We start from the raw sequence: 56,410 nt of genomic DNA on the forward strand, positions 1-56,410 counted from the left end.
GGCTGCTGTGTTACCTACGAGTTCTTTGTCAATGCCGGAGACAATGACGTTGGTGTTGCCTTCAACTGCCATTGTGATGCCTTCTGGAGGGGGCATTTCAACTGGCTTGCTGTAACCGACGTTTAAAATCAGGTTCCGTCCTTGAACCTGTGCCCGATAACCTGTGCCGACAATTTCCAGACGGCGCTGAAAACCTTCTGATACACCTTCGACCATGTTGGCGACTAGGGTGCGGCATAAGCCGTGCAGTTGTCTGGCGACGCGAGATTCGTCTCGGCGGGTAACGAGTAAAGTCTCGCCTTCGAGTCCCATGAGGATTTCTGCTGGTATCACTCTGGAAAGTTCACCTTTTGGACCTTTGACGGCTACTTTTTGGCCGTCTAGGGTGATGGTGACTTTAGTGGGAATGCTAATCGGACGCTTGCCAATTCGCGACATATTTTTTGTCCTTTGTTTTTAGTGATTAGTGCTTGATTGTTAGTCTTTAGTTATTAGTCTTTAGCGATCGATTCTGGAGTTTGTTGCCAATAATCGGCGACTAATGACCCGCAAGAAACGGGTACTGTGCCCCGATACTTTTGAGTTGATGCTCCCAAAATGTTAGATTTTTGTTGAAACTCTCAGATTCACTGCGCTGGAGCGTCAATCTAAAATCTAAAATCGACTGACTAATGACTACCAAACATAACAAAGCACTTCTCCGCCCAAACCTTGGCGTCGGGCTTCTCTATCGGTCATAATGCCGCTGGAGGTGGAGATAATGGCGATGCCAATTCCGCCTAATACTCGGGGCAATTCTTTACGGTTCGAGTAAACGCGAAGTCCTGGTTTGCTGACTCGCTTAAGTGCGGTGATAATGGGCTTGCGAGTTTTACCTTTGTACTTTAGAGAAAGCACTATAGTTCGCTTGACCCCTTCTGGTTCTGCTTCTTCAAATTCGCTGATAAAGCCTTCATTTTTGAGGACTTGGGCGATGCTACGGGTCATTTTTGTAGCTGGAATTTGTGTTGTCTGGTGGCGCGCCATGCAAGAATTGCGAATGCGCGTCAACATATCTGCTATGGTATCGTTAGCTGCCATCTTTTGCTTCTTACTCTAGTGCTTAGTTGTCCCGGAACGGCATTCCCATTTCTTTAAGCAAAGCGCGTCCTTCTTCGTCGGTTTTTGCTGTGGTGATAATTGAAATGTCCATGCCTCGAATTTGATCGATGCTGTCATATTCTATTTCTGGAAAGATGAGCTGTTCTCTCAGGCCCAAGCTGTAGTTGCCGCGACCATCGAAGCTTTTGGGGCTGATGCCGCGGAAGTCGCGGATGCGGGGTAGTGCGAGGTTGATCAGCCGATCGAGAAAATCATACATCCGATCGGCGCGTAGCGTCACCATCACGCCGACTGGTACTCCTTTGCGGATTTTGAAGCCTGCGATCGCTTTTTTCGCCCGCGTCACCACTGGTTTTTGTCCGGTGATGATGCCAATTTCGTTGATGGATGAATCTAGTGCCTTAGCATTTTGAGATGCTTCTCCCAAACCGCGGTTCACGGTGACTTTGACGAGTTTGGGAACCTGATGGATATTAGTATATTTAAACTGATCCATCAGTTTGGGAACGATTTTTCCTTGATAAAGAACTTTGAGTTTGTCCGGCATAGTTTTTGTGTTTCGTTAACTGTCCCTGGGCTTGGTCAGGGAATTGTTCTTTGTCAGTTGTTAGTTGTCAGTTGTCAGTTGTCTTTTAAGAACTAAGGACTAAGGACTAAGGACTGATGACTAATTATCGAGGATTTCTCCGGTTTTTTTGAGTTGTCGCAGTTTGCGGCCGTCTTCACTAAATGTATAGCAGACGCGGCTGGCGATTTTCTCTTTTTCGGAATAGTGCATGACATTTGAGCTGTGAATGGGAGCCTCAAAGGTGACTATTTTTCCGGATTCTCCCTCTTGCTGGGGCTTGACGTGCTTGGTTCGGATATTTACGCCTTTAACAATTACTTTGCTGACTTTGGGATATGTCTTGAGGATTTCTCCGACTTTTCCTTTTTCTTTGCCAGTAATTATTTGCACGGTGTCGCCTGCTTTGACGTGCATTCTGTAGCGCTGCGGTTCGCTAGTTGCTTTACCCTTTTTTCCGTACATTTTAAAGTACCTCCGGGGCTAAGGAAATGATTTTAGTAAAGTTTTTGTCGCGCAATTCGCGGGCGACGGGGCCGAAAACGCGAGTGCCTTTGGGGTTGCCTTCTGGATTGATGATGACGGCGGCGTTGTCGTCAAAACGAATGCTCATGCCGCTGTCGCGACGCAAGCCTTTGCGGGTTCTGACAATGACGGCTCTGACGACATCGGATTTTTTGACTGCCATATTGGGGATGGCGTCTTTGACGACGGCAATGATGACATCGCCGACTCCGCCGTAGCGACGGTTGCCGCCTCCCAATACGCGGATGCACATTAGTTTGCGGGCTCCGCTATTGTCGGCGACATTGAGGTATGTCTGGGGTTGAATCATGGTGATTGGGGAAAAGGTAGTTTGATGCTTGCTAACTGCTAACTGTGAATTGCTAATGGATGGTCGATCGAGCTCGATCGCCAATCGCGCTTTTGAGCAATCCAGAATTAACTGTTAGCCATTTTTTGCACCGAAAATCTCAGCAACCGTCCAGCGTTTGGTTTTGCTCAAGGGGCGAGTTTCAGTGATGCGGACGCGATCGCCTGGTTTGCACTGATTTTCTTCGTCGTGAGCTTTGTACCGCTTGGTGCGGACTACGATTTTGCCGTACTTACTGTGGGAGGAGCGGTTTTCGATCGCTACTACGACGGTTTTGTCCATCTTGTCGCTGACTACTACGCCAACTCGTTCTTTAACTGCCATAGCTATCTATCTTTATTGTGCAATTGAGTTTTTTTGAACTACTGTGCGAGCTTCGGCTGCTGCTTACTCGGGGCTGACTGCGGTTGCAGCTTGCTGTGCGTCGGCTGCTTTCGATGCGGCTTTTTCGGCTTTAGCTTGAGCGTCGGCTGCGATTTGGCGCTCGCGTTCAACTGTCATTAATTGAGCCAGCCGATGTTTGGCGTGCTTGAACAGGTGAGGCTTTTCCAGGCGGCCGGTAGCTTGCTGGAGCCGCAGATCCATGAGTTGGCGCTTGACGGCTAAAATTTGCTCTGCTACTGCTGCATCGCTTAATTCTCTAGCTTCTTTAATCTTGGTCAAAGACATAATTCTGTGCTTTATCGTGAGCGATCGAAAGAGTGAAGACTTAATTGTCTAGATGCTGAAGGTCGAAGGAAAGAAAAGTTATGAATTGCCGATTTTAAATTGCTGTCGCCCTTTAAAATTCAGACCAATGCCGACCTAACTCTACCTTCGATTTTCGCTAGGACTGGCCTTCTTCGCGGCTGATGAACTTGGTTTTAATCGGTAATTTGAAAGATGCCAAACGCATTGCTTCGCGGGCTGTTTCTTCGGCTACACCGCCAATTTCAAACATGATCCGGCCTGGTTTGACGACGGCTACCCAAAACTCCGGCGCGCCTTTACCAGAACCCATCCGGGTTTCTGCTGCGCGCTGGGTGACTGGTTTGTCGGGAAAAATGCGAATCCAGATTTTACCGCCCCGGCGGATATAGCGGGTCATGGCGCGCCGTCCGGCTTCGATTTGGCGGGAGGTTATCCAGGCGGGTTCGACGGCTTGGAGCGCGAAGTCGCCAAAGCTAACTGTGTTGCCGCGGGTGGATTGACCGCTCATTCGCCCGCGCTGTTGTTTGCGGAATTTTGTTCTTTTAGGGCTTAACATGGCTTTGGGAGTTGGGATTTTGGTATTTGGTAATTGGTAATTGGCAATTGGTAATTGGCAATTGGTTTTAAATGACAATTGACCATTGCAACTAACAGTTAACAATTAGCTAGCCTTCGTTCGATCGATCTTCAAAGTTCTGGCGACGGCGCTTTTGTTTAGTCCGGGGCACTGCTGCATTTGGTGCAGATTCTTGTTCTTGTCCGGGAATAATTTCGCCTTTGAAAACCCAAACTTTAATGCCCAGAATACCGTAGATGGTTTGAGCGGTGCAGTAGGAGTAGTCGATGTCGGCCCGCAGCGTGTGCAAGGGGACTCGGCCTTCGCGCGTCCATTCGGTACGGGCGATTTCTGCGCCGTTTAGCCGTCCGCTGACTTGAATTTTGATGCCTTGGATGCCGACTTTTTGGGCGCGGGTGATTGCTTGGCGGACTACTCGGCGGAAGGATACGCGCCGTTCTAGTTGCTGGGCAATGTATTCTGCGATCAGTGTGGCATCGGCGTCTACGCGCTGAACTTCGACGACGTTGATGCGAATTTGGCGGTTGTTACCGAGTAGCTGTTGCAAACCGACGCGCAAGGTTTCGATACCTGCTCCGCCGCGACCTACGACAACGCCCGGTCTGGCGGTGAAGACTTCTAGGTCGATTTGATCGGCTTTCCGTTCAATTCTGACTGAGGAAATGCCAGCATTGCTGAGGGTTTTGCGGACGTACTTGCGGATTTTGTAGTCTTCTTGCAAGAGTTCTGGATAGTTCTTCGGGTCAGCAAACCAGCGAGAGCGGTGCTCTTGGGTAATGCCGAGACGAAAACCAATTGGATGTATTTTTTGGCCCATAATATTTGATTAGTTAATTGGGAAAAAGGTAATTGGTAACTGGGAATAAGTTCGAGGGAAGTCGGAAGAAGGAAGATGTAAAAAACAACTATCTGCGACTCCGTGATTTCCGTGCTTTGAGGAAAAGCTAATTGGCTATCGCCTATTTTTTCAACTTTAAGCTGTTTATTACCTATTACGTTTTTCCTAGGTTTAGTCTTCTAGGATCGGAGCAACTATTACGGTGATGTGACAAGTTGGCTTGCGGATTTGGTAGGCGCGACCTTGAGCGCGGGGTCTGAAGCGCTTGAGGACTGGACCTTGGTCTGCGTAAGCTTGAGAGACTACTAGCTTACTTTTGTCTAATCCTGCGTTGTGTTCGGCGTTGGCTACTGCCGATCGCAAAACTTTGACGATCGGTTCGCAGGCGCGGTAGGGCATGAATTCGAGTAAAATCAGGGCTTCTTGGTAGCTTTTGCCGCGAATTTGGTCGAGGACTCGGCGTACTTTGAAGGGGGATGACCGAATGTAACGGGCGATCGCCTTAATTTCGGATGTGGTATCTATAACCATTTCGATTTGGGTAAGTTGGTAATTGGTAATTGGGAAAAAGGTAATTGGTAATTGGGAAAAACTTTTTCCAGTTACCTATTACCTGTCACCTAATTTGGCTATCTTTTTGCCTTTTTATCGCTGTGACCTCTAAAGGTGCGAGTCGGGGAGAATTCTCCGAGTTTGTGACCTACCATTTGGTCGGTGAGGTAGACTGGGACGTGCTGTCTGCCGTTATGAACTGCGATCGTGTGACCTACCATTTGAGGCAGGATTGTGGAAGAGCGCGACCAAGTTTTAATTACTTGTTTTTTGCCTTCGGCGTTGAGTTTTTCAATTTTTGTGAGCAGGTGATCTGCTACAAAGGGGCCTTTTTTTAGCGATCGAGACATGGTTTTTTTAGTAAGTCATTAGTCATTAGTCATCAGTCATTAGTCATTAGTCATTAGTCATCGGTACTTTTTTGTTAATTAGTTTGCAGTTAACAACAAAAGGACTGATGACTGCTGACTGATGACTAACTTTGTCTGCCGCCCTTGCCGCGCTTGGAAGATTTGCGGCGGCGACGGACGATTAAAGAGTCGCTGCGCTTTTTCTTTTTTCGAGTTTTGGCACCCAATGCTGGTTTACCCCAAGGTGTGACGGGCCCAGAGCGTCCGATGGGCGCTCTGCCTTCGCCACCGCCGTGCGGGTGATCTACCGGGTTCATGACGCTACCGCGAACGGTTGGTCTGCGGCCTTTCCAGCGGGTGCGGCCTGCTTTACCGAGGCTGATGTTTCTAGCGTCTGTGTTGCCAACTTGACCGATGGTGGCGTAGCAGTCGGCGCGGACTTTGCGCTGTTCGCCGGAGGGCAGTTTGAGGGTGACGTAGGTACCTTCTTTTGCCATTAGCTGAGCGCTGGAGCCTGCGGAACGGACGATTTGTCCGCCTTTTCCGGGTACTAGCTCTACGTTGTGGATGCTGGTACCGAGGGGGATGTTTTTCAGGGGTAGGGCGTTGCCGATTTCGATCGGCGCGTCTGGGCCTGAGACTATTACTGTACCGACGGCTAAGTTGAGCGGGTGCAGGATGTACCGTTTTTCGCCGTCTTTGTAGAAGACTAGGGCGATGCGGGCGTTGCGGTTGGGGTCGTATTCGATCGACTTGACGGTAGCAGGAATGCTGTGTTTGTCGCGCCGGAAGTCGATGTCTCTATAAAGCCGTTTGTGACCGCCTCCCCGGTGGCGACAGGTGATGACGCCTCGGTTGTTGCGGCCTTGTTTGGTGTGCTTGTTGCTGGTTAGAGACTTTTCGGGTTCTGACGTGGTAATTTCAGCAAAGTCCGAGACAGTTTTTTCTCGGGTGCTGGATGTATAAGGTCGGTAAGAACGAATGCCCATAATCGATTTTAGATTTTAGATTTTAGACTTGGGATTTTAGATTTTAGATTTGGGATTTTAGATTTGGGATGATCTGTTAACCTTGCTGTTTCCTGGATTGGGAATTTGCACGAGCTAACTGCAATCTAAAATCTAAAATCTAAAATCCAAAATTGGCTAAACTTCTGGGAATAGCAGTTTGCGGATCGACTCTCCGTCTAGCAAAGTTACGGTTGCTCGCTTGTAACAAGGTTTAAAGCCGACGAATTTACCAACTCGACGCTTTTTGCGCGGCGGGTTTTGGGTATTTACGCCGATGACTTTGACCTTAAATAGCTCTTCGATGGCTGCTTTGATTTGAGGCTTGGTCGCTTTGGGGGCTACGTCGAATGTAAATTGATTTAATTCCATCATTCTGGTAGCTTTCTCGGTGAGAATCGGACGCTGGATCAAATCTGCGTAGTCGCGGGGGTCGATTTTACTCACCGTAAATCTCCTGAATTTTTGTTATGGCGGTAGAGGTGACAATGATTTTGTCAGCCGCGAGAACGTCGTAAACGTTCAGGGAAGTTGCCAAGATGACGTTGACTAATTCGATGTTGCGTCCTGACAAATAGACGTTTAGTTGCGGTTCTGGCAAGATTAACAGAACTTTTTTATTTGGGTCGATGCCCCAACGGGCGATCGCGCTCAGCAAGTCTTTGCTTTTCGGTCTCGGAAATTGCTCTGCAAATTCTTCAACCACAATCAGGTCTTCGGTACGACTGAAGAATGCTGTCCGCAAAGCGAGACGGCGTTCCTTTTTGTTCATTTTGACTTCAAAGTCTCTGGGTTTTGGCCCAAATATGACACCGCCGCCCCGCCACAGCGGAGAACGGATCGAACCGGCTCTGGCTCGACCGGTGCCTTTTTGACGCCAAGGTTTGCGGCCGCCACCTCTAACTTCCGATCGAGTTTTGGTGCAAGCATTTCCTTGACGGGCGTTATTCAGTTGCCGCGTCAATGCTCTGTGAACGATGTGAGACGCATTTTCTTCTTTGGCTACGCGCAGTTCTAAAGTTGTTTCCCCAACTTCTTCGCCTTGCCAATTTCGCACTACACAATTAACCATATCTTTTGTCCTTTGTCTGTTGTTAGTTGTCTGTTTTTTAGTTGTCGCTTTGTCGCTTTGTCACTTTGTCGCTTTGTCGCTTTGTCAGCTTTAAGTTTTTGGCTCTTAGTTCTTCTTGCTACTCGCCCGCCAACCACTATCTACTGACTGCTGACTGCTGACTGCTGACTGCTGACTAACGTCCTACTTTTTTCTCAGGCACAACATTGACTAAGGCGCCAGGTTTGCCGGGAACTGCTCCCTTAATTAGCAACAAATTCTGCTCTGCATCCACCCGGACAATTGTGAGTTTGCGGACGGTGACTTGAACGTTGCCCATACGTCCCGCCATTCTTTTACCGGGATAGACGCGGCCGGGAGTTGTTCCAGGTCCGATCGATCCAGGTTCGCGGTGATTTTTGGAACCGTGAGACATGGGGCCTCGTTTGAAGTTGTGGCGCTTTTGAAAGCCTGCAAAACCTTTACCGATGCTTGTACCGATGACATCTACTATTTGTCCCGGTGTAAAGCTATCTGCTTTTAGTTGTTGACCTAATTCAAAGGAACTGGTGTCTTCCAATCGGTATTCGTGCAAGTGGCGCAATGGAGTCGCCCCCGACTTGGCAAGGTGTCCCAATTTTGGCTGGTTGAGAGCCTTCGGCTTAACGTCGCTGTATCCAACTTGAACGGCACCGTAGCCGTCAGTTTGTTTTGTTTTGATTTGAGTTACTGTACAAGGCCCTGCTTGAATGACGGTGACGGGGATTGCTCTCCCTTCTTCGTCAAACACTTGAGTCATGCCTAGTTTTGTACCAAGAATGCCTACAGACACGGATTTTTTCCTTTTATTTACGCAAGAGGTTTCGGATTGAGAATTTTTTTACGTCAATCCGCTTGCTCTTGTGCAGAAACATTTATTTCAGTGTTCCTGCAATTAACTGTTATCAACCAACAGCTTTCCTCGGTGTTTAAAATTTGAGTTTTAAATTTGGGAGCGAGCTTGTGGAAGTCTTGCAAGGGTTGAGATGCGCGGCTTTTTACCCGATCGCTCTCCGAGTCTTGTCTCGGTCTTGCTTGTTTGCGCCAGGACTTGAGCGGCAAGCTACTCAGTATCCTTGACGGCGACAATTCACAATAGTATATGAAGTGTTTGCCGTTTGTCAAGGCCGCGAGCATAAGTTGATGAATTAACCACCGGTGGCCGGAAACCGGAAATTTTTTAACGACAATACTTTGGTCAAACCGTCAATCAGATTGAAAAACCCGGTTTTTTGATTCGGATCGTCCCGGACTAAACTTTTCGCCTCAGCTTGAGGATTTATAATACTCCAAGCTCGCAATTGGCGATCGACCACATTTAAAACAGCAGGCAAGACAAATTTATGGGACTGATTACGACTGGTTCGGATATGATTCGGGATTTGGAAAAGTCGGGGTCGCTAGCCCTGTACGTTCCTTTAGAGGGAGGATTTGAGGGCCGTTACCTGCGGCGGCTGAGGGCTGCGGGCTACGGTGCCCATACAATTACGGCGCGGGGCTTGGGCGATTTGGCGATGTATTTGACGGGGGTTCACGGAGTGCGGCCGCCGCATTTGGGCAAAAAAACTACTGGCAATGAAGGGGCTGTCGGTTATACGTACTACCTGCCGCCGATGTTGAAAACTCAATTAGACAATTTGCCGCCGAAAGCAAAAGGACTGGTGCTGTGGATTATTGAAGGGCAGGTTTTGTCGAGTCAGGAAGTTGAGTATTTGACTGTTTTGCCGACGTTAGAACCGCGAGTTAAAATAGCAGTGGAGATGGGGGGCGATCGAGTTTTTAGCTGGAAGCCGCTTACAGAAGCTTTAGTTACAGCTTAAATTCTGCTATTTGCGATCGCAAATCAACTAAAAAACGCAGCGAGCAACGAAAGCTCAACAGCTTCGGCTCGCTGGTTTTCTTCTTTTTTGGAAAAAATTTAATTAACAGGAAAATCTTATGCTTCAGAACCGCGATTATACAATCATCATTGACAAAAGCGGCAGTATGTACACCAAAGATCGGACTGGCGGTAAAAGTCGGTGGGCGCTGATCCAAGAATCGACGATCGCCCTAGCGAATAAATGCGAAGAACTTGACCCAGACGGCATCACCGTTTATGTGTTTTCCGGTCGTTTCAAGCGCTACGACAACGTAACATCAGCTAAAGTCTTGCAAATATTCCAAGAAAACGAACCTTCGGGGAATACAAATTTAGCTGCGGTACTGCTAGACGCTCTAAACAGTTATTTTCAGCGCAAAGCATCCGGTAAGACCAAGCAAAATGGGGAAACAATATTAGTGGTGACGGACGGGGAACCGGACGATCGCAAAGAAGTGATGAAAACGATTATAGAGGCTTCGCGGAAGATCGATCGAGATGAAGAGTTAGCAATTTCTTTCATTCAAGTAGGGAATGCGCCGGAAGCTACTAAATTTCTCAAAATATTAGATGACGAACTGCAAAGCGCTGGGGCTAAATTTGATATCGTTGATACTGTGACGATGGAGGATCTTGAAGACATGACGCTGACGGAAGTATTGCTAAATGCAATAACTGATTGAAGAATCGGGGAAATTTCGCGCGATTATATTTGTGGCTGGTTGCTGGGCAGCATTTTTTAGAGGGTTTTAAGTTATGGAATCGATCGATCGCCTGTTAGCTGAACTTAAGGCAGAATATCAAGCATCTCAAAAACTTCGCGAGGTACAAAGTCAGCCGTCAGTGGAAGCACAACCGCTTTCGCAACCAGCAGCAGTGCCGTCAAATAAAACATCAAAAACAACAAATATCAATTTGTATCCTGGTGCTTTAGAGAAGGATTTAGCTGAAATTAAGGCTGAATGCGAAGCACAAAATAAAAATCAGGAAGTTGCTGCACAAAAACCGCTTAAGTCTCCGCAAAAAGTAGAAAATAAAGCTCAGGAAGTGACTGCACTAGCACCGCAACCCCCAGAAAAGATTGTGCAGTCAGAGCTAGACATCCAAACCCGCAGACAGAAGGTTAGGCAAGCTCAAGTTTGGCTGAAAAATTTGGATAAGAATTCCGATGAGAGATATTGGTTCGATCAGTTTGCTTTTAAGTATAGTTCGAGGATAGATGCGGCGATCGACTATTTACAAGTTGTGGACGAGTTTGATTGAGCGATCGAACTTAAACATTGCCTAATTGTCTCCAAGACTGAGTTCGAAAGGCTGTCTAATTCATACCCACCCTCTAAACCAAACATAACCCTCGGTGTAATTTCTAGACTGTATTGCGTAAGTGCAGCATAGTCTTGGGGCTGTAGATTTATTTTAGACAGTAAATCGGCTTGGTTGGCATCGTAGCCTGCGCTGACAATAAGCAAATCTGGGCAAAAGTTATGGAAAAAGGGGAGAACTTTGGTTTCAAACAATTGATGGTACTTTTGTATAGTGCTACCTGGGGTTATGGGGAGATTCAAAATGTTGTTAAATTTGCCCTGTTCTTGTGATTTTCCTGTGTGCGGATAACCCGGCGATTGATGAATCGAACAGAACGCGATGTTGGGGTAATTTTCTACAGCAGCTTGGGTTCCATTGCCATGATGGACATCCCAATCTAGAATGCCAACACGCTTGATGTTCTCATTAGTAAGTGCGTAAATAGCGGCAATGGCTGCGTTGCAGAAAATGCAAAACCCCATGCCTTCATCTGGGAGTGCATGATGTCCTGGAGGTCTTGCTAAAACGAAAACAGGTTTTCCTTGCATCCAAACTCTATCAACCCCATCTAACCAAGCATTCACAGCCAGCTCCGCCACTTCAAAGCTTTTCGGAAAAATCTGGGTTGACTCAAAGCAGCCCCAACCTCTTGCAGAATAAGCACTCACCAAGTCGATGTAGGTCATGGAATGAACCCGTTTAATCGCCTCGATTGCATTTCTGGAGGAAGAAGGCTCGACCCATTCAATTAAGTTGGCAACTGTTGAGGCTTTTAATCTATTTATAATTGCCGTAAGTCGCTCGGGCTGTTCGGGGTGCATGTACCCGGTTTGATGTTCGAGGAATTGCGAGGAGTAGATGATGGTAATCATTTAGTCACAAGCCAAAATAATGCGTCTCGAATTATATCATAAGAAGGCTTAAGCTCTGGCTTATAAACTAGAGCTTGGCTCGATCGCCGAGTTCCTTAAATTTAACTGTTGTCCTCCTCCCGAAGATCGTTTTTCTCAACGAATCGCCCCAGATACAGATTGATAAAATCTTCCGCAGCAGCTTCATCAATATTTCCTAAAGCTTTGACTATTTCCGTTACCGCTTCAGCTAGAGGATCGCTGACTTCGTTCACCCACTGGTAAACAGTAGATCGATTAATGCCCATTGTCACCGCGAGGCGATTTTGGCTGATACCGTAAGTTCCTAAGACTTGCCTGAGTGCTTTTCCTGCTTTTCCCATGCCTCCAATCATCTCAGAGGATTTTAACGACGTAAATGTTTGTAACTATAAACATCAAGTAAGGTATGATGTTTGTAGTTACGAACATTATTTGGTTAGAAACTTGGTAAAACCCTATGTCAGAGAAATTACCTGCACAAGCCGATGGCTCCCCTGCTAGCCTTGTCGCCGACGCTTTAACGATAGACGGCCGGCCGGCAAACCGAATGATTTTGCTCGGCGATCCCAAATGGGTTAAGGGCATCATCCACCGCTTGCACAGTTTGGGGATAGCCGAATTCGGATCGTGGAGCAAGTTGACACGAACTCGCAACCCAGGAGAAGTCATCAGCATCCTGAAGCGTTCCAGAGGACAAGATCGAGCTTGAGAAAATGCCCGTCTCACAGCTAGCTTTGAAGCGGTAAAAACCTCTCCCCAACCCCTAGGCTTGCAAACAGAGGGGTTGGGGGGGTTAGGTTTTATTCTTTGCCTGGGCCTACAATTCCTGTTACAGTATCTTTTGGAACAGACGTAGGATTCAGCAGAAATGAAGCTGCTGTTTTTGCTGTGATTTCAGATAGCTGAATTTGTGTAAACTCAACAATACCTTCGGCTATAAAAGAATCTCTCAACTCAGCTTTTTCTCCGCTGTTAAAAACTGTTTCATAAAATACTTCGCGAATCCCTGCAGAAATGATTAATTTCAAACAATAAATGCAGGGTTCTAAAGTCACGTAAATGCTAGATCCTGCCGTAGATATCCCGTGTTTGGCCGCTTTGGCGATCGCATTTGCTTCAGCGTGCACCGCCCGCGACGGCAAAGTTTTGCTGGCGTCGCAACTGCTTAAACCCGGATAGCAAAAGCCTTGAGTCGTACAGTGTACCGAACCTGACGGCGAACCGTTGTAACCCGTGGCTAAAACTTGCCTGTCTTTAGCAATTACTGCGCCGACGGGAAAAGCCAGACAAGTCGATCGAGTAGCAGCTAATTTTGCTAACATTAAAAAGTATTCGTCCCAATTTGGTCTGTGAGGGGGTTCGTAATTGTCTGGTGTATTGTTCATTTAAAATCTAGAATGAGAACTGTATTGAAACGAGAAATTTATTGTCATAGTCCAGTTGAGCCAAATCCCTTATCTCCCCTAGAACTCGAACTTAACATTTTAATCTCTTCAATTTCCACACGAATTACTGGCGCTATTACCATTTGAGCAATTTTCATGCCTCTTGTCACTTGAAAGGAAGTTTGACCGTGATTGATTAAGATGACTTTGATTTCGCCTCGATAGCCTTCATCTATGGTTCCTGGTGCATTGAGTACAGTGATTTGGTGCTTGAGAGCTAAACCGCTTCTGGGACGGATTTGAGCCTCCGTTTTTTCTGGTAATTCTATTGATATTCCTGTATGAATTAACTGGCTTTCTCCCGGAGAAATTTCTAATTCATCTATAGAAAACAAGTCTAGTCCAGCATCGGAATGATGGGCATATTTGGGAATTATGGCTGAGTCATGCAGTTGCAGGATTTTTAGTTTCATTTTGTTTTGTGAGTGGAAGGAAGAAGGAAGAATAATAACACAGAAAAGTTTTTAGCTATCCCAACTTCAGTTGTATCGGAATGATTTAACCGCTCTTGGCGCAGAGGACACAGAGGAGGAGAAGAGAGAGATGAATAATTTCTATGATGGCAATTATTACGGCGCTAGTCTGGCTTTTCCCAGACGAGTAGCTGTGTACCACTTGGCAATGTCCGGTGCCCAATTCTCAAAGTGAGGCCACATCATTTCGCAGAGTTTTTGAATTTCTAGTTGAGCATTTTTCTTGTTTCTTAAGTCGGCAAAATGCAGGAAAGACCTCAAATTGAAACTGACTACAAAATGCTGGCGGTAGTCAAAGGGTAATTTGCCTCTGGCGTGTTCCTCCGACATCCCGCCGTCGAAGTCAATTTTGTAACGTTTAGCGGCTTCTAGACACCACTCTAAATCTTTTTCTCTTTGTTCGGGTGAATAGTAATATTTTTTGCCTTCGCGATCGGTATAATAATCTACTGGACGCAGGTAAAAAATATCTTCGATATCTTTTTTACCGACAGCGGCATCAAGAAATTGATTTCCCGTGTAGCGTAGAGATTGAACATCAAATGATACTCCGACACGATGAGTCCTCGCCTGCTGCATGACACTGTGGGGAAAGTACCCGCAATTGAAGATAATTTGGGGATGCTCTAGGGGGCCGTAATGCCCACGATCGCCCGCTAGGAGTCGCTTAACAATTATTTCGCCACATTCTGCCTCAGACGGCCACGAATCCCGCTCGTCAAATACAAAGTTCTCAGTATAGTCTTGATGGAGTGCAGCATAAACTACTTGCTGAGGATTTGGTGTTTGAGAAATAACTTCTACTCTGAATCTCTCCATGATATTTTATTTGTGTTCCCAACAGTAGTTTGAAATTGCAACATCCTAGATTGTTTCATATAATAGCATTTATGGCAAGTTATTTTTATGCTAATAATTCGTTAGTTAATGTAGCTAATTTTTGGGTTACTCGCAGTATAGCTTGGGAATAGGGGGCTTCGGATGATGTGCCGATCGCCCTAGCAGGTGACAAGGGTGCATCGCACTATAACAAAAAGCATTTTTTGTTGTAGTTATAGTAATATTGCTGTAGATAGGTTCTAAGGTCTAAAATTTTGTTTGAGCGGAATTTTAATTACAAACTCCGTGCCTTCTCCAGATTGTGAATTGCAACTTAAAGTACCCTGATTGACCATACTGGGATTTTTCGGTTAACAACAGTTGAGTTTGTGCGGGGGCCGATCGCCTTTGGGACATCACCAATCATCTGTATGCTGCCCCAACACAGCTCGTTTGCTGAAAGTCTTTTACAGCGAGATCCTTCACCGGAATTGAAATCACAAACTCTGTACCTTCACCTAAATTTGAGTTGACTTCTAAAGTTCCAGAGTGTTTCTGGACTACGATTTGACGGGCGATCGCCAATCCTAGCCCTGTTCCTTGGCCCACGGCTTTGGTTGTAAACAGATGATCGAAAATTTTTTGCTTCACATCAGGAGTCATGCCAATCCCATTATCTTGAATTCGGATCGCCACCCGATCTTCCGACAATTGGGTTTTGACAGTAATTTGGTTGTGGTTGGCTTTGATCTGAGCAAAACTGCATCCTTGATTTGATTCCTCAACGGCATCGATCGCATTTGCCAACAGATTCATAAATACCTGATTCAACTGTCCCGCAAAGCATTCTACTTTTGGTAAATCACCATAGTCTGTGATGACTTTAATTTCCGGGCGAGATTCATTGGCTTTGAGGCGATGCTTGAGAATCAAGAGCGTGCTGTCAATGCCCTCGTGGATATCGAAAAAAATAGGGCGATCGCAATCAGAACGCGAGAAGGTTCTTAAACTGGTGCTGATCGTGCAAATACGAGCGACTCCTTGTTCCATCGAATCCATCAACTTAGGTAAATCTTCTTGCAAGTATTCCAAGTCTATTTCCTCCACTACTTCCTGTAGTTTTGCACTCGGATGAGATAGTTCTTGCTGGTATAAATCGATCAGTTGAAATAAATCTTTAATATAGTCTTTAGCAGGTTTGAGATTGCCAACCAGAAAGCCGAGCGGGTTATTAATTTCGTGTGCGACACCCGCCACTAAATTACCCAAAACAGACATTTTCTCGCTGTTGATTAACTGAATTTGAGATTGTTGGAGTTGTGTGAGTGCGGCTTCTAAATCAGCGGTTTTTTCAGCTACACGCTGTTCTAGATTTTTGGTTAACTGCCGTAGCTGCAAATGAGTTTTCACCCGTGCTAACACCTCAATTTCTTGAAAGGGTTTGGTGATGTAGTCCACAGCACCTAATGCAAATCCTTTCAACTTACTCTCAGCATCGGAGAGAGCGGTCATAAAAATGATAGGAATGCTGGCTGTTGCGGGATCTGCCTTCAGACGCTGGCAGGTTTCAAAGCCGTCAATTCCTGGCATTTGAACATCAAGCAAGATCAAATCGGGAGGATAAGCTCGGACTCGCTTCAGAGCGCGATCGCCGTCGATCGCGGTTGCTACTTCATATCCCGCATCACTTAAGGTTTCACAAACTACTTCTAAGTTCGCAGGGGTATCATCCACCACCAGAATTAATTCTGGACTAGACATCTGTTTTCTCCTCTGTCAGGTATTGTTTCAGCAATTCTTCAATTTCTTCGGCTTTAAATTGCTTAGCAAGATTAATAATTTGTGAGGCAAAACCAGCGTAATGAGGGTTGGATTGAGCAAGATGCTCTGTGTATTCTCGCAGCCGTTTTAAGTTGCCTTTTTTTGCCAGATTTAGCAATTCATTTATCTGTACAATGTCAGGAATTATTATTATTTCTGGCTTTTCTAAAGTAGTCGTCAAAGTGGATGCTTTAGACTCGTTGGATACTTGAATTTCATATTTCCAATTTAATTCTAAATGAGTGGCTAAAAGGTTGAATAATTCACTGACATTCACTGGTTTGTCGAGGAAATCATTTCCCCCTGCATCTAAACTCATCTGTCGGTCTGCTGGTGCCACCGATGCAGAAGAGACAATAATCTTCTGGTGTCGCAAATTATGTTCGCTGCGAATTTGTTCGAGCAGTTCAAAGCCGTTCATGACTGGCATCATCAAGTCTGTAATCGCTAAATCTGGTGGAGACTGTCGAATTTTTTTCAATGCTTCAAGTCCATTGTCGGCCTCAGTCAGCAGGAATCCAAGTGGCTCTAGCAAGTTGACGAGAACGGCTCGGTTTTCCCAACGATCGTCTACTACCAGAATACTGCGTCGTTCTCCTTCATAACCAATAATTTGTTTTCCAGTTGCGATCGAGTTTTGCTGTGCCCAATCGGTAGCGATCGCCAGTTCCACCTCAAAAAAGAAATTACTACCAACTCCGGGTTGGCTTTTAACTTGGATTTGTCCGTTCATGAGTTGGACAATTCTTTGAGCGATCGCCAGTCCTAAACCGGTACCCTCGGATTGGCGCTGGCGATCGCCAACTTGTTCAAAAGCCTGAAAAATTTTATCCAATTGCTCAGGTGCAATTCCCAAACCGGTATCTTCGACTTGAAATCCGATTCTGGGAGCGGACGGATTGGCATGATTATCAATGACGTTAACCTTAAGCTTAACATAACCTTGGTCGGTGAATTTAATCGCATTTCCTAGCAAATTGAGCAATACTTGGCGCAGCCGTTTTGCATCAACAAACATCCCTTCAGGCAACTGGGGATCGGGATCGTAAACGAAATTAATGTTTTTTTGGTCAGCACGAATGCGACAGATTTCAGCGACACCTTGAAGGAATGAGGGAAAGTGAATCGCTTGAGGTGTAAGTTCTAGTTTGCCCGCTTCAATTTTGGACAAGTCCAACACATCTTCGATCAGCCCCAGCAAATGATTTCCGCACTGGTGCATGATTTCTACCCCATGACGTTCTTTCGCTGGCAACGCGGTGCTGCGTTGGAGGATTTGAGCGTAGCCCAAAATACCGTTGAGGGGAGTGCGGAGTTCGTGGCTCATGTTGGCAAGAAATTCACTCTTTGCTTTGTTGGCATTATCTGCTACTTGTTTTGCAGACTGGAGTTCGGCGGTGCGTTGTTCAACTCGCTGTTCTAGCTGTTGGTTAGTTTGCTCTAGGGCGGTGAAGGAATCGCGCAATTGCTGCGCCATGCGGTTAAAGGATTGAGCAAGCACATCCAGTTCTTTAACACCAGAGGCTGCGACGTTTTGGTCAAGTTTTCCTTCGGCGATCGCCGACGATGCCTTACCGATCTGCAAAATTGGTCTAGCAATCCAGCGCGAGGTGTAGATACCCAAAACCGTTGCTAATCCTAATGCGCCCAAGCACAGCCAAATCCTGTTGACTGTGTTGGCATTAATTCGTCCCATAAAATCTGATTCGGGCATGGCGACGACTACCAGCCAGTCCAATCCCCATTCATCCTGCCAGGGAGTTACTTGAACAAACTCCCGCTGACTCTGGAGTCGAAAGTCTAGCTGCTGAACAGTTTTAATGCTTTTGAGATCGCCGAAGCGATCGCCTAGATGCTTCGACGTAGCTTGAATTAAAACGTCCTGACTCTCAAAACCTCGCAGTCGCTGAGGTTTGCCGTTTGTCACCGAAAATACGGGCGCATCGCTAGAGGTGGCAACGAGTAATCCGTTGCGTTCGAGAATGAACACTTTGCTGGATTTACTAACATTAATTTCACGTAAAAAGTCACTAATTTGTGAAAGGCGCTGTTCCACTCCCACACTGCCGATCAACTGATTATTCTTGTCATAAATGGGGCGACTCGTGGCGATCGACAGCGGGTAGTTATTAGTCTCCCATTGATAGATTTCGCTCCACCCAGGCTTGCCAGTCTCGGCACCTTTAGCGTACCAGCCTTCCTTCTGGAACTGATACGCTTTGGTGGTTTCAAACATTTTAGTTGGCTGGCTTCGGTCATTCGTCATGTAGTTGTACAAATCAGGATTGCCGTAGCGCTTAGGTAAAACCAGGCTAATCTCAGGATTGCCGTGGTTGAGAATGGTTGACTCGCGGTAATATCCCGATGCGATAAAGTCCCCCGTTTTAGAACCGTAGAGGATATAGCCAACGTTGTAGGTTTTTACCTGCTTTGCAAAGAATTGAGCGAGGCGATCGGCATCCTGTAAGTTCAACAATCCCAAGTCAATTTGCTCGCCGTTAATTTGAGTCAAATTGCGGGTTGCAGCCGCATAGCTGTCGAGGTGTCGATCTACACGGTTACTCACCTCCCTTTGCAACTTAGTCGCTAGTTCATTCACTGCTGTTTGTCCGTTTCGCAGCGACAGATACCCTGTCAATCCTACCACCGCGAAAATTTGTACGACAAAGGGAACAACCAGACAGCTTCGCAGGGAAACCTTTCTAAAGGCTGGAGTAGCAATTGGGGATTTAGAGAGCATAATTTTCCACAGAGTAAATATATATAGGCTTTCTCAGAAAGATGAGCTACTATCCGGCATTGGGCATTGGCCCGCGCAGGGCATTGGGCAAACAGGGCAAACAGGGCATTGGGCGGAGCGAAGCGGAGGGATTGGCCCGCGCAGGGCATACCTCACCACGCTTGAGAACCGTTATAGTGGCCCAGAGACGGTCATTGGCTCCGCTCCGTTAGTAGAAAATTTCTATTTTTTTTGAGGACAATAATAATTTATTCTAACAAATTATTATTGCCAATAATTCGCTAACTGCGATGCTAAAACCTGGAAGTATAATCTGGGTATTAACAACTTCATTCGCATTAAATAAACGCCAGCCTTGACCTGCTGCATTCACAAATACTAATCTCGCTTCAGGAAATAGCAGCCAGACTTTCTGACAGCCAGATTCCAAATATTCCTGAGCTTTCGTAAATAAGTCTTCGCCGCTGTTTTCCGGCGAAGCAACTTCTGCTATCAGGGGAAAACTTTGGGAAAATGCTGTAAAATTGCCTGATGGTGGGAGCAGTTCGGGAGTGATGTAAGCGACATCGTGACGGCGGTGTTGTTTGGCAGTTCGGCAAAGTGTTTCTGTAAAAACTTCTCCTCCCTGTCCGTTGGAGTCTTTGTTAATTCTCCAGTAACGGGCTAATTTAGATTGAGCTAAACCCTGTTTAAATTTCATGCCTGTTTTCTCCACTAAATTACCGTCAATTCACTTTATTCTCTCCGGCGGGTTGACGAAAGATTCTTCTAAAGATATAATGTTTTGCGATTGTATTTTCGTAAAATTTTCGGAGTCATTTTGAGGTTTTTTTGATAAGATTAAAGTAGTTGTCATCGTGATTGCGTCGCTTTACTCAAACATTCACGTCAATACTTTGACTCAACAAATACTCTATTGCAATGATACTCTCAAACCGTTTTTCTGAAGCCCCGATCTATGCCGCCGAATTGCACGCAACTCAAATTCGCAAAGGTTCCGGCGTTCGGTATATTGCCCATTTGTTAGGTACTGCTAGTATAGCTTTAGAATATGGGGCTTCTGAAGATGAGCCGATCGCATCGCAGCTTTGCTTCACGATGCGATCGCAGATGGAGGCGGCCCCACCACCCGCGAAGCCATCCGCCGCCGGTTTGGCGATACTGTGACAGCGATCGCATTCTTATAGCTTCTAGCTCGGTCAAATTGGTCTCGGCGGCTGATAAACTTTATAATGTGCGATCGATCCTGAAATATTCCCGTCAGTCAATTAGGCGATACTGTTTGGGAACGCTTCAAAGGCAAAAAAGAAGGTTCTCTCTGGTATTATCGTTCGTTAGTAGAAGCATTCCGCCAAGCTGAGTTAACGCCGCTCGTTGAAGAATTAGACCGCACAGTTTTAGGATTAACCAAGCTTTATGAATACAAAAAGTAAAAATTAACAACCAATAACTAATAACCAATAACTACTAACAAATGGCCAACGTTCGCTTAGAAAATATTACCAGACGCTACCAAAACGTCACCGCAATCGACAACATAACTTTCAAAATCCCGGATGGGGAATTTTGGGTATTAGTCGGGCCTTCCGGCTGCGGAAAATCCACAATTATGCGGACGATCGCAGGTTTAGAAACTGCAACTTCTGGTAATCTTTATATTGGAGATAATTTAGTTAACAACATTCCGGCTAGACAGCGGGATGTCGCAATGGTGTTTCAAAACTACGCGCTTTACCCCCACATGACTGTCGCCGAAAATTTGGCTTTTGGATTGCGGATGCGGAATGTTGACTCGACTAAAATTCAAGAACGTGTCGAAACTGTAGCCCGATCGCTCTCGATCGACCATCTCCTCAACCGCAAGCCGAAACAGCTATCGGGCGGACAGCAACAGCGGGTAGCACTCGGAAGGGCGATCGCCCGCGAACCGCAAGTATTTCTCTTAGACGAACCGCTTTCCAACCTCGACGCGCAACTGCGAGATGACACTAGGGCCGAACTCAAACAACTGCATCAACGGCTGGGAATTACCACGGTTTACGTCACCCACGACCAAGTGGAAGCGATGACTTTAGCGGATAAAATTGTAGTTTTAAATGCGGGTAAAATTCAACAAATCGGAGCTCCGCAAAGCATTTATGCCAAACCAGCTAACCGCATGGTTGCCACATTTTTAGGCAATCCAGCCATGAACATTTTGCCGGCAATTTATGCTAACGAATCCTTTATTTTGGGAGATCAATCTTTAGCCTGTCCGCCCTCACTGGAACAAAGATTGCACCCTAGAGAAGGACAAGGATTTGATTTAGGCATCCGTCCAGAAAATATAGAAATTTTTAAGCCGCAAACAACAGAAAAAGATGATTTGAAAATCGATCTTTGGGCTTTAGAAAAAGTCCCTCTGGAAGTAGAGGTAAAAGTAGTGGAACCTCTGGGGCGAGAAACTTTAGTCCGGGGGAGTTTGCCTTTGTTGAACGCTGAAACTACTATACAGGTGCAAGTACCTGCGAGTGTTCGCTTGCGTCCGGGCGATCGGCTGAAGGTACAGCTTGACTTCGATCGACTATTTATCTTTGACCCCTCCACGGGCGAGGCGCTATATCCTTAACTGGATTCAACCTCAAATCTCACAATCTCAAATCTTCCATAGATTGTCTCGGAATCACGCTGAGTTCAGAAACCCGGTTTCTTCCTAGATTTCTCGTTCCCGGCGCAAATTTTGCTCAGAAACCGGGTTTCTCTCTATATTTCTCGTCACCCAACCCAAAAACTCAAAGATGTCAAATGGGTTCTATAGCGGTTATGAAGCGTGGTGAGGATAGCCCTGTTTGGCCAATGCCCTGTTTGGCCAATGCCCTGTTTGGCCAATGCCCGGTTTGGCCTATGCCCGGTTTGGCCTATGCCGCATAGTACCTCATCTTTCTGAAAAAGGCTATATATCGCTCATTACAAAACTTTACACTTGACGTTTCTCAAGTTACAGAGTAATGGTAAAGTTAGTATGTTCGCAAGGAAAAAGCGTCCCCGAGAAACTGATATTTCCTGATTCCGGGCGATCGCGATCGATAACTTCGGATATTCCCCCAAAAAGCGGCAACCCCGCCCCATTGGGAGTAACTCGCGAACCAAAAACTCCCAACCGCCTTCTAGTGGCATTTGTAGATGAATCCCGACAACCTGCCTCAAATCCTGCAAACAGGATTTCACCTGACTTTAGGTGCAACTTCTTTTTTGATTGAGACCTTGCAAGATCCCTTAAAGCGAGAAGAAAATCTGGACAAACTCCAGTCAGATTTGAGCCTTCTCGCGGATGAGTTGCTGGAAAAAGGGGAAATGACCGAGAAAGAAGCGCGGAATTTTGTCGATACAATTTTCTCCCCACCGGGCGAGAAGGATAATGCAAGCAGCGACGAATCCGTCTCCCACCAGCAATCCGATACAGCAACTGACACTTTTTCGGAGTCGGTTGGACAGGCTGATGTAAAACAGATTCAAGAATTAACTGCACAGATGGCAGCGCTGAGGGTTGAATTGGAAAAGTTGCGCGCCGAAAATTCCCAGGATTAAAGAATTCAAAATTCTTTAACACCGCCGGATTTTAGTTGCAAACTTACTTGCAAATTTATTTAACGGAACTAAACTTTAGTCATTGTCCCATTTTTCAGAACCGATCAGGTCGCCGATGCGATCGCGCAGCAAGAAGTCCCATTTTTCTAGTTCTCCCTCGACGCAAGACCACTCTCTGGGCGGGATGAACTGACAAAGCGTGTAGATTGGTTGTTGTCGGCTAAGTACGCCCTCACGCACGAGATGGCGCGCTTCATCTTGGATAACATCTAAAGAGTAGTGAAGTTGGTTAATAGTTGAGTTAATCATGATGCGCCCTCAAGGTTTTACTAAAAAAAATTATGTCCCTGGTAATAATATAATCCAAACTTCCGAATATGTAAGTTATTTTTTTTCTGTATACACATATACTCTTGACCGATTGATTAAAAAAGATTATAGGAATCCTGAGTAAGCATCGGATCTATTTTCGGATTTTGAAACGCAGCAGATGTTCCAGGCTAACAGGCGGCGGGTTTGCTACAAAGCTGCATTCACGAATCGGACACTGATGTCTGATTCGTGAATGCTGAATGCTTGGCCGCCAGCAAAATTTCTTGCGAGAAACCGGGTATATCGATTCAATTGCTGAGCCTGCAAAGGACATATTCAGGAGTCCGACTGTTCAACTATTGCCCGTTTGGTAAGTACCGAACAGCAATTCTAAGGCGAGGGATTGCGCGGCCGGCATTTGCCCGAAACAAAATACATAAGGAATACTGGGAGGCAAATGTGGTAAAAATTGCTCTAAAACGTAGGGACTGCCGTAAATTAGCACAGCTTGCAGTTCTCCGGTGCTTAATAATTTCTTAAACCAATCTCTAGCTGCTTGGGTTAAATCGGCACTGCCTCGGAAACAATTACCGCGAATAAAAATTTGTAGCAGTGTCGGAGAAAAATGCTCTGAACTTGAATTATGGGCGATCGCACCTGTGCGATCGTCAATTAGTTGCAATTCGTAACCCAACTCTTCGGGCCGGGCGATCGCCGGAGTGTGTTTTCCCAAAAACTCGCAACCCAAAACATCATCTACAATAATCAAATTCCGCAAAAACTGGTTTTCTGAGGGTTTTTTCGCTATTAAAGGTAGATTTCCCCCAAACTTTAAAGAATCTCGCAAAATATCGGCAGCCGTTGCCCTTGCTTCGGGATTTGCCAGCAAACCTAAGTCGCCGGAACTCTCCCCCTTAACAAAGAGGGGCTGGGCGGGGTCGAATTTAGGATTTGTGGCTGTGGGATCGATCGACAAACCTACCTTAATTTTCGCCTGCCAAATTCGCTTGACAGATTCCTTGATTTGTGATAAAGAAATCCGTCCTTGAGTGACAGCTTCGCAGACAGCCAAAATCGCCCCTTCCGGGTCAAGCGGCATCAGCAAAATATCAGCACCAGCCTCAGCCGCCAAAACAGCAGCCTCGTTATGGCCGTACTTATTGGCGATCGCGCCCATCACCAAAGCATCAGTCACGATCAAACCTTCAAATCCCAACTCTTCTCGCAGCTTCCCGATCAAAATTTTGCGAGAAAGAGTAGCAGGAAACTCGGAATCCCAAGCCGGAATCAGCAAATGAGCGCTCATCACAGCATCGACTCCGCTGGCGATCGCCCGGACAAAAGGAGGCAACTCAACCTCGGTCAATCTCGCTGGCGAATGCGGCAAAACCGGCAATTCCAAGTGAGAATCAACCGCCGTATCTCCGTGGCCGGGAAAATGCTTAGCTGTTGTCAAAACCGGGTGTTCGCCTGCGCCGCGAATAAAAGCACTGGCTAATTTGCCAACAATTTCCGGCGTTTCGCCAAAAGCGCGGACGTTAATCACGGGATTGTCGGGATTGTTGTTCACATCAACCACCGGTGCGAGAATCCAATTAAGACCGATCGCCCTAGCTTCGATCGCAGTCACAGCGCCCATTTGTTCAGCATAGCGATCGGCCGCCGCTGCATCGTGCCGCGCAATTTCGGCAATAGCCATCGGTGGCCCGAACCAAGTCGCCCCGGCGAAGCGCTGGCCGACACCTTCCTCAATATCAGCCGCCAGCAGCAGCGGAAATTTTGCCCAAGACTGCAATTGGTGCGATCGAACCGCCAACTCAGCAGCACTTCCCCCCACCAAAATCACCCCGCCCACGCCCAACTTTTCCAGATAATAGCGGAGTTTGCTAGCCGTTGGTTCCCATTCGGGATAGCGAATTTGGTGGTCGAACAAGCAGCCGGAAGCCCGCACTACGAACATCTGGGCTACCAATTCGGGCAAGGAAAGATTGTCTATCATGAATTTGTCAGTTGTCAGTTGTCAGTTGTCAGTTGGCGGTTGTCAGTTGTCAGTTGGCGGTTGACTAGCTTCAGATACTAATCCTCGTCTGTTTTCAAATCATCATCATCATCATCATTTTCATTGCCATCCGCCAATTCTTCGTCATCAAACATACCGGGTTTGCGATCGGCAGAAAGCTGATTTAGCAGTATCAGCATTTTATCCCCGCGTTCTAGGGAACGGTCTTCGAGAAATATCACTTCCGGCGTCCGGCGCAGTTGCACCCGTTGGCCTAACTGGTTGCGGACATAGCTAGTTGCCGATTTCAAACCTTCCATAGTCTCGGCCTTTGCCTCATCAGTACCGTAAATGCTGACAAAGATTTTGGTATGCTGAAGGTCTCCCGAAACAATTACATCGGTAACGCTAACCATACCTGCACCTACCCGATCGTCCTTAATGCCGTTCAGCAGCATCAGGCTAACTTCCCGCTTAATCATTGAAGCTACGCGCTCAATGCGACGACTTGTAGCCATACCAACTATCCCCTACTTTTAGATCGGCCGTTTTCATCCCAATTGACAATTGTAGCGCGATCGGTCAGGGGTGTTACGGGCGATCGTCCGAGTTAGGGGTGAGACACAGCTTAGAGGAAAAAAATGTTTGATAACCGGTGTGGTGAATATATAGCTAATATAGAGACCTAGAGTGAGATACAGCTTAGAGGGAAAAAATGTTTGATTGGATTGTCAAAACCGTAGCCGATGCTTCAGGGCTAAGTAACCAGCTAAAGATAGCTGAATGGGCAAGATTGAACAGGACTAACCCTTTCGACATGGGAGCCAAAAACTACCAACGATGTGTTTATGACTTAGGGTTAGGGGGAAAATATCATGAACTTGAATATAACGAAGATGGCAGCCTAAAATATCAATGATTTTGCCGTAATTCCCTCGATCGTGCTTCATGATTCCATTGTAATATCCATTCCTAATTAATCAATTAAACACAAATATTCCTTTCCCATCCGCCCCTTGGGGAATGAAATTTGTTCGATTTTATAGAATAAATCCAACCTTGTAAAACTCCATAACATTGGAGAGATAGTAAGATAATTAAATCCATCCGCGTATCCGTGTTAAAATTCCTTTATCGCCGTGTTTTTTTTAGGGCGCAAAACTCATGGAAAAAGAATTTACTGTCGGTCAAAAAGTGCGAGTTGTGGCGATGCCGCCCTACGTGAAAACTGCTGAACCGATGCCGATGCTGCGGCCTGCAAATTTAATTGCGATCGGCGCTGAGGGTGTTGTACTCGATCGGCGTCCCGGCAATTATTGGGGCATTCGCTTTGAAAAAGGTGCTTTTCTGTTAGACAGTCAGTACATAGAAGCAGTTGACAGTTGATAGTTGGCAGTTGGTAGTTGGCAGTTGTTAGTTGGCAGTTGTTAGTTGTTAGTTGTTAGTTGGCAGTAGGGGCGGTGGATGGTGCGTGCCCGCCCTCTTAGTTATTATTTGGCAGTTATTATTTGGCAGTTGTTAGTTGGTAGTTGTTATTGGGAATTGGGAATTGATATCGTTTCCGGTTGCATCGGAATGATTTAACCGCAGAGAACACAGAGGACACAGAGAGAGAGAATAGAGATATGAATAATTCCGATACTACCGGATTTGATATGATATCACAATTAAAATCTGCCTTTTCCTTTTTGCCTTTTGCTTCTTTTCTAGACTTATTGCATAAATCTTTATTTAATTGATATGTCAACTGCAGATGCCAGGCAAATTAAGACTGATAGACGCAGATAATATAAAAAAATGATCTCGAATGAATGTATAGCCTTTCTCAAAAAAGTGAGGTATGCCCTATGCCCTATGCCCTATGCCCTATGCCCTATGCCCTATGCCCGACATTACCTCATCTTTCGCTTGAAAGGCTATAATAGGTGTTCATTACATCCGTTAAATTTGCTAAAAAATTTGTTGCCAAACTTCCATTTTTAAGAAGCTAACTTTGCTTCCAAAGTTAGAGGATTAACCTGAAAATCTTCCAATACTTCCTCTATATGGGGAGATGTAAAGTTACAGGGTTGGGGTTTTCCCAAAAAATAACCTTGAGCGTAATCTACCCCAAGTTCCTTGATCTTATCCATAATCGCTTGATTTTCGACATACTCGGCAATAGTTTTAATTCCCATGACGTGAGCAATTTTGGTGATAGCTTCCACCATTGCGATATCAATAGGATTATCTGTGATATTTTTAATAAAATTACCATCAATTTTGATATAATCAACGGGCAAGCTTTTCAGGTAAGCAAAGGAAGACATCCCGCTGCCGAAGTCGTCTAAGGCAAACTTGCAGCCGAGTTCTTTGAGTTTCCAAATTAAGCTTGCTGCTTTGCTGAGATTGGCGATCGCCACAGTTTCGGTAATTTCAAAGCAAATTATTTGTGGCGGTATTTGATGGATAGAAAACTGCTCCTGAATAAACTCGATCAACTTTTCTTGGTTGATGCTGTCGCCAGAAAGGTTGATTGCATAAAGGGTGGGATATTTGCCAAAGGAGGATTGTGAATTAGAGTGGGGAGATCCAGCAGGTAAGGTAACAATTCGAGCGCTTTCTGCTTCTGGGTTTTGGACTAATAAATTGGCTGTAAATAATTGAGATAAGTTGCTAAATAAAGTGCGAATTACCCAGCGATCGATCGCCTGCATCAAGTTGTAGCGTTCGGCGGCGGGAATAAACGCCATCGGCGACACTAACTGACCGTTTGCAAGCTGGAGGCGCAGCAGGATTTCGCAGTGGATGCCGGTGGCTGACGGGTTGAGCAAATGTACGATCGGCTGAGAGTACAAGCGCAAGCGATTCTCTTCTAAAGCTTGATTAATTTGCACTACCCACTGGGTTTCGCCGTGCTGTTTGATTAATTCCCGATCGCCCGATCGATAAATCTGCACCCGGTTGCGGCCTTTATTTTTAGCAGCATAGCAGGCTAGATCGACCGCGCTCAACACCGCAGATGTCGATGTTGTTTTGCGATTAATTGCCACCAAACCGATACTAACGCCGATCGAAAAAGTTTTGTCCTGCCACCCAAACCGGAATTTTTGAATGCTTTGCAGCAGCAATTTTGCAACATCTAAGCCCTGTTCTGGGGGGCAATTGTACAGGAGTACAGCAAACTCATCGCCGCCGAGACGCGCCAAAATATCGGTTTTGCGGATATTGCTTTTAAATAGCTGGCTGACTTGGCGGAGCAGTTCGTCGCCTGCAACGTGACCTGCTGTGTCGTTAACTATTTTGAAGCGATCGAGATCGAGGTAAAGCATTACGTGTTCTTCGCCGTAACCTTGAGCGCTGTGCAGGGCGTGTTCTAGCTGATATTCAAATTCGCGGCGGTTGACCAATTGCGTCAAGGGGTCGTGAGTTGCCTGCCAGGTTAGCTGCCGCGCTTGAGTTCGCACTTGGGTGACATCTCGGAACACAACGACGGCCCCGATAATTTGGTCGTTGCTGGCGTGGATGGGGGCGACGCAGTGGTCGATCGCAAATTCGCGGTTGTGGCGAGCAATCAGCAAGCTGTTGTTTCCTTGGTCAACGATTCGACCTTCGTACAAAGCGATTTCGGCGATATTTTCGATCGGCATCCGGGTAGTTTCGTCAACTATTCTCAGCACGCTGGCGAGGGGCAAACCTCTTGCTTCCGAGGTTGACCAACCGGTGAGTTGTTCAGCAACTGGATTGAGGGTAGAAATGCAGCCGTTGCTGTCAGTAGCAATTACGGCATCGCCGATCGATTGTAGAGTAACTTGAGCGAGTTCTTTTTCCTCAAAAAATGCTTGTTCCATGCGCTTGCGATCGCTAATATCTCGCTGCACGGATATCCAGTGGGTGACTTTCCCCAACTCGTCAGCAACGGGTACGCTGTTGAGTTCCACCCAATAAGTAGAACCGTCTTTGCGGTAGTTGATCAATTCCAAGCGCAGCGGTTCAAGGCGAGAGAAAGCGCGGCGAATTTTGGCAACTTGAGCGCCGTCGCTGTCGGGCCCGCGCAGACAACTGGGTGTTTGGCCGATAATTTCTTCGGGCTGATAACCAGTCATTTGGGTAAAAGCTTCGTTGACGTATATGATGGCGGGATCGGAGATATCGCTGTTTCCCGCATCCATAATCACGATCGCATCGTTAGCGTTAACTACGGCCGATTCTAGGAGTTGCAGCCGCACCTCGGCCTGCTGGCGGGTAGCGATTTCCGTTTCCAGCCGGCTGTTAGTCAAGCTGAGGGAGACAATCGCTTTTTGCAATTCGCTAGTTTGTTGTGCGACTAAATCGTGCAGCAGATCGATCGCCCCGGACATTTCCATCGGATCGAGCACGCGCAGCAAGCTACTTTGAGTAACTATTCCCAACAGTTCTCCGCGTTCGCCCCTTACTAGCAACCTGCGGACTAAACGCTGCTGCATTTCCTGATGAGCTACCCACAGCGAGTCTTCTGGCTTGAGACTAAATAAGGGGCTACTCATCACTGTGAGGGCGATCGTTTGCGACAAATCTATATCTAAAGCTTGAAATTCCACAATATCCCGTTCTGTGACGATACCTACGGGAATTGGGAACGGCAAATTCATCGATAACTCTCTGGATTCTGTAATTACCACGCAGCTAACGCGGTGCTGCGCCATCAACTCAGCTAAACTCAGAACAGACGCTGAGCGAGGCGCTTGAATCACTTCTGCGGTCATTACTTCTTTGACGCTGTGCATTTTTAAGATATTTGCCGGTTGCACCATTGCTTGGCGAATACTTTCGGGGGTAATTACTCCTAGGAGTTGACCGCTGCGATCTAATACTGGCAGGTGGTGAATTTTATGTTGGCTAAGCAGAATTAGGGCGCTAAAAATGTCTCGATCTTCATCATTTGTCAGCGTTGCCGTCGGCTGTCGCATCACTTCTGCGATCGTAACATTTTTTAAATTTTTGCCGGAAGCAATCAAATCGACGAGATCTCTCTCGGTAAAAATTCCTTGTAATTGACAATTTTGAGCAGATTGCCAGTTTGATTTTTCTAGAGATGTTTGCACCACAAAGACGCAGATCCCTCTGGCATCTCTGAGGATGTTTGAGGTGTGCGGATCGGCAATTTCTGTTAGCTGCTGGTAGAGATTGGTTGTGGGAATATCTGCGTTTAGAGGACAAGTCGGGCGCTGTTGGCCCATGAGCGTAATTACTTCTGCTAATGGGGTATCTGGCCCAACTGTCAAGGGGGAGCGGTCAATTACTCGATCTAAAGTCGGCAGATACTTGGAGGAATCGTTTTTGAACATATTTAATAGATTTTTGCGATCGCGCTGGCTCTGCGACATTCCAAAAAAGCCCTGCTTTCCAAGCACTAGCTGGAGTTTTACAGCGCTGCTGAGACAGCATAAAAATTTCTTGTAAAAAATGCACCTGTTGTTTTGCCCGGTAGCAGGCCGGTGACGGCTCTAGCTCTACCTACAAAGTTATAAGCCGATCTTTATTTTAAGTTAAATTTTGAGTCTCGTGACACTTTTATTAAAAATAGTGTGTTGGTTTTGATTTTTTTGGCGATCGAGTTACCTGCTACAACGATCGATCGCGTTATCAATCAGATCCTTCTTTAGAAAGACACATTTACGGACGATTTTGGCTAATATAGAATATGTTACTACAAAAAAGCATTGTCTTAAAGTTTGGCATTGTTAAGTTTTGCGACATTAAATTTTGCGAGCTTTAGGAAACCATCTGTGCGCTGTCAGAGGCAATCGATATCACAGTAGATATGTGATTTAGATTGCAAGTTGCGAAAACAACCGTGGTAAAATTGTAGATATAAACAGTAGAACTTAAACACATAATAGGCAGAGGAAAAAAATATGAAACGCCATCTATTAACCGCAACTCTTTTAATTGCTCCCTTACTGTTCGCCGGCCCAACCCGTGCCGAAAATCCGGCTCAAGTAAAACAGTTACTGTCAACCGGCCAATGTTTTCAGTGCGACTTGTCTGGAGCAGATTTGACCGGGGCTCATTTAATTGGTGCAGATTTGAGAGAAGCAAATTTGCAAGGTGCTAACCTCTATCGCGCTAACCTCGAAGGTGCTGACTTGACGGCGGCTAACTTGACTGGTGCTAACTTAACCGCAGTTTTCTTGACTAACGCCAGTTTAAATGATGCAGACCTCGATCGGGCAAATCTGACCGCAGCCATCATCAACACCGCCGACGTATCCGGTGCATCAATGGAAGATATGACCATTACTGATGCCAAAATCTACAATACCAAAATCGGTGTCGGCGGCAGCTACGACCAGTAAACTCTTTTTAAAGAAAGAATGCAAAGCACCCTTTTCCAGTTAAAAAACCCGGTTTCTCCCCAGAAACCGGGTTTTTAATTGATACGTCCTATTTGAACCCAGGTGCTAAATTAAAATTAGTATTGCTTTAATGCTCATAATCTTAATTCAAGTTGTCAAATACAGCCATGTCCAAACGACTCACCATTGCCCAAGCACAGCAGCAGCTTCCCAACCTACTTCAAGAACTCACCGATCAGCCGATCGTGATCACTCAAGATGGTGTTCCCGTTATGGCGGCAATCAGCTACAACTATTTGACTGAACTCCTCGAAACCTTGGATATTCTCACCGATATTGAATTCGTTACCAAACTTCGCCAAAGCATCACCCAAGCAGACGAAGGCAAAACTGTTTCCTGGGAAAATGCTAAGGCAAAACTGGGACTATGAAAGGCGAAGCAAATTCAATCGAATACGAAATCCAACTTACGCCGTTGGCCCTGGAAATGTTGGCGGAAGTCAAAGATAGACGAGAACAGGAGAAACTGCGCGATCGCATCGATAAACTCAAAATTGAACCAGAGAAGCAAGGCAAAGCGCTTGTTGATAACTTATCTGGATTTCGCAGTATCCGAGCCGTTGGACAGCGCTATCGCATTGTTTACAAAGTCGAGCAAGAGCGAGTTATGGTTGTTGTTGTAGGACTGGGGAGACGTAAAGATGGTGACAAAAAAGACATTTACTCTATCCTAGAAAAACTTTCAGATATATAGCCTTTCTCGTAAAGGTGAGGTATGTCCGACATAGGGCATAGGGCATAGGCCTCCGTGGGCATAGAGCATAGGCCACCGTGGGCATACCTCATCTTTCTGAGAACCGCTATATAACAGAATTACCTCCCAATCCATAAGTCCTGAGTTAGAAATGGGGCAACCTGTGTTGCCACATTTCTCCTAGAACCCCAAATCCACAGCAATTCGGTGCGCGCAAGCAAAGCCAGAAAACGCCACCGCATTTAAACCCTGTCCCGGAAACGTACTGTCGCCCACACAATACAAACCAGGCATAGAAGTTCGATTAAACGGCATTCCCAACAAACCCATTAACTTCTGTCGCGGAATCGGCCCGTAAGTTCCGTCTTCGCGGCCCAAAAAGCGGCGGTGAGAACGCGCAGTCCCCACTTCCATATAATCCAAACCAGCATCTAAACCGGGAAAAATTGTTTCTAATCTGTCAATAATTCTCCCCGCAGCCTCTTCTTTTTTCTCCTCGTATTCCTGCGCCGCCAGTCCTTCCCACTCTTCCATCCAACTCGAAGTAAAAGCGTGAACGATGTGATATCCTGCCGGAGCTAAATCCGGGTCTAGCACGGTCGGAATTGAGACTAAAATAGTTCCCTCCGGCGCTTCCATTTTGTCCCAAGCTTCTAACAAAATGTGGTGGCAGGCAGTACCGGCAGGGATGGCGCTTGCTTCCACTCCCAAATGTAAACTCAGGAAACTCGGTGCTTTTTGATAGCGCTGCTGCCATTTCTTCTCGCTAGCTGGCATCTCTTCTGCAGGCAGCAATTTTTCAAAAGTATCCCAGCGCGTGGCGTTAGAAACTATTCGCTTGGCGCGGTAAACTTCGCCCGTTGCGAGTTCGACTCCGACAGCGCGGCCGTTTTCTGTGATAATTTTTTTTGCTTTAGCTTTGTATTGAATTTTCCCGCCGCATTTTTCTAATCCTTCGACCAATTTTTGGGCAATTTGACCGACTCCGCCTTTGGGATAATTTATGCCGCCGTAATGTCTGTCGGAAAATACCATTCCGGCGTTAATCATCGGTGTTAAGTCTGCAGGTACTACAGACCAGTAGTAGCATTCCATGTCGATAAATTTTAGTAAAGTCGGGTCTTTTATGTAGCGCCGCGCAATGTCGCCAGTATTTTGAGGCAAATATTTTACTAATCCCAAACAGGCTAAAGGATTTTGAAAGAAGACTCGCACCAGATATCCGGGTTCTTCTAGGGATAGCAATTCCATGCCGTTGAGGCAGTTGAAGACGTTCCAGCATTCGCCATAAAATTTCTGGATTCCTTGGCGTTCGTGGGGGAACCTGTCGGTTAATTCTTGCAAGTATTTCTCATAAGGCTGGGGTACTTCCAAATCCAAGCCGTCGGGTAGGTGATAGTGAAGCTGCACGGGGTCGGGAATTGTTTCTAGGGTGACGTTGACTGCTTTGAGGGCGCGGGTGAGGAGGTTAGTGGTGCCGCGCTGTCCGAATCCAAATATCATGGAGGCTCCGACATCAAATCTGTAGCCTTCTCGATCGAAATATCCAGCACTACCGCCGGGAATTGTGTAGCTTTCGAGCACCAAAACTTTGGCTTTCTTGGCTGCTAGCTGGGTGGCTGTCACGAGTCCGCCAATGCCGGAACCGATGACTATCACATCAAATTCTTGCTCTGTAGGGCCGGAGTTGGGAGAGAATAACTGGGATTGAGTAGGAGCTGACATTAGGTTAAAAATCTTAATATTGAGATAATTTTACAGTCGATCGCCCTTCCTGAACTCTTGCCTCTGCGATTTTCCCTCTACCTCTGGTGTGTCAGCCTGTTCTAACCTATAGCTTCTAGCTTCTAGCTTCTAGCTTCGGGTGCCTTCTTGTGTCTTCCCTCTTCCTGGTGACGTTCTACGGAAAGCTCGGAGACGACAGCACTGATGACTAATGACTAATGACTGATGACTTCTTCCCTCGGACCTCTTCCCTCGGACCTCTTCCCTCGGACCTCTTCCCTCTTCCTTCGCAAGGCTTCTGGCTTCCCAAAAAAAATGCGGGAACAGTCTACCATTGCCGACTGCCCCCGTCTGCCGATCCTTTGAGAGGAGAACACTAAAAATCACTATAGCCTTGTTGCTAATTAATGTCAACACTATTGGAAAAATATTTCAATAAGTTGGCGGCGGTCGGCAAACCAAGCCAGTTGTAGGATTTTCCATTTTCGATTTTCGATTTGAGATTTTCGATTAACTAACAGCCGGGAAGTCCCTCGGTATATTTAGAGGGGATATCTCGGAGCGCTTGCGCGGAGTACCCCGAATAAATTACCGCAGGGATGTCCAGAAGCGTCGGTCGTCGCGGACGTAGCCCGACAATTATATTTTCAATGTATTTTCCAAAAAGTGAAGCAAGGAAAATGGTAAATTAAAGTAGGTCGAAAAAAGGAAGTTTCCAATGCAGCTAACGTACAAATACCGCCTCAAGCCCACAAAAGCCCAACTGACAACAATTGCTGCCCACCTAGAACTCTCTCGCAGACAGTATAACTACCGCTTAAGTGAAAGATTTAGATGGTGGGAAGCAACAAGAACACCTGTCAACGCCTGCCCTCTGACAGCATCTATAGTCCCACTTGAGGAAATTTATCAAAATATTCCTTTAACCAGAACGCAAACTAGGGATGGTAGAAAAAAGGATGATTCAGGCAACTCTCTAACTAAAAAGGGTGATGTTTTCTCGAATATTGAAGGTGGTTATATTCAATGGTTGAATATTCAGTTAGCCGATCTAAAAAACACCAAGAAGCTATTTCCTGATTACAAAAGCTTGGATTCCCAAGTTTTACAGGATGTGGTTAACAGAGTGGAAACTTCCTTTTCAAACTTTACGACCCCCGATAAAAACGGCAACCGTAGAGGTAAACCCAAATTTAAAGGTTTCCACTACTACAAATCGTTTACTTATCCTCAATTAGATAATCTCAATATTATCAAGGATGAACAAAACAGAATTTGCATCAACCTTGCAAAGATAGGTCAAGTGCCAATGGTTTTTCATAGACCAATACCGACAGGATTCAAGGTCAAGACGGGAACAGTTATCAGAGAAGCCGATGGGTGGTATATTTCCCTAGCGCTAGAAGACAAAACGGTTCCCGTAACGGTTGCAGAAATTCAACCGACCGTAGAAAATAGTATCGGTATTGATTTGGGAATCAATAATTACGCTTACCTTTCTAATGGCGAAAGGGTTGAAAATCCTAAATTCTTGAGAAAGTCTGCTGAGAAGTTAGCAAGGCTTCAAGCGAAACTAGCCAACAAAGTTAAAGATTCTAAAGCTTGGCAGATTATCAAAAGTAAGATTTCTAAGCTTCATCAATTTGTCGCTAGAGCGAGACTTGATTTTCAATTCAAAACAGCGCATTACTTATTTAGCAAGTGCGATGTTTTAGTAATTGAAGATTTGAGTATCAGGAATTTGACCAGACGTGCCAAAGTCAAGACAGATATTGACAATGGTAACTTGGTTTATTTGCCAAATGGTCAAGCGGCTAAAAGTGGTTTGAACAAATCAATGCTTGATGCTGCTCATGGTGAATTTGCTACCGTCCTCAAATATGTTGCATGGAAATTGGGTAAAAGCGGTTTATTTATTGACCCCAAGGGGACTTCTGGGCACTGTTGGAATTGCCTCAATAAAGTGCCGAAGGAATTATCCGACAGATGGCATTCTTGTCAGTGCGGAGAGTCTTTGGATAGAGACGAAAATTCAGCCAAGCTTATAAAAAAGATTGGATTGAGTTATGAAAGTGGCGGTGGTTCTACGTCACTCAAAAAGGCCTTTGCAAAAAAGGAAAAAGAAGCCTGCGGTTTAACGGTACTCCGTTAACCGTCAGGTTTGTTCACAGATTGTGATAAGTTGCACAGAGCGATCGTTAGCGAAGCCCGCCCCTACGGGGGCTACAACGAAAACGATCGCTCTGTGCATAAAATCCCTGAAACCTAGCAATCTCGGAAATTTCCTCATGTCCCTGCAACTGCGCGTTTACGTTCCTCCACATCCGTTAATCAAACACTGGCTGGCTGTCGCCCGCGACGCGGCCACCCCATCGGTACTTTTTCGTTCTGCGATGACAGAATTGGGAAGGTGGCTGGCCTACGAGGCAATTCGAGATTGGCTGCCGACTGTGGAGACAACGGTGCAGACACCTTTGGCACAATGTCCGGCGACGTTTATTAACCCGGAAGCTCCGTTAGTTGTGGTACCGATTTTGCGGGCGGGTTTGTCGCTGCTGGAAGGAATTCAGACGGTGGTGCCGCTGGCTTCGGTTTACCATCTGGGGATGGCGAGGAATGAGGAGACGCTGCAACCGAGTTGTTATCTGAATAAATTGCCGGCGCAGTTTAATCCCCAAACGCGGGTGATAATTAGCGAGCCGATGCTGGCGACTGGTGGTACGATTGGGGCGACTATGCGGGAGTTGACTTCGCGGGGAATTGATCCGAGCTTGATTCGGATTATTTCTGTGGTGGTTGCTCCTCCAGCTTTGAAGATGCTGAGTGCAGAGTACCCGAATTTGATTATTTACACGGCGACGATCGACGAAACAGTCAACGAACAGGGTTTTATTGTACCTGGTTTGGGTGATGCGGGCGATCGAACTTACGGCACCTAATACAATTTTAGATTTTGGATTGTGGATTGTGGATTGTGGATTTTTGATTGAAAAATTGATTCCACAGATAAATCTCGCGGTTGTATCATTTTTCCTAAATCGTGCAACTGTAGGGAAGCGTCATATCATGTGCGATCGATTACTATAACAAAAACGGATCGCCCGTGCCGAATGCGAGTCCGCAACGCAAGAGCGGACACTGACTGACGTACTACGAACCTTACTGATTGCGGTCAATTCACCGGACATGAGATTAAACCCATATCCAGTGAATCATCCCCAATTCTTCAATCTAAAATCTAAAATTGTCTGGTTCGATTTGTGCGTATTTAGGCGCGGTGAGTGGTTTCTGGAATTAGTTTCTGGAAACTCCGGTAAAAAAGATTACCCGGGCGCAAGTAAAATCAGGCACAGAGAAAGTTAAGATTAAAACTAGAAGTCAAAAATAAATAGCGTTTAGCACTCATTGCCCGTGAAACTTGATTCTTTACCGCCAAGCTTGTCTGGTTCTGACTCACCCACCCCCAATTCCGACTTGCCACAACACCTACAAACACAAATAATAGAGGCTTCTAAGAGTTGTGCTGCTTTAACCCCGGAGCAGGTTGAACTCTCAGTGAGTACAAATGCCGATATTTGTCAGGAAGAAAAAGGACTGAAGCCCAACCACTGGGCAATTTTTGCTTCGACGTTTGGAACTATTTTTTTTGCTGAAATTGGAGACAAAACTCAGCTCGCGATTTTGCTGATGACGGCTGAATCTCGGAATCCTTGGATTGTTTTTGCGGGTGCGGGTTCGGCTTTGATAGCAACCAGTTTGCTGGGGGTTTTGCTGGGAAGGTGGCTGGCTAGTCGGATTGCTCCGAAAACTTTGGAGAGAGCTGCTGGGGTGATTTTGCTGCTGATTGCGGCGGCTTTGCTGTGGGAAGTGCTGGGATAAACGATTTGAGATTTTAGATTTTAGAAATGGTAATTATATCATGTCAGGTTGCACTCATACATGATGTTAACTGTTAACTGTTAACAGTCAGCAGTCAACAGTCAGCAGTCAACAGTCAACAGTCAACAGTCAACAGTCAACAGTGAATTTACTATTCCGATGAAGAGAGGATTTGATATTACTGATTGGGTGGGGATAAGTTGCAAGAAACCTGGTTTCTGGCTGCATCTTTGGGTGAAACCGAAGATTTTGGAGAGAAACCTGGTTTCTGGGAGCCTGTGGGTAAGTCTACAAATTCAATCGGTGCGCGTTGTGCGCCCTACAAATTCATAACTAAAAAATAAACATGGATTGGCAACTTTTAGGAATAACTTTTATGACGGTGTTTTTGTCAGAATTGGGTGACAAAAGTCAATTAGCTACGATCGCCCTTGGTAGCAGTTCTAACTCGCCTAGGGCTGTATTTTTCGGCACTGCGTCGGCGCTGTTGCTGGCTAGTTTAATCGGTGTTTTGGTTGGACAAGGTACGGCGGAGGTGTTACCGGAACAATTGGTAAAGACGATCGCGGCGATCGGATTTGCGGTAATGGGCTTGCGGTTGCTGTGGCCAAAATCTGATGAGGCGGAAGCTTCCGAGTAGGATTGACTGAAATATAGCCTTTTTCAGAAAGATGAGGTAGTATGCGGCATTGGCCAAACAGGGCGAGCGCGAAGCGGAGGGATTGGGCCTTGGGCATCGGGCATTGGGCATACCTCACCACGCTTGATAACCGCTATATATCAAGATGGCTAAAATTTCCAAAAATTAACGGCGGGTGTGAATTCACGCCCGCCGCTAATTTTTGAGTTTTTTATCAACTCAACCTCTGAGGATTGTGTCGGTTAAACTTGGTTTTGGTAGCACCAGCCCACTAAGGTAGCGCCGAGGGTCAACTTCGCAGCTTCTAAGACAAAATATCCTTGGTGCAGTAAATTCATCCCGGCGGGGATTTCTGCTGCTGAATCGAACAGATTTAGCTGCATTCCCAAGGCGCTCATTTGAGGTGTGAGACTGTAGGTGTCAATCAGGGCGATCGCCAGAAGTACCAATGATAATATGATTGCTGTGCGACTGCGCTTGCCGAAGTCACCGAATAAATTGCTCAAAACCATCAAACCCGTTGCTACCACGCCCGAACAGATCAACTCAACGCGGTTGAATCCCCAGAACATCATATTTCCGGCTGTTGCAAACTCAGGAGATGTCATCATTCCCGATACAAACAGGCTGGGCATAATTACTAAATCCATAATCAGGCTAGCGCTGAGCCAGAAAATTAGGGCTACCATGACAATTGCTTGCCAGCGCGGTTTGATTGATTCCACTCTTGATGTTGTAATAGCTGTCATATAATTAGACCCTCTAAAATTTTTTTCTGCCTTTTCTAGAGTTTAACTAACTTTTCTAGAAAATCGTGTTAAGTATTTTTAAATGAATGGTAACTTTTTTAACTGACTTAGAAGAATTGTTAAGCTGGCGGGAAAATGTTCGATCGCGCGATCGAGCATTTGTAATTTTAGGCGCAACCGCAGCGGATTGTTTTATAGATAATTAACGGCTAAAAGCTGAGGCACGCTACTAATTTAGTCCGTTGTAGGGTGGTGCGTCAGCGGGGATTGTTCGATCGATATATTGACCGCTACAAGCTGAGACACCCTATTAATTTACCACTAATTGCTAACTCCATCGACCTACAATCTGCTGTATATGCCTAAATTGAAATTTCAACTATCATCTTGGCTTCCCCGTCTCCCCACTCAAGTCTGGATTCTCGCCGCAGGCAGATTCCTCTCCCAAAGCGGCACCGGTTTTACTTTATTTTACGCGCCGATCTTTTTTGTCGATCGCGTCGGTTTATCTGCAACTGCTGTTGGTATCGGTTTGGGTATCGGTTCAATTGCTGGAATATTCGGCCGCGTTTTGGGCGGTTCTTTTTGCGATTCTAAATTTTGGGGAAGGCGGCGAACTTTATTGCTGGCGACAATGATTGCGGCTGTGGCTTCTTTTGTACTGGCGGCAACTAATAATTTCGGCGGCTTAGTTGCAGGAAATGTACTGATGGGTTTTGGCGTGGGTTTGTATTGGCCTCCAACGGAGACAATGGTGGCGGATTTAACGGAGGGCGATCGGCGACAGGAGGCTTTTGCTTTGACGCGGCTTGCTGATAATTTGGGTTTGCAAGTTGGGATTATTTTTGGCGGTGTTTTGATTGCGGTAACGGGGAATTATCGATCGCTCTTTATTATCGACGGTATCTCGTTTATAGTGCTGTTTGCGGTGGTGGCGATCGCGATTTCAGAAACCTATAAACCTTCTACTGCAACAGATGCAAGCCCAAAAAATCTCAAAAATGGCTGGATGGTGGCGTTGAACGATCGCACTTTGCTAGTATATGCCTCGGTAAATATTTTGTTCACTCTCTACATTTCCCAAATTCAAACCACAATGCCGCTGTATTTTAGTAAGTTTGTGCAGGTGGGGACATCGGGAGGAGGCTTTTCTACAGGTACAATTACCGTTTTGTTTGCTTTTAGTACATTTTTAACGGTAGCTTTGCAACTGCCGATTGTGAAAGCTTTGAGGGGGTTTTCCCATCCAAAAGCTTTGATGATTTCGGCGCTGCTGTGGGGAATGGGATTTATCGCGATCGGCTTGACGGGAATGGCAGCAACTGGCAATCTATTTTTAGCTGTTTTAGGCTTGAGCTTTTTGTCCTTAGCGACAGTTGCTTATACGCCTTTTGCTTCGGCTTTGGTGGTGGATTTAGCGCCGGAGTCTTTGCGAGGCGTGTATTTGGCGCTTAATTCTCAGTGTTGGGCGATCGGCTATTTAATCGGGCCGCCGCTGGGCGGTTTCGCCTTGGATCGGGGTAAATGGGGGGCGGATAATTTTTGGTTGGGTTTGGCTGTTAGCGTGATATTGGCGATCGCGATTTTGCGAAAGCTCGATCCCATGTTGAAAGAAAAAATTATTGCAAAAAAACAACTTTTGTGATATGTCAACTAGACAAATAAATAAATTGCCAAAAATGCCGATCGCCCTCAAATTGCGATCGGCATTTTTGGCATACACACCCGAACCAAGAAACCGGATTTTGGAACCGAAATAGAAAGTTTTAAGCAAATATTGTGCCGAAAAACCCGGTAGAGCGATCGTCGCCCCTGCTTCCGCAAACTAAAGCAATTATTTTATACAAAGTCGCCTCCGTACACAGTCTATCTGTATAGTAACTCGGCGCACCTGAACCCCTACCAAGAGCACAGCGACACCATTTTTGCATAATCTATTACAGAACTTATTAAAGATATAAAAAATCTAAAAGTCATGAATTTAAAACTTGTGGATTTGGCTACCAAATAGATTTACAATCGCTAGAAAGCTACTAGCAATTTTAGAATTTCTTGGTGAGGAGTCGCAATGAAAACACATTTACTATTTAGTGCCGGCGGAGCAGGTTTACTGTATCTACTTGTTGGTTCTTTACCATTGGCAGCCATGCCACCGATTGCAGATCGAGAAACATTAAGCACTCAAGACTTCAAAGAGTCAGATGATAAAATTAGCCTGAATACAACTGTTGAAAATCCGCTCAAAATCCCTCAAACATCAGAATTCAAACAAATCGAGGAGCCACCAGTTGATAGTACCACATCAACAGACGATCGCGTCGCCAACCTCAATCAGCCAGAAACAGCAGCATTAACCGCAGCAAATCCCCCAAAAGATTCATTAAACTTAGCCGAAACACCAGCCAACCAAGCCCCCGCCGAAGTCACAGAAACCACATCTGAGATTCCCGCCCAAAACCCGGCACCAGCCGAAGTCACAGAAACCACATCTGAGATTCCCGCCCCAAGCCCGGCACCAGCCATTGCTCAAACACAAACACCTACTTCAGAAAAGTTAGCTGAAATCGAAAACAGCGCTTCCTTAGAGCCCGCACCAACCAACAGCCAAACTCCCGAATCTACCCAACTCGAACAAGTAACATCTGTCTCGCAACTCTCCGACGTGCGCCCGACAGACTGGGCATTTCAAGCCCTGCAATCTCTCGTAGAAAGATACGGCTGCATAGCGGGATATCCAGACGGCACATTCCGAGGCAATCGGGCAATGACTCGCTACGAATTCGCCGCCGGTTTAAATGCTTGCTTGGATAAGGTAACAGAGTTAATTAAAAGCGGTACGGGAAATTTAGCAACCAAAGAAGATTTAGCTTCTCTCCAAAGATTGCAAGAAGAATTTGCAGCAGAATTGGCAACTTTGCGCGGTAGAGTCGATGCTTTAGAATCCCGCACCGCCGAATTAGAAGCAAATCAATTTTCGACAACAACTAAACTCAGCGGCGAAGCCATTTTTAGTGTTGCCGACACTACCAAAAACAATAACAGCGATACTCAGACAGTTTTCAATTACCGAGTGCGGCTGAATCTCCTTACCAGTTTCACCGGCAAAGACACATTAATCACAGGCTTGCAAGCTTACAACATTCGCAGCTTCGGGCCAGATTTGGGTTTGTCAACGGGAGCATTTAGCGGTTTATCTGACAGTCAGGCAAGGCTGAGTTTTGAGCCACAATTTCCCGGAATCAACCCTCAGAATTTATCTAGCATTGGCGCTAACACAGTTGAACTTTACAAACTGCTTTACGTCTTTCCAGTTTCTAACAGCATCACTTTATTTGCTGGCCCGAAGGCGGAAACTTCCGATGCTTTTCAAGCAATCACTCCTTTTGCAGGAGAAGGGCAAGAATCTATTTCTAGATTTGCAGGTTACAACCCTGTAGTGCGCGTATCGGGCGGCACTTCTGGCAGCGGTTTGGCATCGGCTGGCGGGTTTATTTGGAACATTTCTAAAAAGCTCAATCTCACAGCTTTGTACGGCAGTGTAAATGCTGCTTTGCCTAACGATTTAGGCTTTCCAGCTACTCCGTTGGGGGCTGGTTTATTTGAGGGAAGTACGGTTGCTGCGGCGCAGTTAACGATTAAACCAACTAGCAGTATTGACATTGGTTTGAATTACGCTTACAGCCGCCACCAATTGAATATTCTGGCTACAGGATTATCTGATGCGGATTTGGGTTCTATTTTGGGAAGAGATAGAGAACCTGTTAACGGCGGGGTGAGGCTCAATTCGTTTGGCGGTACTGCAACCTGGCGGCTTTCTCCGAAAGTTGCTGTTTCTACCTATGGAGCTTGGATAATTGCTGATGCTGAAAGAAGCAATGCTTCTACAACTTTCAACAGTTGGATGTTTGGTTTACATTTCCGAGATTTGTTCAAATCAGGAAATAATGCAGGTATTCTGTTTGGACAGCCTTTGGATCGCGATTCGGTAAGTGGCGGTGCTCGTTTTCAGGCCAACAAAGCAACTCCTTACCATTTGGAGGCTTATTATCGTTTCAAAGTTAACGATAATATCAGCATTACACCGGGGGCTTTTGTGTTGTTCAATCCTGAAGGTACTAAGGATAATGACACTGTAGGAGTAGGCGTTCTTCGCACTACTTTTACTTTCTAAAAAGTGGCGACACTATTATCTGTTTGTAGTAAGGACTTCAATTTTTTGTCATAAATTTAGGCAACTTAAGGATTAAAGTCCTTACTACAAACGATTATTTTCTGCGATCGCCCAATTTGCGATATACTTCTCTCAAATCAACTTGATGGTGAGCCAAAGCAACCAAAGCGTGATAAAATAAATCGGCAACTTCCCCAGCAATCCCGTCTTTGTCGTCATCTTTGCAAGCCATCACAACTTCCGCCGACTCTTCGCCAATCTTCTTGAGAATCTTATTGTCGCCTCCCTCGAACAACTTGCAAGTATAAGATGTTTCGTTAGGATTGTCCCGCCGATCGCAAATTACGGCAAATAATTGAGATAACATATCTCCAGGCGGCGGTTGAATTCCCCCATCAACTTGGTGAAAACAACTTCTTTCTCCCGTGTGACAAGCAATATCTCCGACTTGTTCCACTGTCACCAGCAAAGCATCGCTATCGCAGTCGTAACGCAGCCCTTTGACATTTTGAAAGTGTCCCGAAGTCGCGCCTTTGGGCCACAATTCGGCGCGAGAACGACTCCAGAACCAAGTTTGACCGGTTGCGAGGGTTTTTTGCAGCGACTCGCGATTCATCCACGCCATCATCAATACAGTGCCGTCTAAGTAATCTTGGACGATCGCCGGGACTAAACCGCGATCGTCGTAACGAATCTTTTCAATGGGAATCGATCGGCTTAAACTAGACAAATCCGTAGCAGACATAATTTTATTTCAACTTTGATAGTAGAGATTTACGCTTTTTTGTCCGACAATTCTTTTCATTAACCGCAGAGGACGCTCTTGAGACAGAGAAACAAAAGAAAAGAAGAGATAGCTAATCTTTAAGCCAGAAGCGAGTTACTGAAGACACAGCTTTTTGGCGATCGACACCTGTGGCAACATAGCAAGTTAGGGACAAATTGTCAACAACAATTTTACAAAAAATTACAATTGAGTGCGATCGGTGCCAGCAGTACAAAGCCTGAAAAACCTAACCTAGTATTGCTACGGATTGGTTTGTATCCTAAAATCAATTAACATAGTTTCTTTAAATCGACCTAACCATTATCCTGAAGTCGCTATAAAAGTATTCTAGCAACAACAGACCTTCACTAAGGAGAAAACATTGGTTTCCACAACACACTTGAAAACCACCAAATCAGAAGAAATCTTTGCCGCCGCCCAGAAATTGATGCCCGGTGGCGTCAGTTCCCCCGTGCGCGCCTTCAAATCCGTAGGCGGAGGGCCAATAGTCTTTGACAGGGTAAAAGGAGCCTACATTTGGGATGTTGACAGCAACCAATACATTGACTACGTAGGCTCTTGGGGCCCAGCCATCTGCGGCCACGCCCACCCAGAAGTCATCAAAGCCCTTCACGAATCCTTAGAAAAAGGTACAAGTTTCGGCGCACCCTCGCTGTTGGAAAACGTGCTCGCCGAAATGGTGATTGATGCCGTTCCCAGCATTGAAATGGTGCGATTTGTCAATTCCGGCACCGAAGCCTGCATGGCCGTTTTGCGACTGATGCGAGCCTTCACCGGACGCGATAAATTGATTAAATTTGAAGGCTGCTATCACGGGCACGCCGATATGTTTTTGGTAAAAGCCGGTTCGGGTGTCGCAACTCTCGGGCTTCCCGACTCTCCGGGCGTGCCAAAATCTGCTACCGCCAACACCCTCAACGCTCCCTACAACGACTTGGAAGCAGTTAAGGCTTTATTTGCCGAAAATCCCGGCGAAATCGCAGGCGTAATTCTCGAACCAGTTGTAGGGAATGCCGGATTTATTGTACCGGATGCGGGTTTTCTCGAAGGTTTGCGGGAAATTACCAAAGATAACGGTGCTTTATTAGTTTTTGATGAAGTAATGACCGGTTTCCGCATCGCCTACGGCGGAGCTCAGGAAAAATTCGGTGTCACCCCAGACTTGACAACTTTGGGTAAAGTTATCGGCGGCGGTTTGCCGGTGGGAGCTTACGGCGGACGGCGCGATATTATGGGGATGGTGGCTCCAGCGGGCCCTGTGTATCAAGCTGGTACGCTTTCGGGAAATCCTTTGGCGATGACTGCTGGGATTAAAACTTTGGAATTGCTGCAAAAACCTGGCACTTACGAACAGTTGGATAGGATTACGAAAAAACTGTCCGACGGATTGCTGAAAATTGCTAAGGAAGCGGGACACGCGGTTTGCGGCGGGCAAATTAGCGGGATGTTTGGCTTGTTTTTTGCGGCGGGCCCGGTGCACAATTACGATGATGCTAAGAAGTCGGATGTAGCAAAGTTTGGCCGCTTTCATCGCGGAATGTTGGAGCACGGTATTTATCTGGCTCCTTCGCAGTTTGAGGCTGGATTTACTTCTTTGGCTCATACTGATGAGGATATCGATCGCACTTTGGCGGCAGCGCGCGAAGTGATGGCTAGTATTTAAAGTGCGATGGTTGCGAATGCAAGTCCTTAAAACTCAGGGATAAACGATTAAAGTCCTTGCTGCAAAAAACTGCAAGGACTTTAATTTTTAACAGATGATTCGGCGGTTTAAACCGCCAGAAAGTCAAACAAAGTCGGCCGAGGCCGACTGGTTCATAAAGGGTATCCAAAACCCAGATTTAGTATGACTAATGACTAATGACTACTGACTACTGACTCCTAACTACTGACTACTGACTACTGACTACTGACTACTGACTACTGACTACTTCACTCGTTGAGAAATTCACCTTCACAGATAATTGAGTCTCTGCTTTCCAAATCTTCTTGATTCCAAATCGAGTTTAATGCTGCCGAACTTAGAGAAGTTGACATTGTATTTAATGTTGTGTTGTAGTATTCGACAGCATTATTCTGTTCCATCTGCGGCGCTTCCTTAAAGTAGGAATTAATATCCGGCGTGCAGCGCTGGGCTTGGTAGTATAAATAAGCTTCAGCATTAATGCACATGACGTGGTAAAAATCCTTGTTGGCTGCTGCGATCTCTCCGAGTTTGTACAGCGCTAAACCTCGGTTGAGATAAGCTTTGACATAGTTTGGATCTAGTTCCACTGCTTTGTCAAAGTCTTCTATTGCTAGCTGCATTTGTTTTAATTTATAGCGCACGCATCCTCTGTTGTAATACGCATAAATATTTTTTGGATCGATTCCTAGTGCAGTGTTGTAATCGGCGATCGCCTGCGTATTGTCTTTTAGTTGGTGGTAACAGAGGCCGCGATTGATGTAAGCCTTGATATATCTAGCATTCAACCGCAGCGTTTCATTAAAGTTCTCTATTGCTGCCTCTTTTTCTCCCAAAAGGTAGTAAGCCCGCCCCCGGTTGTAATAGGTTTTATAATTGTGGGAATTGATCGAGAGAGCTTGATTGTAGTCTTCTATTGCTTCTTCGTAATGTCCTAAATTAGCAAGTACGAGTCCCCGGTTGTTGTAAATAGCGTGACTGTCAGGTTTGTTTGCTAAAGCGCAGTTGAGATCCTCAATGGCTTTGTCGTTTTCTCCGAGATGCCGCCAAGCATTACCTCGATTCAGATAAGCCTCGAACAAATTAGGATTGATATCTAGTGCTTGGCTGAGGTCTTCGATCGCCCTTTGGTAATCTTTCATGTAATAGTAGACTAAGCCGCGATTGTTATATGCTTTGGCATCAGCGGGATTTTCCTGCAGTATCTGATCGAAGTCTTCGATCGCCGCTTCGTAGTTTCCTTTCTTGGCGCTATGTAAACCGCGCTTGTAAAATTGTTTGAGGTTCATAGGTGAGTTGATTTGAGATTTTAGATACTTCGGCTTCGCTCTGAACAAGTTTTAGATACTTCGGCTTCGCTCTGAACAAGTTTTAGATTTTAGATTGACTTGCTGCTGGGTGAATCACCGGAGTTTGAACAAGCGTCTAAAGTGTTGGGAACTGCACATTTATAATGTCGGCGGCACGGTGTCGGTTATTGGGTGGGGTTAACTTTCAGGATTCCTTGATTCTGGGGAGAGATTCCTTTGTACTCTGTGTTGAGTTCGACAGACGTTAATCTGTTGAAACAGCATCCATTTACACCCAGAGTAACTCTTGAGTTATTCCAGGAAATCTACCCAAAACAGGATTTAGGTCGATCTTAACAGCAGTTAAATCATGTTGAAAGAGCACGAGCCTCGGCTGGATTTAATTTATGAGTTCGATTGTTTACCCGATGGCTTACGCCCCGCTACGCTACGACTTTCGCTCAACATTTTAGTTGGCGCTGGTGCTCTGTGTGTCTCTATGTAGGTGCGATCGGCACGGGTAGCAAAATTAAGCTTGACGCACCCCTCGGTATAAATTGTTCCACGCATTTCTCTTGAGTAAAATTTATATCCTGTTTAGCAATTTCAACTCAGTATTTCTCGCAGCAGATATTGACAAAATTTTGCTGGCTAATTAGTTGACATACTCACCGCACTTTTAGGGCGGTGATTCTTGACGCTTCACTGACTGATGCTACCGAAATAGTCTTACTCTGTCTCTGCGCCCGTTTATAGTCGTGGCAATGCCCTATCCCGACTTTGTTTATATTTTTTGCAGCGTTCTCATCGCGCTCGTGTTCAGTGCCACAATTCAAACACTGAACCGCTCTGATTTTTAAATCCAGTCTTCCCCACTTAAAGCCGCAATCTGAGCAAATTTGACTGGTAGGCTCCCAGCGACTAATTACTCTAAAGTCTCGACCAAACTTCTCAGACTTTGCCTCGCACAAAGTTCGGAATTCTCTCCATCCCTGAAGACTAATAGCTCTAGCAAGTTTGCGGTTTTTGACCATTCCAGACACATTTAAGTCTTCCAAAACGATAGTTTGGTTTTCACTAACAATTTTGGTTGACAGCTTGTGCAAGAAATCTTTACGGGTGTCTGCAATTTGATTGTGCAGTTTGGCTATCTGAATCCGAGTTCTATTTCTGCGTTTCGAGTCTTTAGATTGCCGAGCTAGCTTTTTTTGAAGTTTACGAATTTTTCGATCTAACACTTTATAGTCTGGACTTTTAGCTTTTTCCCCATTACTCATCACAGCAAAAGTTTTAATCCCTAAATCAATTCCGACACTTGGGTTTTTAGCATCAATTTGAACGGGCTTAACTTCTACTACAAAGCTTAAAAAATAGCGATTAGCACAGTCCTTTAGTACAGTTACAGAGCTAGGCTCTGATGGTAACTCCCTAGACCAAATAGGGCTAAGATTTCCAATTTTTGCTAAGTACACGGACTCACCTTTGATAGAGAAACCTGTTTTAGCAAAAGTTGCAGACTGACTGTTAGTCTTTTTTTTGAATTTTGGTTGACCCACTTTCTTGCCTTTTCTCTTCCCTTTTAGGGAATCAAAATAGTTTTTGTAAGCAACCTCTAACTGTTTGAGGGATTGTTGCAACGGCACGGACGAAACATCGTTCAACCATGCCCTTTCTTCTGTCTTTTTAGATATAGTTAGAGACTTGGATAGAGTGTTGTACTCAGGATATTTGCCACATCTACTAACAGCCAAGGCATCGTTCCAAACAACTCTTACACAACCAAACAACTGAGCCAAACTATGGCGTTGTCTATCGGTTGGATAGAATCTGTATTGGAACCTTGCTTTCATTTTTTTTAGCTGTTTTACTACTTTAGTATGCCATACTATTTTAACACAGTCAGGAAAATTCAGAAGGAATTAAAGCCGTCCTAGAACGACGGGGTTTTAAACCCATTTCTTTGAAAAATTACCGATTACCGCTCGACTTCCTCTTCCACATAAACTCTCAATTTCTCCAAATCTGGAAGTTCGACCAATTCTTTTTCCTTTTCCTGAACAGAGATTGGCATCATCACAGGTTTGCGGTGTTCTATCCAGCAACTCGCCAGCGGCAAAGTTTGTTCCAAATCTTCCAAAGGCCTCGGAATTACCATCACCGCGTTCAACTCGCCAATGCGTTCAGCTTCGTACATCCCGGCTTCTACGGCGACTGCGACATCTGCAACTGCACCGCGAATAATTGCCGTACACAAACCTGCGCCAATTTTCTCGTAGGCGGCCAAGTGTACGTCTGCGGATTTGAGCATAGCATCGCAAGCACCGACCATTGCCGGAAATCCCCGCGTTTCGAGCAAACCGATCGCCTGATTGCTCAGCCGCGAATAATTGCCGCTTTCGGAGAGTTCAGTCAGCCGGAAGCCGATCGGCAAAACCACTTCCAAATTAGCCAAAGGTCTGGCAATCACCAATTTAGAAACAAACTGTCCGAACTGTTCTGCTGTCTGAGCTCCTGCTTCCACAGCCAAACGCACGTCCGAAATTCTGCCCCGGACGATCGCCGTACAGTGACCGGAACCAATTTTTTCGTATCCTACTAAAATCACCCCCGCCGACTTCAGCATCATGTCAGCAGTCCCGACAATTGCCGGAAAACTCTTGGTAGATACCAAACCCAAAGCAGTATCTTTGAAATATTCTTGGCGCTGCGAGCGATCGGGGTCAATTTTACGATCTATTTGTCCGTCCATCTTCAATTACCTTTAGAAACTTCTCAAAATTAAAATTTGTGGATAATTGTAGTTTCTCAGATGACAAGACAGACTGCACGAGCTGCCAGACACAGATTTCTGCTGCAAAGCCTTAAAAATTGCTGAGCTACCAATAATATAAGATTACCTATTTATATTTTTTTTATTCTGCCTTCAGCATAGCTGCCTTTTGCTGAAATGACCACGCCCCAACATTGTCAATACAAGCCCTTGACAGTTTTGAGGGTCAAGCCCAAAATTCAGACAAAATTTCAATCTCTCAGATCGATCTGCGAAATAAATCTCAAATCTAAAATCTAAAATCGACTTACCGCTACCCGGAACCGCCCGAGAGAGTTTGACCGTTTTCCTCCGATCGATTAAAAGCTTGTCGGTGCGGAAACAGCGTCCCCAGCAGCCGATTGATGTGAGCTTGGCCGTACAGAATAGTTGGGGTATCTGCTGGTTGGGGCTGGTCTGAGGCAGTGTCTTGCAGCGGTTGTGGGGATGTCTCCGGCGGTGTTTGAGGCTGTGTGGGGGCCGCGGTTGGCTCATCGGTCGGTCGATCGACCGCCGGCGTACTAACTGGGGGAGGTTCCGGTTCCGGGGGTGCTTCTGCTTCTGCGGTTACTTCTGCTGGTACTTGGCGGCTGGTATCTCCGATCAGAGAACCGGCTGGCAAAATTTGCAGTTTGTCGATAGAAGGATTAATCAGGGTTGTCGCCGCGCCTATACAGGCATTTTCGCCGATCGTCCCCGCGCCTACTACCAGCACCCCTGCACCCAGAATCGCGCCCGCCCCGATGTCCAGATCGCCTTCACGGGCGTGAAGGATAGTTCCCATCCCGATACACGCACCGGCGGCGATCGAGATCCGACTTCCCGGATCTGCTTGCAGGATGACTCCTGGGGCGATCGCCGCACTTTCATTCACAACTACATCGCCACTCATCAAAATCTGAGAGTTGCTACTTAATTGCAGTGGCGATAAATACATTCAACTTTACCATGAAATGAGCTATTTTTTTAGAGAAAAGGACTTTAATTTATGGGTTTTATTGACTCAAAAAAATTAACCGCATCCATCCAATAAACGAGAAATTACTAATATTGAAAAGCTCGATCGAGACTGAATCTAAACCTAAATTACGCAGGCTTAAACTTGCGTACCTTACCCATGTAAGTAACGCATCAAACCTTTTTTGCCTAAATTTTGTTCGGGCTTTAAGATTTTTTATAAAGTTTGAGAAAATCTTAAATTTTTCCCAAAAATTCTCAATCGAACTGTTTAACTCTCTCAAACCAAACTTGAATCCTAGGGTTGGTTCTCCCATTAGCCCAACGCGAGCACTTAACGGGAGAAACAAGCTAATTACCAGGCGTTCTTAAGGGCGCTGGATGATTTCTTCGAGTACGCGACGTTTGGCCTTGGAGTCGATACCGAGCAAGCGGACGTACTCGCCGCTGTGTTCTTGGAGACAGCTTTCGAGAGCCGAAATTACTTCGGATTCGCGGTTGGAGTCGATCGGCGCGCAACTACTCCAAGAACCGGTGCGGAAACGGCGCGCGTCGGCGTGTTCGGTGCCAATTTTGTAGCCTTGGGAGAGCAGGTTGCGGATTTGGTCGATCGCCTTGCCGGTCAAGATGCCGCTGCTGGCGACCGCACCTGTGTAAGCTTCTTTACCTTTCCCTGCTTTGAATCCCGAGGTTGCACCAGACTGAGCCGATTGAGCTACTGGGCCGTCGGGACGCTGAATAATTTCTTCAACCACGCGGCGTTTAGCTTTCGGGTCAATCCCGATCAAGCGCACGTATTCGCCAGGATATTGGTTCATCACAGATTCTAAAGCGGCGATCGCCTCAGATTCATTTCTCGTTTGCAGCGAAGCCCCGCTTTGCCAGGAACTGGTACGGAAGCGGCGCGCGTCGGCGTGTTCCGTCCCCACTTTGTAACCTTGACTTAGCAAGCCGCGAACAGTCGCCACTGTTTCCGCGCTCAATTTGCCGCTGCTGGAGGCAGAACCGGTATTGCGGTGAGAAGCTTGTGCAAATTGACCGTTAGATTGGTGAGTTTTTGCGCCGTTAGAACCGCTAGAGCCGTTTTCTCCCGGTCTTTGGACAATTTCTTCGAGTACGCGGCGCTTGGCTTTGGTGTCAATCCCGATCAAGCGGACGTATTCTCCTTGGTGGTCGGCCATGCAAGCCGACAAAGCTGCGATTACTTCTGAGTCGCGGGTTGAGGAAATCGGGCCGCAAGTGCGCCAAGAACCGGTACGGAAGCGGCGCGCGTCGGCGTGTTCCGCTCCCACGCTGTATCCTTGGGCTAGTAAATTGCGGATGCTATCAGTTATAGAAGAACTCAATTGGCTGCCGGTTTGAGTAGAATAATTCATTTGAGTGATATTTGAGTTTTTAGCTTGCTCGTTGCGAATTGGTGCTAGACAGGCAATGTTGTCAGCGCAGCGATAACCCGTTCTCAGAGCGTCATTGATGCCGATGACGTGGGTCGCAAATTTTACATCTGAATCTAGAACATCTGGCAAGCGATCGGCTTGCTGCTGATTGGTGATGATAGCTCCCGAAGGTATGTACTTACCGGGGGGAATCTCCACATCTTGAATTAATACGTGCATCATCACAATGCACCCGTTTCCCACCCTGGCATTGAACACCGTAGAGCGAAAGCCGATAAAGCACTCGTCGCCCACGTAGGCAGGGCCGTGAATTAAACTCATGTGCGTGAGCGAAGTATTTTTCCCCACCCACACAGAATAAGATTTGTCGTCGTCTCCTGTGACTCGGCCTTGTTCTAGGCCGTGAATCACTACTCCGTCTTGAATGTTGCTTCCTCCTCCAATATAAAAAGGAGTGCCTTCATCGGCGCGGATAGATGTCCCGGGGGCAATCATCACATTAGAACCGATATGCACATCCCCAATAATGTTAGAAAAGGAATGTACGTAGGCGGTATCGTGAATTTTGGGCTCAGCCAAGTTTTTCGACCAAGGCGTCGGGGGAGCCGCAACGTTGCGGACTGCCATAAATTAAGTTCTCCTAAGCTGAAAAATTTTTTTGTTAGTTGTTAGTTGTTAGTTGTTAGTTGTTAGCTGTCAACTGTTCACTGTTCACTGTTAGCTGTTCACTGTTCACTGTTAGCTGTTCACTGTTAGCTGTTCATTGTCAACTGTCAACTGCCAACTGCTTTCCTGTCAACTGTCAACTGTCAACTGCTTTCCTGCCAATTGCTTTCCTGTCAACTGCTTTCCTGTCAACTAGCGGTATGGGTCGTCTTTTTTACTGTAAATGAGGCGGTTTTCTACATTGACAGTATCTATAATGCCTACTACCAGAGCATCGATCGGACGGTTTTCGCTCCCGGGCGCGATCCGGGCTGCGCTACCTTTGGTCACTAAAACCCATTCATCTATACCAGCGCCCACACAGTCAGCCGCTACTTCATATCCGGGAACTGGCAAACCTTCTTCATTGATGAATTGCAGGAGTAGAAATTTCGATCCTCTCAGCGTCGGCTCTTTTTGGGTACTGACAACTGTGCCGAGAACTTTGGCCATTTGCATTTTAGGTAATTGGTAATTGGTAATTGGTAACTGTCATTTTTACGCTGTCACTTGTCTTTTTTAAATTAGCTTTCCTCAGTCCGATGTCTGCAAAGAGAGTTTTTCGTCTAGTAACTAATGACTCGTGACTAATGACTGATGACTGATGACTAATAACCAATATCCCATGCCCGCATCAATTAAAAATTAAAAATGCTAAATCAAAAATTTCGCGCTTTTTAATTTTTAATTTTCAAGTTTTAATTACCAAATGCCCCGAACAGCCGATCGCCCGTCTTAAGATCTGTTGAGGGGACGAATACCGCTGACGCCTTCACGGAACTGTTCTACAGCTTCGGTATAGCGAATGGGTAGCACGTACTCCAAGTTTTCGTGAGGGCGGGCGATAATGTGGGTGGACATCACTTGTCCGCCGTTAACGCGCTTCACCGACTCTACTCCAGCGGCTACGGAAGCTTGCACTTCCGAGACATCTCCTCTTACAATGACTGTAACCCGAGCGCTACCGATTTTTTCGTACCCTACCAAGGTGACGCGGGCTGCTTTGACCATTGCGTCTGCTGCTTCCACGACTGCGGGGAAGCCTAGGGTTTCGATCATGCCAACTGCAATTGCCATTGGTTTTACTCCTGATTGAATATTTGGGGAACTAAACTGTTAATTTTTGACGAGCGTACTGATTTTAGTCCAACTTTTCGTCAAATTAATTTTCTGTGGGCTAAGAACTTAGTAGCCTCGGAACTGTTCTACTGCTTCTGTGTAACGAATGGGCAGAACGTATTCTAGGTTTTCGTGGGGGCGAGCGATGATGTGGGTAGAGACTACTTCTCCGCCGTTCACCCGCTTGACGGATTCCACTCCGGCTGCGACTGAGGCTTGGACTTCCGACACGTTGCCACGCACAATCACTGTGACGCGGGCGCTGCCGATTTTTTCATAACCCACAAGGGTAACGCGAGCAGCTTTGACCATAGCGTCGGCAGCTTCCACAACGGCGGGAAAACCTTTTGTCTCAATCATTCCCACGGCTATTGACATTTTTGAATCTCCAATTTAAGCATGAGCGGAATTACCGTTACAAATCTTTGAGAAATCTAAAAATTTGGACGGGGAAGGCCACATTATTTAGGAATGCAGTGTAAAGCTTCCTATCCTTATAGAATAGGGGAATCTGTCCACCTTGACAATATAATCTAACATCATAATGTTTAATAACAAAAATTAAAAATTTTTATGTTACTTAAAATAATTTAATATTTATTTAATAATCTTAAGATTCAGAGGAGTAGATGTGGGTGGCGATCGGGGAGTCGAGTGAGTAAAAATACCTTAAAAGTAGAGTTCGGTAGGTGAAGGCAGGGTCGATCGACGTTGAGAAATTTGGGGATTTCCAAAGGGGGATCGCGAGGAAACAGACACAAAAGGCAGTGCTTACCAATCTGCGGTCTTTTTTTTCTTTGATTGCCGATTCTGAGAAGGCAGTAATTTTGTAGTCACATAATTATCATTTTTGATGCTTTAATGTATAGTTAATTTTGGGTGCAAATTATTTTGCCAGAACTATACGATCGGGTTCAGTCAAAGTTTTAGGGTGTCGGGCGATCGCCCGGAACTGCCTTTGGATCGAGGCAGCCAGTAATTTAAAGTTTCAAGGATAAATTAAATGACTGAATTTCTCCTCCAAGCCTGTTGGTGGGTTCCTTTATATGGCTTAATTGGCGCAATTTTAACTTTGCCGTGGTCTACAGGAACCGTTCGCACCACAGGGCCGAGACCTGCAGCTTACTTCAATTTGTTGATGACTGTATTGGCTTTCATCCACGGAACGGTGATTTTTAGAGCCACGTGGGATCGACCCCCCCAACAGTTGCTCGTACACTGGGTGCAAGCAGCAGATTTAAATTTGTCTTTTGCCATAGAAATCTCCACCATCAGCGTCGGAGCAATGGAGTTAGTTACAGTTCTGAGTCTGCTAGCACAAATTTACGCTATCGGCTACATGGAAAAAGACTGGGCGCTAGCTCGATTTTTTGGGCTGCTGGGTTTTTTTGAAGCAGCAATTAGCGGGATTGCCATTAGCGACTCGCTGCTGCTAACTTACGCTTTGTTGGAAATGCTGACGCTTTCAACTTATTTGCTAGTCGGGTTTTGGTACGCTCAACCCCTGGTAGTAACGGCGGCTAGAGATGCGTTTTTAACAAAGCGTGTAGGAGACGTACCGCTGCTGATGGGAGTAGTGACGCTTTCTACTTTAGCGGGAAGTTTGAATTTTTCCGATTTGGAAAAATGGGCGGAAACTGCAACTTTGTCTCCTGTAGTGGCGACTCTTTTAGGTTTGGCTTTAATCGCTGCACCTACAGCCAAGTGCGCTCAATTTCCTTTCCATTTGTGGCTAGACGAGGCGATGGAAGGGCCCAACCCGGCTTCGATTATGCGGAATACGGTTGTTGTAGGTGCTGGCGCTTATATTTTGATTAAACTTCAGCCTGTTTTAGCGCTGTCGCCGGTGACTGGTGTGGTGTTGGTGGTTTTGGGTGCGGTGACGGCGGTTGGTGCTTCTTTGGTGGCGATCGCCCAAATCGACCTCAAAAGAGCCTTATCGCATTCTACCAGTGCTTCTTTGGGTTTAGTGTTTATCGCGGTGGGGCTCAATGAAGTTGATATTGCTTTGCTGCTGCTGTTCGCGCACTCGATCGCCAAAGGACTATTATTCATGAGCGTAGGGTCAGTGATTCTGACAACCAACACTCAAGATTTAACAGAAATGGGTGGGTTGTGGTCAAAGATGCCTGCCACAACAATGGCTTATTTAGTAGGCGCTTCAGGGATGGTAGCGCTATTACCAATGGGTAACTTTTGGGCGATGCGGCGCTGGCTCAACGGTTTTTGGACAGTGCCCTTGTGGTTGGTAGTTGTATTGCTTTTGGTTAACTGTTTAACAGCCCTAAATTTAACTCGCGTATTCGGTTTAGTGTTTGCAGGAAAACCGCAGCCGAAAACTCGCAGAGCTCCAGAAGTCGGTTGGACTATGGCATTACCGATGGTAACTTTGACCGTGATCGGGCTGTTGGTGCCTTGGATGTTGCAGCGGTGGCAACTGTTAATTAGTTGGACTGGGCCTTGGGCGAAAACCGGGGATTTTGATACTTTAAATTTGCTGTTGAAAACTCTAAATGTTCCGCTTTTAATGTTATCTGGCTTTATTGGCG

General features: G+C 46.0%; 60 protein-coding genes and 1 pseudogene (2 of these 61 only partly in view). 20 read left to right on the top strand and 41 right to left on the bottom strand.

The window, feature by feature from the left end; genetic code table 11:
• The 16 genes from rplF to QUA97_RS07815 all read right to left on the bottom strand — a co-directional run.
• Positions 1-438: the 5' portion of a 50S ribosomal protein L6 gene (rplF, locus tag QUA97_RS07740; protein ID WP_194010354.1), read on the bottom strand. It extends 111 nt beyond the left edge of the window; the window shows 438 of its 549 coding nt (coding positions 1-438); its start codon is at positions 436-438; its stop codon lies off the left edge, out of view.
• 237 nt (positions 439-675) lie between these two features.
• Positions 676-1,080: a 30S ribosomal protein S8 gene (gene rpsH, locus QUA97_RS07745; protein WP_194010353.1), complete on the bottom strand. Its 405-nt coding sequence runs from the start codon at positions 1,078-1,080 to the stop codon at positions 676-678.
• Positions 1,081-1,102: 22 nt separating this feature from the next.
• On the bottom strand, positions 1,103-1,648 hold the full coding sequence (gene rplE, locus QUA97_RS07750; protein ID WP_194010352.1) for a 50S ribosomal protein L5: 546 nt from the start codon (positions 1,646-1,648) through the stop codon (positions 1,103-1,105).
• A gap of 120 nt (positions 1,649-1,768) precedes the next feature.
• Positions 1,769-2,131, bottom strand: a complete 363-nt coding sequence (rplX, locus tag QUA97_RS07755) for a 50S ribosomal protein L24 (RefSeq protein WP_228041975.1) — start codon at positions 2,129-2,131, stop codon at positions 1,769-1,771.
• A gap of 1 nt (position 2,132) precedes the next feature.
• Complete coding sequence (gene rplN, locus QUA97_RS07760; protein WP_194010351.1) at positions 2,133-2,501, bottom strand: 50S ribosomal protein L14; 369 nt, start codon at positions 2,499-2,501, stop codon at positions 2,133-2,135.
• Positions 2,502-2,615: 114 nt separating this feature from the next.
• The gene (gene rpsQ, locus QUA97_RS07765) at positions 2,616-2,864 is read right to left on the bottom strand and encodes a 30S ribosomal protein S17 (protein ID WP_194010350.1); all 249 of its coding nucleotides are present in this window, start codon (positions 2,862-2,864) and stop codon (positions 2,616-2,618) included.
• 63 nt (positions 2,865-2,927) lie between these two features.
• Positions 2,928-3,209, bottom strand: coding sequence for a 50S ribosomal protein L29 (gene rpmC, locus QUA97_RS07770; protein ID WP_194067217.1), 282 nt, complete (start codon positions 3,207-3,209; stop codon positions 2,928-2,930).
• Between the two features lie 157 nt (positions 3,210-3,366).
• The gene (rplP, locus tag QUA97_RS07775; protein WP_194010369.1) at positions 3,367-3,786 is read right to left on the bottom strand and encodes a 50S ribosomal protein L16; all 420 of its coding nucleotides are present in this window, start codon (positions 3,784-3,786) and stop codon (positions 3,367-3,369) included.
• 109 nt (positions 3,787-3,895) lie between these two features.
• Entirely contained in the window at positions 3,896-4,624 is a 729-nt protein-coding gene (gene rpsC / locus QUA97_RS07780; protein WP_194067216.1) for a 30S ribosomal protein S3, read from the bottom strand.
• A 192-nt stretch (positions 4,625-4,816) separates the two neighbouring features.
• Positions 4,817-5,176 carry a 50S ribosomal protein L22 gene (rplV, locus tag QUA97_RS07785; RefSeq protein WP_194010347.1) on the bottom strand — a complete coding sequence of 120 codons (360 nt, stop codon included), beginning with the start codon at positions 5,174-5,176 and terminating at the stop codon, positions 4,817-4,819.
• A 98-nt stretch (positions 5,177-5,274) separates the two neighbouring features.
• Positions 5,275-5,547 (bottom strand): 30S ribosomal protein S19, encoded by a 273-nt coding sequence (gene rpsS / locus QUA97_RS07790; protein WP_194010346.1) that lies wholly within the window; start codon positions 5,545-5,547, stop codon positions 5,275-5,277.
• A 125-nt stretch (positions 5,548-5,672) separates the two neighbouring features.
• Complete coding sequence (gene rplB, locus QUA97_RS07795) at positions 5,673-6,536, bottom strand: 50S ribosomal protein L2 (RefSeq protein ID WP_194067215.1); 864 nt, start codon at positions 6,534-6,536, stop codon at positions 5,673-5,675.
• Between the two features lie 156 nt (positions 6,537-6,692).
• Positions 6,693-7,001 (bottom strand): 50S ribosomal protein L23, encoded by a 309-nt coding sequence (locus tag QUA97_RS07800; protein ID WP_194010344.1) that lies wholly within the window; start codon positions 6,999-7,001, stop codon positions 6,693-6,695.
• Positions 6,994-7,626 (bottom strand): 50S ribosomal protein L4, encoded by a 633-nt coding sequence (gene rplD / locus QUA97_RS07805; protein WP_194067214.1) that lies wholly within the window; start codon positions 7,624-7,626, stop codon positions 6,994-6,996. The genes QUA97_RS07800 and rplD overlap by 8 nt, the downstream gene beginning before the upstream one ends.
• 175 nt (positions 7,627-7,801) lie before the next feature.
• Entirely contained in the window at positions 7,802-8,437 is a 636-nt protein-coding gene (gene rplC, locus QUA97_RS07810) for a 50S ribosomal protein L3 (RefSeq protein WP_194010342.1), read from the bottom strand.
• Positions 8,438-8,792: 355 nt separating this feature from the next.
• Entirely contained in the window at positions 8,793-8,978 is a 186-nt protein-coding gene (locus tag QUA97_RS07815; protein WP_194067212.1) for a hypothetical protein, read from the bottom strand.
• 9 nt (positions 8,979-8,987) lie between these two features.
• Here QUA97_RS07815 and QUA97_RS07820 point away from each other — a divergent pair, with 9 nt between their 5' ends.
• From QUA97_RS07820 to QUA97_RS07830, 3 genes are all read left to right on the top strand, one after another.
• Positions 8,988-9,464, top strand: a complete 477-nt coding sequence (locus tag QUA97_RS07820) for an NAD(P)H-quinone oxidoreductase subunit N (protein WP_194067211.1) — start codon at positions 8,988-8,990, stop codon at positions 9,462-9,464.
• Between the two features lie 118 nt (positions 9,465-9,582).
• Positions 9,583-10,188, top strand: coding sequence for a vWA domain-containing protein (locus QUA97_RS07825; RefSeq protein ID WP_333194254.1), 606 nt, complete (start codon positions 9,583-9,585; stop codon positions 10,186-10,188).
• A gap of 73 nt (positions 10,189-10,261) precedes the next feature.
• Positions 10,262-10,768: a salt stress protein, Slr1339 family gene (locus QUA97_RS07830; RefSeq protein ID WP_194067209.1), complete on the top strand. Its 507-nt coding sequence runs from the start codon at positions 10,262-10,264 to the stop codon at positions 10,766-10,768.
• On the opposite strand, the gene QUA97_RS07835 is transcribed toward QUA97_RS07830, so the two are convergent.
• Together QUA97_RS07835 and QUA97_RS07840 are read right to left on the bottom strand one after the other, a co-directional pair.
• On the bottom strand, positions 10,738-11,682 hold the full coding sequence (locus QUA97_RS07835; protein WP_194067208.1) for a histone deacetylase family protein: 945 nt from the start codon (positions 11,680-11,682) through the stop codon (positions 10,738-10,740). The genes QUA97_RS07830 and QUA97_RS07835 overlap by 31 nt on opposite strands.
• A 101-nt stretch (positions 11,683-11,783) precedes the next feature.
• Positions 11,784-12,056 carry a helix-turn-helix domain-containing protein gene (locus QUA97_RS07840; RefSeq protein WP_228049922.1) on the bottom strand — a complete coding sequence of 91 codons (273 nt, stop codon included), beginning with the start codon at positions 12,054-12,056 and terminating at the stop codon, positions 11,784-11,786.
• A 104-nt stretch (positions 12,057-12,160) separates the two neighbouring features.
• Between QUA97_RS07840 and QUA97_RS07845 the strand changes: the two genes are divergently transcribed.
• Positions 12,161-12,412: a hypothetical protein gene (locus QUA97_RS07845; RefSeq protein ID WP_194067207.1), complete on the top strand. Its 252-nt coding sequence runs from the start codon at positions 12,161-12,163 to the stop codon at positions 12,410-12,412.
• Positions 12,413-12,503: 91 nt separating this feature from the next.
• Here QUA97_RS07845 and QUA97_RS07850 read toward each other — a convergent pair whose 3' ends face one another.
• From QUA97_RS07850 to QUA97_RS07875, 6 genes are all read right to left on the bottom strand, one after another.
• Positions 12,504-13,088 (bottom strand): deoxycytidylate deaminase, encoded by a 585-nt coding sequence (locus QUA97_RS07850; RefSeq protein WP_194067206.1) that lies wholly within the window; start codon positions 13,086-13,088, stop codon positions 12,504-12,506.
• Positions 13,089-13,132: 44 nt separating this feature from the next.
• The gene (gene dut, locus QUA97_RS07855; RefSeq protein WP_194067205.1) at positions 13,133-13,561 is read right to left on the bottom strand and encodes a dUTP diphosphatase; all 429 of its coding nucleotides are present in this window, start codon (positions 13,559-13,561) and stop codon (positions 13,133-13,135) included.
• Positions 13,562-13,717: 156 nt separating this feature from the next.
• Positions 13,718-14,440 (bottom strand): FAD-dependent thymidylate synthase, encoded by a 723-nt coding sequence (gene thyX, locus QUA97_RS07860; RefSeq protein ID WP_194067204.1) that lies wholly within the window; start codon positions 14,438-14,440, stop codon positions 13,718-13,720.
• A gap of 423 nt (positions 14,441-14,863) precedes the next feature.
• Positions 14,864-16,201, bottom strand: a complete 1,338-nt coding sequence (locus QUA97_RS07865; protein ID WP_194067203.1) for a sensor histidine kinase — start codon at positions 16,199-16,201, stop codon at positions 14,864-14,866.
• On the bottom strand, positions 16,194-19,001 hold the full coding sequence (locus QUA97_RS07870; RefSeq protein ID WP_333194261.1) for a hybrid sensor histidine kinase/response regulator: 2,808 nt from the start codon (positions 18,999-19,001) through the stop codon (positions 16,194-16,196). Before QUA97_RS07870 ends, QUA97_RS07865 begins: the two co-directional genes overlap by 8 nt.
• Before the next feature lie 253 nt (positions 19,002-19,254).
• On the bottom strand, positions 19,255-19,731 hold the full coding sequence (locus QUA97_RS07875; RefSeq protein WP_333194312.1) for a Uma2 family endonuclease: 477 nt from the start codon (positions 19,729-19,731) through the stop codon (positions 19,255-19,257).
• A gap of 191 nt (positions 19,732-19,922) precedes the next feature.
• Here QUA97_RS07875 and QUA97_RS07880 point away from each other — a divergent pair.
• Positions 19,923-20,434 (top strand): annotated as a pseudogene (locus tag QUA97_RS07880) (HD domain-containing protein).
• Positions 20,435-20,475: 41 nt separating this feature from the next.
• Entirely contained in the window at positions 20,476-21,609 is a 1,134-nt protein-coding gene (locus QUA97_RS07885; protein ID WP_333194264.1) for an ABC transporter ATP-binding protein, read from the top strand.
• A 369-nt stretch (positions 21,610-21,978) separates the two neighbouring features.
• Here the strand turns inward: QUA97_RS07885 and QUA97_RS07890 are convergent, their stop codons facing one another.
• A complete protein-coding gene (locus QUA97_RS07890) occupies positions 21,979-22,224 on the bottom strand; it encodes a hypothetical protein (RefSeq protein ID WP_333194266.1) in 246 nt (81 codons plus the stop codon).
• Between the two features lie 20 nt (positions 22,225-22,244).
• Here QUA97_RS07890 and QUA97_RS07895 point away from each other — a divergent pair, with 20 nt between their 5' ends.
• On the top strand, positions 22,245-22,568 hold the full coding sequence (locus QUA97_RS07895) for a hypothetical protein (protein WP_333194268.1): 324 nt from the start codon (positions 22,245-22,247) through the stop codon (positions 22,566-22,568).
• A gap of 75 nt (positions 22,569-22,643) precedes the next feature.
• Here QUA97_RS07895 and QUA97_RS07900 read toward each other — a convergent pair whose 3' ends face one another.
• The 3 genes from QUA97_RS07900 to rbfA all read right to left on the bottom strand — a co-directional run bounded on the left by QUA97_RS07900 (position 22,644) and on the right by rbfA (position 25,397).
• Positions 22,644-22,877, bottom strand: coding sequence for a DUF4327 family protein (locus QUA97_RS07900; RefSeq protein WP_228049921.1), 234 nt, complete (start codon positions 22,875-22,877; stop codon positions 22,644-22,646).
• A 355-nt stretch (positions 22,878-23,232) separates the two neighbouring features.
• Positions 23,233-24,879 (bottom strand): glycoside hydrolase family 3 protein, encoded by a 1,647-nt coding sequence (locus QUA97_RS07905; protein ID WP_194067198.1) that lies wholly within the window; start codon positions 24,877-24,879, stop codon positions 23,233-23,235.
• Between the two features lie 77 nt (positions 24,880-24,956).
• Positions 24,957-25,397: a 30S ribosome-binding factor RbfA gene (gene rbfA / locus QUA97_RS07910; protein WP_333194271.1), complete on the bottom strand. Its 441-nt coding sequence runs from the start codon at positions 25,395-25,397 to the stop codon at positions 24,957-24,959.
• Positions 25,398-25,594: 197 nt separating this feature from the next.
• Between rbfA and QUA97_RS07915 the strand changes: the two genes are divergently transcribed.
• Both QUA97_RS07915 and sipA read left to right on the top strand, forming a co-directional pair.
• The gene (locus QUA97_RS07915; RefSeq protein WP_194067196.1) at positions 25,595-25,798 is read left to right on the top strand and encodes a hypothetical protein; all 204 of its coding nucleotides are present in this window, start codon (positions 25,595-25,597) and stop codon (positions 25,796-25,798) included.
• Positions 25,799-26,043: 245 nt separating this feature from the next.
• Positions 26,044-26,265, top strand: coding sequence for a regulatory protein SipA (gene sipA, locus QUA97_RS07920; protein WP_194067195.1), 222 nt, complete (start codon positions 26,044-26,046; stop codon positions 26,263-26,265).
• A 593-nt stretch (positions 26,266-26,858) separates the two neighbouring features.
• On the opposite strand, the gene QUA97_RS07925 is transcribed toward sipA, so the two are convergent.
• The gene (locus QUA97_RS07925) at positions 26,859-30,224 is read right to left on the bottom strand and encodes an EAL domain-containing protein (RefSeq protein WP_194067194.1); all 3,366 of its coding nucleotides are present in this window, start codon (positions 30,222-30,224) and stop codon (positions 26,859-26,861) included.
• Between the two features lie 531 nt (positions 30,225-30,755).
• Between QUA97_RS07925 and QUA97_RS07930 the strand changes: the two genes are divergently transcribed.
• The 3 genes from QUA97_RS07930 to QUA97_RS07940 all read left to right on the top strand — a co-directional run bounded on the left by QUA97_RS07930 (position 30,756) and on the right by QUA97_RS07940 (position 31,950).
• Entirely contained in the window at positions 30,756-31,196 is a 441-nt protein-coding gene (locus QUA97_RS07930) for a pentapeptide repeat-containing protein (RefSeq protein WP_194010217.1), read from the top strand.
• A 167-nt stretch (positions 31,197-31,363) separates the two neighbouring features.
• Positions 31,364-31,627 carry a type II toxin-antitoxin system Phd/YefM family antitoxin gene (locus QUA97_RS07935; RefSeq protein WP_194010218.1) on the top strand — a complete coding sequence of 88 codons (264 nt, stop codon included), beginning with the start codon at positions 31,364-31,366 and terminating at the stop codon, positions 31,625-31,627.
• Positions 31,624-31,950, top strand: a complete 327-nt coding sequence (locus tag QUA97_RS07940; protein WP_228049920.1) for a type II toxin-antitoxin system RelE family toxin — start codon at positions 31,624-31,626, stop codon at positions 31,948-31,950. Before QUA97_RS07935 ends, QUA97_RS07940 begins: the two co-directional genes overlap by 4 nt.
• A gap of 180 nt (positions 31,951-32,130) precedes the next feature.
• Here QUA97_RS07940 and crtH read toward each other — a convergent pair whose 3' ends face one another.
• Complete coding sequence (crtH, locus tag QUA97_RS07945) at positions 32,131-33,675, bottom strand: carotenoid isomerase (protein ID WP_194067193.1); 1,545 nt, start codon at positions 33,673-33,675, stop codon at positions 32,131-32,133.
• A gap of 718 nt (positions 33,676-34,393) precedes the next feature.
• On the opposite strand from crtH, the gene QUA97_RS07950 reads away from it, so the two are divergent.
• From QUA97_RS07950 to QUA97_RS07965, 4 genes are all read left to right on the top strand, one after another.
• Positions 34,394-35,827, top strand: coding sequence for an RNA-guided endonuclease InsQ/TnpB family protein (locus QUA97_RS07950; protein ID WP_333194279.1), 1,434 nt, complete (start codon positions 34,394-34,396; stop codon positions 35,825-35,827).
• A gap of 136 nt (positions 35,828-35,963) precedes the next feature.
• Entirely contained in the window at positions 35,964-36,614 is a 651-nt protein-coding gene (gene upp, locus QUA97_RS07955; RefSeq protein WP_194067233.1) for a uracil phosphoribosyltransferase, read from the top strand.
• Between the two features lie 472 nt (positions 36,615-37,086).
• The gene (locus tag QUA97_RS07960) at positions 37,087-37,554 is read left to right on the top strand and encodes a TMEM165/GDT1 family protein (protein WP_333194281.1); all 468 of its coding nucleotides are present in this window, start codon (positions 37,087-37,089) and stop codon (positions 37,552-37,554) included.
• 346 nt (positions 37,555-37,900) lie between these two features.
• Complete coding sequence (locus QUA97_RS07965) at positions 37,901-38,194, top strand: TMEM165/GDT1 family protein (RefSeq protein WP_194067192.1); 294 nt, start codon at positions 37,901-37,903, stop codon at positions 38,192-38,194.
• 242 nt (positions 38,195-38,436) lie between these two features.
• On the opposite strand, the gene QUA97_RS07970 is transcribed toward QUA97_RS07965, so the two are convergent.
• On the bottom strand, positions 38,437-38,943 hold the full coding sequence (locus tag QUA97_RS07970) for a hypothetical protein (protein WP_333194284.1): 507 nt from the start codon (positions 38,941-38,943) through the stop codon (positions 38,437-38,439).
• Between the two features lie 358 nt (positions 38,944-39,301).
• On the opposite strand from QUA97_RS07970, the gene QUA97_RS07975 reads away from it, so the two are divergent.
• Positions 39,302-40,588, top strand: a complete 1,287-nt coding sequence (locus QUA97_RS07975) for an MFS transporter (protein WP_333194286.1) — start codon at positions 39,302-39,304, stop codon at positions 40,586-40,588.
• 121 nt (positions 40,589-40,709) lie between these two features.
• On the opposite strand, the gene QUA97_RS07980 is transcribed toward QUA97_RS07975, so the two are convergent.
• Positions 40,710-40,874, bottom strand: a complete 165-nt coding sequence (locus tag QUA97_RS07980) for a hypothetical protein (protein WP_194067189.1) — start codon at positions 40,872-40,874, stop codon at positions 40,710-40,712.
• A gap of 137 nt (positions 40,875-41,011) precedes the next feature.
• On the opposite strand from QUA97_RS07980, the gene QUA97_RS07985 reads away from it, so the two are divergent.
• Complete coding sequence (locus tag QUA97_RS07985; protein ID WP_333194289.1) at positions 41,012-43,114, top strand: iron uptake porin; 2,103 nt, start codon at positions 41,012-41,014, stop codon at positions 43,112-43,114.
• 94 nt (positions 43,115-43,208) lie between these two features.
• Here the strand turns inward: QUA97_RS07985 and hisIE are convergent, their stop codons facing one another.
• Positions 43,209-43,859, bottom strand: a complete 651-nt coding sequence (hisIE, locus tag QUA97_RS07990) for a bifunctional phosphoribosyl-AMP cyclohydrolase/phosphoribosyl-ATP diphosphatase HisIE (protein WP_333194291.1) — start codon at positions 43,857-43,859, stop codon at positions 43,209-43,211.
• A 403-nt stretch (positions 43,860-44,262) separates the two neighbouring features.
• Between hisIE and hemL the strand changes: the two genes are divergently transcribed.
• Positions 44,263-45,564: a glutamate-1-semialdehyde 2,1-aminomutase gene (gene hemL, locus QUA97_RS07995; RefSeq protein ID WP_333194293.1), complete on the top strand. Its 1,302-nt coding sequence runs from the start codon at positions 44,263-44,265 to the stop codon at positions 45,562-45,564.
• A gap of 269 nt (positions 45,565-45,833) precedes the next feature.
• Here hemL and QUA97_RS08000 read toward each other — a convergent pair whose 3' ends face one another.
• From QUA97_RS08000 to QUA97_RS08035, 8 genes are all read right to left on the bottom strand, one after another.
• Positions 45,834-46,874 carry a tetratricopeptide repeat protein gene (locus QUA97_RS08000; RefSeq protein ID WP_194070426.1) on the bottom strand — a complete coding sequence of 347 codons (1,041 nt, stop codon included), beginning with the start codon at positions 46,872-46,874 and terminating at the stop codon, positions 45,834-45,836.
• Between the two features lie 668 nt (positions 46,875-47,542).
• Positions 47,543-48,724: an RNA-guided endonuclease InsQ/TnpB family protein gene (locus tag QUA97_RS08005; protein ID WP_194070428.1), complete on the bottom strand. Its 1,182-nt coding sequence runs from the start codon at positions 48,722-48,724 to the stop codon at positions 47,543-47,545.
• A gap of 125 nt (positions 48,725-48,849) precedes the next feature.
• Entirely contained in the window at positions 48,850-49,623 is a 774-nt protein-coding gene (locus QUA97_RS08010) for a carbon dioxide-concentrating mechanism protein CcmK (protein WP_333194296.1), read from the bottom strand.
• A 334-nt stretch (positions 49,624-49,957) separates the two neighbouring features.
• Positions 49,958-50,620: a carbon dioxide concentrating mechanism protein gene (locus tag QUA97_RS08015; protein ID WP_333194298.1), complete on the bottom strand. Its 663-nt coding sequence runs from the start codon at positions 50,618-50,620 to the stop codon at positions 49,958-49,960.
• A gap of 388 nt (positions 50,621-51,008) precedes the next feature.
• The gene (locus QUA97_RS08020; protein ID WP_194070431.1) at positions 51,009-52,664 is read right to left on the bottom strand and encodes a ribulose bisphosphate carboxylase small subunit; all 1,656 of its coding nucleotides are present in this window, start codon (positions 52,662-52,664) and stop codon (positions 51,009-51,011) included.
• A 231-nt stretch (positions 52,665-52,895) separates the two neighbouring features.
• A complete protein-coding gene (locus QUA97_RS08025) occupies positions 52,896-53,201 on the bottom strand; it encodes a EutN/CcmL family microcompartment protein (protein ID WP_194070432.1) in 306 nt (101 codons plus the stop codon).
• A 276-nt stretch (positions 53,202-53,477) separates the two neighbouring features.
• The gene (locus QUA97_RS08030) at positions 53,478-53,819 is read right to left on the bottom strand and encodes a carbon dioxide-concentrating mechanism protein CcmK (RefSeq protein WP_006635058.1); all 342 of its coding nucleotides are present in this window, start codon (positions 53,817-53,819) and stop codon (positions 53,478-53,480) included.
• A gap of 108 nt (positions 53,820-53,927) precedes the next feature.
• A complete protein-coding gene (locus tag QUA97_RS08035; protein ID WP_006635059.1) occupies positions 53,928-54,239 on the bottom strand; it encodes a carbon dioxide-concentrating mechanism protein CcmK in 312 nt (103 codons plus the stop codon).
• Positions 54,240-54,864: 625 nt separating this feature from the next.
• On the opposite strand from QUA97_RS08035, the gene QUA97_RS08040 reads away from it, so the two are divergent.
• Positions 54,865-56,410: the 5' portion of an NAD(P)H-quinone oxidoreductase subunit F gene (locus tag QUA97_RS08040; protein WP_333194302.1), read on the top strand. The gene runs 329 nt beyond the window's last position; 1,546 of the gene's 1,875 nt are visible here — the first part of the coding sequence; the start codon lies at positions 54,865-54,867; its stop codon lies off the right edge, out of view.

This window comes from Microcoleus sp. CZ3-B2, from assembly GCF_036705055.1.
Classification (GTDB): domain Bacteria; phylum Cyanobacteriota; class Cyanobacteriia; order Cyanobacteriales; family Microcoleaceae; genus Microcoleus.

Excerpts from the sequence above, each read along its gene's own strand:
- rpsH (WP_194010353.1), bottom strand. The coding sequence starts at position 1,080 with ATGGCAGCTAACGATACCATAGCAGATATGTTGACGCGCATTCGCAAT.
- rplE (WP_194010352.1), bottom strand. The coding sequence starts at position 1,648 with ATGCCGGACAAACTCAAAGTTCTTTATCAAGGAAAAATCGTTCCCAAA.
- rplX (WP_228041975.1), bottom strand. The coding sequence starts at position 2,131 with ATGTACGGAAAAAAGGGTAAAGCAACTAGCGAACCGCAGCGCTACAGA.
- rplN (WP_194010351.1), bottom strand. The coding sequence starts at position 2,501 with ATGATTCAACCCCAGACATACCTCAATGTCGCCGACAATAGCGGAGCC.
- rpsQ (WP_194010350.1), bottom strand. The coding sequence starts at position 2,864 with ATGGCAGTTAAAGAACGAGTTGGCGTAGTAGTCAGCGACAAGATGGAC.
- rpmC (WP_194067217.1), bottom strand. The coding sequence starts at position 3,209 with ATGTCTTTGACCAAGATTAAAGAAGCTAGAGAATTAAGCGATGCAGCA.
- rplP (WP_194010369.1), bottom strand. The coding sequence starts at position 3,786 with ATGTTAAGCCCTAAAAGAACAAAATTCCGCAAACAACAGCGCGGGCGA.
- rpsC (WP_194067216.1), bottom strand. The coding sequence starts at position 4,624 with ATGGGCCAAAAAATACATCCAATTGGTTTTCGTCTCGGCATTACCCAA.
- rplV (WP_194010347.1), bottom strand. The coding sequence starts at position 5,176 with ATGGTTATAGATACCACATCCGAAATTAAGGCGATCGCCCGTTACATT.
- rpsS (WP_194010346.1), bottom strand. The coding sequence starts at position 5,547 with ATGTCTCGATCGCTAAAAAAAGGCCCCTTTGTAGCAGATCACCTGCTC.
- rplB (WP_194067215.1), bottom strand. The coding sequence starts at position 6,536 with ATGGGCATTCGTTCTTACCGACCTTATACATCCAGCACCCGAGAAAAA.
- rplD (WP_194067214.1), bottom strand. The coding sequence starts at position 7,626 with ATGGTTAATTGTGTAGTGCGAAATTGGCAAGGCGAAGAAGTTGGGGAA.
- QUA97_RS07820 (WP_194067211.1), top strand. The coding sequence starts at position 8,988 with ATGGGACTGATTACGACTGGTTCGGATATGATTCGGGATTTGGAAAAG.
- QUA97_RS07825 (WP_333194254.1), top strand. The coding sequence starts at position 9,583 with ATGCTTCAGAACCGCGATTATACAATCATCATTGACAAAAGCGGCAGT.
- QUA97_RS07830 (WP_194067209.1), top strand. The coding sequence starts at position 10,262 with ATGGAATCGATCGATCGCCTGTTAGCTGAACTTAAGGCAGAATATCAA.
- QUA97_RS07835 (WP_194067208.1), bottom strand. The coding sequence starts at position 11,682 with ATGATTACCATCATCTACTCCTCGCAATTCCTCGAACATCAAACCGGG.
- QUA97_RS07840 (WP_228049922.1), bottom strand. The coding sequence starts at position 12,056 with ATGATTGGAGGCATGGGAAAAGCAGGAAAAGCACTCAGGCAAGTCTTA.
- QUA97_RS07845 (WP_194067207.1), top strand. The coding sequence starts at position 12,161 with ATGTCAGAGAAATTACCTGCACAAGCCGATGGCTCCCCTGCTAGCCTT.
- QUA97_RS07850 (WP_194067206.1), bottom strand. The coding sequence starts at position 13,088 with ATGAACAATACACCAGACAATTACGAACCCCCTCACAGACCAAATTGG.
- dut (WP_194067205.1), bottom strand. The coding sequence starts at position 13,561 with ATGAAACTAAAAATCCTGCAACTGCATGACTCAGCCATAATTCCCAAA.
- thyX (WP_194067204.1), bottom strand. The coding sequence starts at position 14,440 with ATGGAGAGATTCAGAGTAGAAGTTATTTCTCAAACACCAAATCCTCAG.
- QUA97_RS07865 (WP_194067203.1), bottom strand. The coding sequence starts at position 16,201 with ATGTCTAGTCCAGAATTAATTCTGGTGGTGGATGATACCCCTGCGAAC.
- QUA97_RS07870 (WP_333194261.1), bottom strand. The coding sequence starts at position 19,001 with ATGCTCTCTAAATCCCCAATTGCTACTCCAGCCTTTAGAAAGGTTTCC.
- QUA97_RS07885 (WP_333194264.1), top strand. The coding sequence starts at position 20,476 with ATGGCCAACGTTCGCTTAGAAAATATTACCAGACGCTACCAAAACGTC.
- QUA97_RS07900 (WP_228049921.1), bottom strand. The coding sequence starts at position 22,877 with ATGATTAACTCAACTATTAACCAACTTCACTACTCTTTAGATGTTATC.
- QUA97_RS07905 (WP_194067198.1), bottom strand. The coding sequence starts at position 24,879 with ATGATAGACAATCTTTCCTTGCCCGAATTGGTAGCCCAGATGTTCGTA.
- rbfA (WP_333194271.1), bottom strand. The coding sequence starts at position 25,397 with ATGGCTACAAGTCGTCGCATTGAGCGCGTAGCTTCAATGATTAAGCGG.
- QUA97_RS07915 (WP_194067196.1), top strand. The coding sequence starts at position 25,595 with ATGTTTGATTGGATTGTCAAAACCGTAGCCGATGCTTCAGGGCTAAGT.
- sipA (WP_194067195.1), top strand. The coding sequence starts at position 26,044 with ATGGAAAAAGAATTTACTGTCGGTCAAAAAGTGCGAGTTGTGGCGATG.
- QUA97_RS07925 (WP_194067194.1), bottom strand. The coding sequence starts at position 30,224 with ATGTCGCAGAGCCAGCGCGATCGCAAAAATCTATTAAATATGTTCAAA.
- QUA97_RS07930 (WP_194010217.1), top strand. The coding sequence starts at position 30,756 with ATGAAACGCCATCTATTAACCGCAACTCTTTTAATTGCTCCCTTACTG.
- QUA97_RS07935 (WP_194010218.1), top strand. The coding sequence starts at position 31,364 with ATGTCCAAACGACTCACCATTGCCCAAGCACAGCAGCAGCTTCCCAAC.
- QUA97_RS07940 (WP_228049920.1), top strand. The coding sequence starts at position 31,624 with ATGAAAGGCGAAGCAAATTCAATCGAATACGAAATCCAACTTACGCCG.
- crtH (WP_194067193.1), bottom strand. The coding sequence starts at position 33,675 with ATGTCAGCTCCTACTCAATCCCAGTTATTCTCTCCCAACTCCGGCCCT.
- QUA97_RS07950 (WP_333194279.1), top strand. The coding sequence starts at position 34,394 with ATGCAGCTAACGTACAAATACCGCCTCAAGCCCACAAAAGCCCAACTG.
- upp (WP_194067233.1), top strand. The coding sequence starts at position 35,964 with ATGTCCCTGCAACTGCGCGTTTACGTTCCTCCACATCCGTTAATCAAA.
- QUA97_RS07965 (WP_194067192.1), top strand. The coding sequence starts at position 37,901 with ATGGATTGGCAACTTTTAGGAATAACTTTTATGACGGTGTTTTTGTCA.
- QUA97_RS07970 (WP_333194284.1), bottom strand. The coding sequence starts at position 38,943 with ATGACAGCTATTACAACATCAAGAGTGGAATCAATCAAACCGCGCTGG.
- QUA97_RS07975 (WP_333194286.1), top strand. The coding sequence starts at position 39,302 with ATGCCTAAATTGAAATTTCAACTATCATCTTGGCTTCCCCGTCTCCCC.
- QUA97_RS07980 (WP_194067189.1), bottom strand. The coding sequence starts at position 40,874 with ATGCAAAAATGGTGTCGCTGTGCTCTTGGTAGGGGTTCAGGTGCGCCG.
- QUA97_RS07985 (WP_333194289.1), top strand. The coding sequence starts at position 41,012 with ATGAAAACACATTTACTATTTAGTGCCGGCGGAGCAGGTTTACTGTAT.
- hisIE (WP_333194291.1), bottom strand. The coding sequence starts at position 43,859 with ATGTCTGCTACGGATTTGTCTAGTTTAAGCCGATCGATTCCCATTGAA.
- QUA97_RS08000 (WP_194070426.1), bottom strand. The coding sequence starts at position 46,874 with ATGAACCTCAAACAATTTTACAAGCGCGGTTTACATAGCGCCAAGAAA.
- QUA97_RS08005 (WP_194070428.1), bottom strand. The coding sequence starts at position 48,724 with ATGAAAGCAAGGTTCCAATACAGATTCTATCCAACCGATAGACAACGC.
- QUA97_RS08010 (WP_333194296.1), bottom strand. The coding sequence starts at position 49,623 with ATGGACGGACAAATAGATCGTAAAATTGACCCCGATCGCTCGCAGCGC.
- QUA97_RS08015 (WP_333194298.1), bottom strand. The coding sequence starts at position 50,620 with ATGTATTTATCGCCACTGCAATTAAGTAGCAACTCTCAGATTTTGATG.
- QUA97_RS08020 (WP_194070431.1), bottom strand. The coding sequence starts at position 52,664 with ATGGCAGTCCGCAACGTTGCGGCTCCCCCGACGCCTTGGTCGAAAAAC.
- QUA97_RS08025 (WP_194070432.1), bottom strand. The coding sequence starts at position 53,201 with ATGCAAATGGCCAAAGTTCTCGGCACAGTTGTCAGTACCCAAAAAGAG.
- QUA97_RS08030 (WP_006635058.1), bottom strand. The coding sequence starts at position 53,819 with ATGGCAATTGCAGTTGGCATGATCGAAACCCTAGGCTTCCCCGCAGTC.
- QUA97_RS08035 (WP_006635059.1), bottom strand. The coding sequence starts at position 54,239 with ATGTCAATAGCCGTGGGAATGATTGAGACAAAAGGTTTTCCCGCCGTT.